Genomic DNA, 57,671 nt, shown 5'->3' with positions numbered 1-57,671 from the left:
AGCCTTGCTAATCTTGATGGTGTATTCAATATGGTGGAAAGGGTAAAAGACCGCTGGCGTTCTGAAGATAATCCGGGCGATGGATTTTTTGGAACTACTGTTGGCGGCGGTAATGTTACCGGTGTGGAAAGAGATTGGCCAAACAGCCAGTTTGTAGGCAATGCATCTTTCTTTACCATTAAAAATATTACACTCGGTTATACTGTTGGGTTTAAAAGCAAATCTATTAAATCGGCAAGGCTATATGCTTCTGTTCAGCAGGTATATGTATTTACAAATTATTGGGGCGGGCCTAATCCCGAAACCAGTTTCACCACTGATAATTTAAGCCAGGGCATTGACTTGTCAAGTTTCCCTATTCCGCGTACTTATACTTTAGGTGTTAATGTAAACTTCTAACAGCTTTTACAGAACAATCTTTTCAATTTTAATGTTATCAAGATGAAAAATAAAATGTATTCAATATTATTGCTCGGTACGGTAATAATGTTTGGCAGTTGTAAAAAATTCCTGGATGTGGTGCCCGAGACTTCATTAAGTTCGGCTACATTTTTCAAAACAGAATCAGATTTTGAACAGGCTGTAAATGCTGCCTATGTGCCATTGCGTGCCATCACAAACAATAATGCATGGGTGTTGGAAGAAATGCATTCAGATAACACTTATTATGCCCGCAATACTTTATTCGGTGCAGTGGATAACACAGAGAACGTAGCAGATTTTGCAGTGCCTACTTCAGATGGTATAACCACCAATACAAGAGTGCGTGATTTGTACCGCCAGGAATACCAGATAATTTCCCGTACAAACCAGATCCTTGCTTCAATAGATGGAGTTGATTTTGATGCAGCCTCCAAAAGTAATCTTAAAGGGCAGGCTTTATATTTAAGGGCTTACGCTTATTTTGAACTGGTACGTTTATTTGGTAAAGTGCCGCTTCATTTAACGCCGGTTACCAACAGGGAAGAAGCAGCTTTGCCTTTATCTTCAGTTGATTCTATTTACGACCAGATTAAAAAAGATGCAAGCGAAGCAGTAACACTGCTGCCCGTTAAATCCAAGCAGGAAGCAGGCCGGGCCACTTCAGGCGCTGCCGCAACTTTACTCGCAAATGTTTATATCGAGCTTAAAGACTGGGCTTCCGCAGAAGGTTTATTAAAAACGATTGTACAAAGTGGTGAGTATAAATTGATGGATGATTATAACGATGCATTTTCAAATTCATCTTCCAATAAAAATAATATTGAGTCAGTTTTTGAAGTGCAGTTTAAAGAAGGCTCGGACGGATATAACGGAAACTTTATGTATGCATTTCTGCCACGCCCTATGCTGGCTGAAGAAGTAGAAACCATTACGCATGTTTCTAACCCGCAACCGCTTTCAGAAGAAGGTAATAATATTCCTACGCCGGATATTATTGCTGCCTACGAAGAAGGCGATAAAAGAGAGGACGCTTCTATAGCGTACATAACACTGAGCACATCATTGCGCGACAATAAAGTTTATCCTTACATAAAAAAATATGCAAAAACGCATGCACTGCAGGGCAATACAGGAACTGACTGGCCGGTTTACCGTTATGCAGAAGTATTACTATTTTTAGCCGAAGCATTAAATGAAGGAAACAAACCTGCAGAAGCGGCAACTTACCTCAACATGGTACGTGCCCGTGCAGGTTTAAAAGCAACAACAGCAGTATCACAATCCGATATGCGTGATGCCATATTCAATGAAAGAAGAGTTGAGCTTGCATTTGAAAATAAACGCTGGTTCGACCTGGTAAGAACAGGCCGTATGAAAGATGTAATAACAGCATACGGGCAAAGGGTTGTGGGCAACCCGCTGGATTATTATTATCCTTCAGGTGCTAAACCGCCAAGCAATGCATTTACTGTATTGGATACAGTTTATCCGTTGCCTGCTGAAGAAGCGGCCTTAACTCCTTATTTTTAAATTTTATGAATAGATAAAGCATAAATAAATAGTTTTAAAGCCGCTAACATATAATCTAACGATAATAGTTACCGGCTTTAAATTTTTTTTTCAATGATGTAGAAAATTTATTACATGAACAAAAAGAACAATTTTTTCGTACGACTTTTTCCCGCAGTTTTTGGATTAATTTTTTTGGTAACAACGGGCTGTAACCAAACTGAATCGCACCAGGAAAGTTCAGATCCCAAATTAGCCAAGTTGAAAATTCCTGAAGGCTTTCATGCAGAGCGTTTGTACAATCCTTCAGATAACAATGAAGGCTCGTGGGTGGCAATGACGTTTGATGATAAGGGACGCATCATTGCCTGCGATCAATACGGCTATCTCTACCGCATTACTGTGCCGGCCATTGGTGCAGATACCAACACTAATAAAATGAAAGTTGACAGGCTGGAAATTAATGTGCCTGGAGATACTTCTCATGCCCGTATAAAAATGGGATTGGCGCATGGCCTGTTATGGGCATACAACAGCTTGTATGTGGTAGTAAACGATGAAGGCCAAAAAGACAGCGTTACCAGGCCGAGTGGATTATACCGCCTGCAGGATACTAACGGCGATGATGAATTTGACAAGATTACTATGATGAAACGTTTATACGGCAATGGCGAACATGGCCCGCATAGCATCATCTTATCGCCCGATAAAAAATCTTTGTATGTAATAGCAGGCAACTTTACCGACCTGCCTGAAATGGACAATTATTATCTTCCCAAAACCTGGAAGAATGACAACTTATTGCCTTTACTGCTCGATCCAAACGGGTTTGGCAACGACCGCCAGCCACCTGGCGGCTGGATTGCCAAAACAGATTCAGTTGGGTCACGCTGGGAGCTTTTCAGTTCAGGCTTCCGCAATCCCTTTGATATAGCTTTTAACGAAGACGGCGAATTGTTCACCTATGACTCCGATATGGAGTGGGATATGGGGCTGCCATGGTACAGGCCCACACGTATTTGCCATGTAACCAGCGGTTCGGAATTTGGCTACCGCGAAAACAATGGCAAATGGTCTCCGGCTTATCCTGATAATGTTCCCGCTATTTTGAATATTGGCCCTGGTTCGCCCACCAATGTTATGAGCGGGATGAATACCCGTTTCCCCGAAAAATACCGCAGGGGATTATTTGCATTTGACTGGAGTTATGGCATTATTTATCATATAGCCCTGGAACCCGAAGGTTCAACTTATAAAGGAAAGGCTGAAGAATTTATTTCAGGCTCGCCCTTACCGCTCACAGATGGTGAAATTGGCCCTGATGGCGCTTTGTATTTTCTTACAGGCGGCCGCAGGATAAACTCTGATGTTTACCGTGTTTATTATGGTAAAAATGATTTAAAAACAGAGCCTTTAAAAGTTGACGAATCTTCCGATGCTGCCAAGGCCCGTGAAATAAGAAGAAAACTTGAAGCTTTCCAGGAAAAAACAGATGCTTCAACGCTTGATGTGGCCTGGCCTTATCTTAATAACAGTGATCGTGGCATTCGCTACGCTGCACGTATTGCTGTTGAACATCTGCCCGTTCAGCAATGGCAGGCCAAGGCTTTGGCTGAGAAAGACCCGGTTGCTTTAACGCAGGCTATGGTTGCATTGGCGCGTACCGGTGATAAAAGTGCAGAAACACAAATGCTGGATGCAATGCTGGCAATTGATTATGCCCGCTTAAATACCAGCCAGCAAATAGATTTGCTCCGTGCTTTTGAGTTAACACTTTCAAGAATGGGCGATCCCGGTGCTGCATATAAAGAAAAGGTTGTTGCTTACCTCGGTCCGAAATATCCGGCAACAGACAATATTCTTAATCAACAGCTTTGCAAAGTGCTGGCTAATGTGGATGATCCGCAAATCGTTCCCAAAACCATGGCTTTGATAGCTAACTCTGTAGATGATACTACAGCAACAGCCACTGCATCTTCAGACCTTATTCTCCGCAATCCTCAATATGGAATGGATGTAGCCAATATGCTGGCTAAAAGGCCGCCGGCACAGCAAATTTACCTGGCAACGGTTTTAAGCAAGGTAAAGAACGGCTGGACGCCGGAATTATGGGAAAAATATTTCACGCTGTTTTATGGTTTCTTTGAAAAGAAAGGCGGCAACAGTTATATAGGATATATTGATGAGGCCCGCAAGAACGGCCTGGCAAATGTTCCTAAAAATGAACTGGCGCACTTTAATACTATTTCCGGTGATTCTTTGCTTGCCAATAATGGCAGGAGCGTAGTGCCTCCGGGCGGTGGGCCAAAAGGCCCTGGCCGCAGGTGGAAACTGGATGAAGCAGTGGAAATAGTGCAAAGCGATTCCACAGGCGTTCGGGATTTTAACCGTGGTAAAACTATGTTTGCCGCTTCCTTGTGCGGGGCTTGCCACAGCATTCGCGGTACAGGCGGATCTATTGGCCCTGACTTAACACAACTGGGCACACGCTTTTCCAATAAAGACATTCTTGAAGCTATTATTGATCCAAACAAAGAAGTATCAGATCAATATGCCGCCACCAATCTTATTTTAAAAGATGGCAGTACAATATTGGGAAGGCTTGTTCGCCAGGATGATAATAATTACTACATTTCTCAAAATCCTTTTGCGCCGCAGCAAATAAGAGAAGTGCCTAAAAAAGATGTATTGCGAACACAACTGTCTAATCAGTCTGTTATGTTGCCGGGATTGATTAATAATTTGAACCCGGATGAATTGAAAGACCTGATGGCTTATTTGAAATCAGGTGGTGATGAAAATAATCCTGTGTTCAAGAAAAAGTAGGAAGATTTAATGATTAATCGCGAGTTGTCAGTGGTGAGTTGTGAGAACAGGAACCTTGTATTTTACTCACAACTCACCATTCACAACTCACTATAAAAGCATTCTGTTTAAGTGATGCAGGAAGGATGGAAAAATAAAATATCCAACATTTCGCAGATTGGTGGTATAGAAACATCCGTGCTTGATAATGGCGCCGGCAAAGGAACAAGGATTGCCTGGATTAATACCGGCAGCGGGTTACGTTATAAAGTGGTGCTGGACCGTGCCATGGATATTGCGGACACTTTTTTTAACAGCCATTGCCTTTCCTGGATAAATGAAACCGGCATAACGCCGCCGCAACCTTTTTCAGATAAAGGCGCTGACTGGCTGCGTACTTTTGGAGGTGGTTTATTTGTTACCTGCGGCCTTTCGCATATCGGTGGCCCGGAATCAGATGAATATGGTGAAAGGGGGGCGCACGGGCGCATTAGTAATACACCTGCAGAAATCATATCTATCCTGCAACCTGATCTTTTTCAGAATGAAATGGAAATGAGCATTACAGGACGCATACGGGAAACATCCATTTTTGGTCCGCGGCTTGAATTGAAACGTACTATTTCAAGCCGCCTGGGCCAGCCTGTTATCCGCATAAAAGATGAGGTTAATAATAATGGTAACCAGGCTGCACCGCACATGCTGTTATATCATTTCAACTTTGGCTGGCCTTTGGCCAATGAGGGCACAGATATTTTATGGAATGGAGAATGGCAGGCCCGTGATGAAGGCAGCAAACCCATCTTCAATAAAAAAAATAATTTCCATAAATGCCCGCCGGTAATGCAGGAGCATAATGGCGGAGGAGAAGCCGCTGCATTTATTGATTGCACAGCAAATGATGAAGGATGGTGTGCCTGCGGCTTATATAATTCCGGTTTGGGGCTTGCGGTGGCACTGCATTTTCAGAAAGAACAATTGCCCTGGCTTACCAACTGGCAGCATTGGGGCAAGAGAGAATATGTTACCGGTTTGGAACCTGGCACCAATAAGGTTATAGGTCAAAAAAAAGCAAGAGAAGAGGGTGCGTTGGTTATGTTACAACCGGGAGAAACAAGGCATTACGAATTGGAGTTTGAGGTTTTACATACCGCGGAAAAAATTGAAAGCTTTTTAAAAGAAATAAATAAATAATACTTTACACCAGTTTATAAAAATTAAAACGATTCTAAAATTCAGCCATGGAAAAAGCAAATTTATTTCAGCAAGCATTGGATCAGGGAAAGGGGATATTAAGACTGGCGCCCAACTGGGTGCCAAGATCGTTTTGCGTGCCCGGCAGAAGAATAAAACTTCACCCCGATGATTATTATATTTTAGGCGGCGTGAGAGGAGGTATTGATGAGCGCTGGTTTTCTTCTACCACACCTGCAAAGAACGGGCCTTTAACCGGGGAACATGAAGGCTTAAGTTTCATTGTTTTCAATAATGGCGGTAAAGAAGAACTGCTGTTATTAAAAGATGCCGTTGACGAATTAAAAGGTGCACTTATTGGCGACCGCATCTGGAATGAATATCAAAGCTGGCCCATGTATTCCAAGTTCTTTGATAACATGGGGCCGTTGCCGCATCATATTCATCATAATGATGAAAAGGCTGCATTGATAGGACAGAAGGGTAAACCGGAAGCCTATTATTTCCCACCGCAGGTTAACAATCATGGTGGCGATTTTCCTTATACATTTTTCGGAATTGCGCCCGGCACAACTAAGGAACAAATAAAAGAGTGCCTGCAAAATTTTACAAAAGGCGATAATAAAATCACCAATTATTCGCAGGCTTTTCGCCTGGAACCTGGAACAGGTTGGGATGTTCCTCCGGGCATGTTGCATGCTCCCGGAAGCATGTGCACGTATGAGCCTCAAAAGGCATCCGATGTATTTGCAATGTACCAGTCGCTGGTGAATGAAGCTATTATTCCCGAAGAGCTTTTATGGCAGGGTGTACCCGAAAAAGATAAGGGCAATTTTGATGCTTTAATGGATATAATTGACTGGGATTTGAATACGAACCCTGATATTCTCGAAACAAGATTTATGGCGCCGAAGTCGGTAAGAACTGTTGAAGAAATGGAAGCAGAAGGCTATAGTGAAAAATGGGTTTGCTATCGCTCGGATGCTTTCAGCGCAAAAGAATTAACCGTTTTGCCTGGTGCAACCGTTACCATTAAAGACAGCGCCGCCTATGGCTTAATTATGATGCAGGGGCATGGCACAATGGGTGTGTGGAATATAGAAACACCGGCGCTTATCCGCTACGGGCAATTAACAAACGATGAGTTTTTTGTGAGCGAAACCGCTGCAAAAGAAGGCGTGAAGATTACAAACCAGTCTTCAGCCGATCCTATTGTTATGCTTAAACATTTTGGCCCGGGCAACCCGGATTTATCATTATAAAACATCTTATTCATCCAATGCTGATGGCTAAGGTTAGGTTCTTTGAAATACTCAATAATCAATGCTCCATTATTCAATATTCATTTTGCGAAGTTACAATTGAATATTCCTGCCCGACTGATTCGGTCAGGCGGGGATTACCGCTATTGAATATTGAGTGTTTTCTTAGTTAATAACAACTACATTATTCATCTTAAATTTTTAACGATATGCAGGAAAATAATTATCCCAAACTGCACAACGCCACCTGGCCTGGCGTTGTAGGAAAAGGAGATGGGTCTGAACCGGTTATTCCTTTTGATACTTTATTAAAATTTACCGCCGAAGCTGAGGTTGACGGCGTTAAATTCGATGGTGTTGATATTGGTTTATTCGATGTGCATTTTGGCATTAACCAGCCAGATGATGCTATTAAAAAACTCGCCGATAAAGTAGCTTCTTACGGATTAAAAATCGGAAGCCTCGTGGCGCCGATATGGCCACCGGACGGTGGTTCGGCAATGGGCAGTGATGAGGAAAGAAAACGTTTTGTTGAACAGGTGCGCAAGTCCTGTCATGTTGGAAAACTGCTCAGGGAAATTGGCATCCGGCCTTATGGCGTGGTGCGTATTGACTCTGCTGTAAATCCTGATTCATGGTTAAAAGACCCTGTAAATAATACAGCGCTTATTGCACAAACTTTTCGCGAAGCCTGCGATGTAGCGGCTGATTATGGTGAAAAGCTTGCTGCTGAAGGCGAAATATGCTGGGGCGGCATGCATAGCTGGAAAAAAATGATTGATACACTGGAACAGGTTGATCGTCCAAACATCGGTTTCCAGGCAGATATGTCGCATACCTTTTTATATCTTTTAGGCTACAACGCTCCCGAAGACCGCATACTCCCAGAGGATTTTAACTGGGATGATAAAGCAACGCTGGAAGCTGGTTTGAAGAAATTAACTGATGCTTTGCGCCCCTGGACAATTGATTTTCATGTTGCCCAAAATGATGGCACGGTACATGGCACCGGCTCGCATGATAAAACAGGGAAACATTGTTTGCCGAATGATCCCAATGGCAAATTAGATATTGCGAAATATGCCGGTTACTGGCTGCGCGATAATGCGGGAAATCTTACCAAAGCATTCAAACATATTTGCTGGGATGGTTGCATGTTTCCCAATGAGAAAATGATGCAGCAGCAAACCTGGAATGATATATTGGCGGCTATGGTGTCTGTACAAAAAGCGCATGGATGGAGTGAATGATATTTAAAAAGAATAATACACTCAATAAGATGAATAATCGCCCCATATCAGAATTAAGGTTATTTGCCTTCAGTGCTATGTGTATGGGTTTGTTTGTTTTGACAGGATTTAAATCACATGTCAATAAAAACGCAAGGAGTAATGATGGCTATTTATCCATATTTGATGGGAAAACATTAAAAGGCTGGCAGGGCGATTCCACTTACTGGAAAGTTGAAAATGGTTGTATAATAGGCGAAGTAACTCCATCAACTATCTTAAAGCGGAACACATTTTTGATATGGCGCGGCGGTACAACTAAAAACTTTGAATTAAAAGTGGATTACCGCATCACGAAAGGTGGCAACAGTGGTATTAATTATCGCAGCACAGAAGTGCCCGATGTGCCTTATGCTTTAAGAGGTTACCAGGAAGATATAGACGGCGCTAACCAATATACCGGTCAAAATTATGAAGAGCGCGGCCGCTGCATTATTGCTTTCAGAGGTCAAAAAGCAACGTTGCCTGTTGTTAGCAAACCTATATCTTCATTAGCTGTAAATAACATCTGGACCGCCTCGCAGCCATCATCTCTTGGAGATAAAGATTCGCTCACTCAATATATTCATGATGGCTGGAATGAATGCCATATTATAGCTAAAGGGAATCATTTATGGCACTATGTAAATGGTGTATTGATGAGTGAAGTAATAGATAATGATACGGCCAATCGTTCGTTCAGCGGGTTGCTGGGTGTACAGGTACATGTTGGCCCTCCAATGAAAGTTGAGTATAAAAATTTTATGATAAAGATGTTATCTGAATAAAAAAATATTAATAATTATAAACTGATTTTTTTGACATTTTAATCTTTATAAAATATGGCAAATAAAAAAGAATTAAGGATAGGATTGATCGGCTGCGGATTTATGGGCCGTACGCATTCCAATGCTTATAACCGCATTCGTAACTTTTTTCCGGAACTGGCATATATACCGGTTTTAAAAGCGGCATGTGCCCGCAATGAAGAAAGGGTAAAGGCTTTTGCCGAACAGTGGAATTATGAATCTTATGAAACAGATTGGAAAAAACTTATTGAGCGGGATGATATTGACGCGATAGATATATGCACGCCAAACGATACGCATGCTGAAATAGCCATTGCCGCGGCACAGGCTGGCAAAATGGTGCTTACTGAAAAACCGCTTGCCCGCAATGTGGAAGAAGCCCGCAAAATGGTTGATGCGGTAGAAAAAGCAAAAGTGGCCAATACAGTATGGTATAATTACCGCCGTATTCCTGCGGTGAGCCTGGCAAAACAAATTATAGATTCCGGGAAACTGGGAAAGATATTTCATTACCGCGCTAATTTTCTGCAGGACTGGACCATCAGTGCCGACTTACCTCAAGGCGGCGAAGGCCTTTGGCGCATGGATGCAAATGTTGCCGGTTCCGGCGTTACCGGCGATTTGCTGGCGCATTGTATTGATACCGCAATATGGCTTAACGGCAGCATTAAAGATGTGAATGCCGTTACAGAAACCTTTGTAAAAGAACGCATGCACCAGCTTACCGGCAAAGTTGAGAAAGTAGGTATTGATGATGCTTGCATATTTCATTGCCATTTTGCAAATGGTTCTTTAGGATTGTTTGAATCCACCCGTTATGCACGCGGGCACAAAGCACTTTACACATTTGAAATTAATGGTGAACATGCATCCATAAAATGGGATTTGCATGATCTCAACCGTCTTGAATATTTTGATCATTCAGATGAATCAAGGGTTCGCGGCTGGCGCTCCATTCATGTAACAGATGGCGATCAGCCTTATATGGATCATTGGTGGGTGCCGGGGCTTGGCATTGGATATGAACATTCATTTATTCACCAGGCGGCAGATTTTCTGAAGAGTTTGGAAACAGGCGAACCTTGTTCTCCCACTTTCCGTGATGCTTTTGAAACGCAGCAGGTTTGCGAAGCTGTGCTTGAATCTGCCGCTTCTGGAAGCTGGAAGGAGATTGAGTGAGTAGTTGATTGGTTGATTAGTTGAGTGGTTGATTGGGAGGAATTAAGAATTTGTAATTGGGAATTGGTTGAACGGTTGATTGGGTTGAATAGTTGATAAGTTGAAGGGGAAATAGGAACTTGGAAAAAACTTGTGAACAAGCGAACCCGTAAACCTTTGAACAGATAAAAAGAAACATTGATTGGAACAATAAAACAATATCTAAACAATAATTTTTATCATGAATAAAAAAATAAAACAGCTCGCAGGCCTTTGCGGCTTTGCTATTGTAACAGGAGCTTTTGTTTTTAGCGGTTGTAATTCTGCCAACGGCAATACAGAAGCTACAGAACAAGGTTCACCTGACTCCACAGGTTTTGTAAGCATATTTGATGGCAGCACTTTAAATGGCTGGGAAGGCGATACGGCTGTGTGGCATGTGGAAGACGGGGCTATTGTTGGACAGGTAACGCCTGAATCCACGCCTTTAAAAGCGAACACGTTTTTAATATGGAAAGATGGCACACCGGGAGATTTTGAGCTTACAGCGGAATATGAAATTTCTGCTGAAGGCAACAGCGGTATTCAATACAGGAGCGAAGAGGTGGAAGGTGTTCCGTTTGGGTTAAGAGGTTATCAAATGGATATTGATGGCGCCAATACTTACACCGGGCAGAATTATGAAGAAAGGGCCCGCTGCATTGTGGCATTCCGCGGGCAAAAAGTAACGCTGCCGCCGGTAACTGATTCAATTAGTAACCTGGCAAAAAGAAATGTATGGTCTCCTGCCATAATAAATGATTCGTTGGGCAACCCCGATTCTTTAAAAGCTAAAATAAATGCTGGCTGGAACACTTGCCGCATTGTTGCTAAAGGCAATCATTTGCAGCATTATATTAATGATGTATTAATGTGCGATGTTACAGACGATGATACCGCCAACCGCAAAGCATCAGGATTAATAGGACTGCAAATGCATGCAGGGCATATCATGAAGGTTTCTTTTAAAAATATTAAGATTAAAGAACTGAAATAAGGAATTTAAAAGGTTCATACTGCGAACAGGGCTTTTGAAACAAACCACATAGGCACATAGTCTTTAGCATTAACAAGGGCAAAGAGCAACACGAAGACTTTCATCTAAGATGAAAATACTATCATCCGCTTTGCACTTGCTTGATGCTAAATGCGTCATCCTAAATAGTTACTATGTTTCTATGTGTTTAAAATAAGTATAAATAACTTCAGCATTAATTATTTTGCTGTGGCCCGGCTTTCCAGAATTCATCTGTAAAATCATCATTACAAACAGTGCCGGCTGTTGCCTGCAGCCGGCTACCTATTTCTTTTAGCTGCACTTCCGTTAATATATTTTCAAGATGCGGAAACAGTTCCCGTTCTTCATAGCGCACGTGGTTATCAACCGTGTCGGCAAGTGTTGCCAGTTGCTGTGGCTGAACAATTGGCGAGGCCATAATCGATTCAACCTGTTTACTAATATCAGCATGTTCATTCAATGCTTTTTGTACAGCCGCATCTTTTACCGGCACAAATAAAATTGTTTCTTCTTCAATAAAATGTGGGTGTATATGTACCTCCCAGAAATATTGCACATAAGCTTTTATACGTGCCGTGTCAATGTTCAGTTTTAAACCTGTTCTTATCTTCCAGCAAGACAATAATGTGGCATGATGGTCTCTTGAAAGCTGAACAAGGTTTTCGTTTCTTTTAATAGGCATTGCTCAAATGGTTTTTATTGTTGTATTATTATGTGTGATCATTCTTTTGTTATTGCAAACTGGTCATGCAATTTATTTATGCGATGCAAGAACTATATGCATTAGCTGTTTTAATTGCAGCAGATTCCCGAACTTACAAAATCTCTGAAAAACCATAAATTTAAATCGGTTGCATTAATCATTATCTATCATTAATTTCGCCTGCTAAAATTTTAAAAAATGCTTTTGCTTGGTATAGATATAGGAACTTCATCGGTTAAAATTTCTATAGTGGATGCGGCAACGCAGCAGGCCATTGTTTCTGCGCAATATCCCGAAACCGAAGCGCCGATCATAAGCCTTCAAAATGGCTGGGCCGAACAAAACCCCGATTCATGGTGGGCATATTTTCAGCAGGCTTTAATGCAGGCAAATGTTTCAGGAAAGTATGATCCGAAAGATATTGCTGCCATTGGTATTGGATACCAGATGCACGGCCTTGTTGCGGTGAACGAAGCGCAGCTTCCTCTACGCAACAGCATAATATGGTGCGATAGCCGCGCTGTGCCTTACGGCGAAAAAGCATTTGAAAGTATTGGCGAAGAAAAATGTTTAAGCTGCCTGTTAAACTCACCCGGCAATTTTACTGCGGCGAAACTTGCCTGGTTAAAAGAAAATGAACCTGAAATATTTAAACAGGTATTCAAAATAATGTTGCCCGGTGATTTTATTGCCATGCGCTTAACGGGTGATATCACCACCACGCCATCTGCGCTTTCCGAAGGCATATTCTGGGACTTTAAGCATGAGGAAATATCAAAAGATGTAATGCAGTTTTTCGGTTTTAAGAATGATATCATCCCTGATTGTAAAGCTGTTTTCAGCACCCATGGTTTTTTAAAAGAAGACGTTGCCGGTAAGCTTGGTTTAAAACATGGCATTCCTGTGAGTTATAAGGCTGGCGACCAGCTAAACAATGCACTTTCGTTGAATGTGATGGAGCCGGGCGAAGTAGCTGCAACCGCAGGCACTTCGGGCGTTATTTATACTGTTGCCGATGATTTGGTATATGATAAACAAAGCCGCGTAAACAGTTTTGCCCATCTTAATTATACAAAAGATAACAAGCGGATAGGTGTATTGCTTTGCATAAATGGAACGGGCATTATGAATAGCTGGATAAGGAAATGTATGGGCAGCAATAAAACATATTCTCAATTGAATGAAGAAGCTGCTGCCATTCCCCAAGGCAGCGAAGGTTTACTGGTTTTTCCTTTTGGTAATGGCGCTGAGCGAATGCTTAATAATAAACTGCCTGGTTCATCAATAATAAATATCGATTTAAATAAGCATACGCCTGCACATGTTTACCGTGCTGCACAGGAAGGCATTGCTTATGCATTTCGTTACGGGCTCGATATAATGCGTGAGAATAATATTGAACCGAAAGTTATTCGGGCCGGCAAAGCCAATATGTTTTTAAGCGATGTATTTGTAGATGCTTTTGTAAACATTACGAATGTGCCGGTTGAATTATACAATAATGATGGAAGTGTGGGCGCTGCTTTAGGCGCAGGCATTGGCGCTAAAATATTTGAAAGCCCTAAAGATGCTTTTACGAATATGAAATGTGTAAAGCTTGTTGAGCCAAACGGTAAAAAGCTTTACGAGAAAAGCTATGAAAAATGGAAGGCTGAACTTGTAAAGAACCTTGGGGAATAAAACTTGGGCCAATGGGCTGGGGTTATATACATTCCGGAGATACGGGGCTTCAACTTATTCTGAACGATAACACAAAAGTGTTGATTGGCACACATCGCGCTGATGAAATGGAAGCAGTTTTACATTCTTTAAAATTGTTATAGCCACAGCATCCAGCCATTAAATTTCACTCCGAATAATCATGTACATATTTCCATCTTTCAGGAGATGGCAAACATTCACGCCAAACAGAATTGATTGTTTTTACAGGATGAAGCAGATAACCTGCTGCCATTAATTTATAAGATTGATAAATATCGGAGCCCCAGTGTTTCCAGCGTTCATCATGCGTGTATGGATGAACAGCAATGGCTTCGGTTCTTGCACCAAAAACACCGCCCTGGATATGAACGCGTGGTAAATGATGCGCAAATCCCATATCTGTTGGATTACAACTCGGGTATAACGAGCCCGTCATCGCAATTTTATTATTTTGAATAATGGGATTGATAAGATCATCAATCCACGTTGCATCGTACATGCGCCCGTGATTGGAACAGATGTAAATAAAATATGGATACTTACACATTGAAACAGCTATATTCATAGCAGGCCCGTACATAATATTATTACCCGGCCATGTATAATTATATTCAACATTATCTTCTTTAAAAAAATCGTGTTGCTGCTTTTTATCTTCATCGCTGTTATCAATAATTATAAGCTGAAATTTCCATGATGGATGCGCTTTTATGGTAGGCAATACATCGCGTTGCATGCGCATGTTAAACCTTTCTGCATTGTTGTGCGGAATCAAGATAACACTAACGCCAAAATCATTTCCTTTTAACGGCGATTGCATAAATGTCAGTGGGATTTGTAACGGTGTCGATCATAAAAAATTCAAATATGGAAAGCCAGTTTTCCAGCATATCATAATGAACATTATGATAATATTCGCCTTCATATAAATTAGGCCCGCCATCCACACAGGAATGTGTTGCCCTTCCTTTTCCGGCTGCTGTAATTAAAAATATGCCACCACGATCCAGTATATCAAATGCTGTTTTACAAATCTCCTGCCCTTCATTGGTATGTTCAAGCGTTTCGCAACAAACAACCGTATCAAATTTCTCTTTAGGTTTTGGCCGCCATGTAGCCGCATTGCCAACAACATCTACGTTAGTGCCTTCCCGCACATCAACACCAATATATCTTTCAGCATCTTTAAACAAAGGCCTCACAAGGCCATTGTGTGCATGGGCATTGTTATCCCAAATAACTGTTCTGCTGCCCAGTTCACAAACTTTTTTCCTGGGCGGCAATCTTTTTACAGCCCACTCAATAAAATAATAAGCACCTGCATGCATAAATTTTGGTTTGAATGATGAATTAAAATTCTTTTAATTATTTTTTGTTTACCAGCAAATGAATGTATGGCATCACGGTTGTGTCACTCCCTTGTACTGTTGTTTTTCATGGCAGCTATAAATCCCGGGTAACCTTTAATTTTTTTTATTGATCAAGCTGTTTACACAATCAGCCTTTACATATTTATCAGTTTGCACCAATTCGTTTACAAGCAATTTACACCAGGGAAATTATCAGCATAATCAATAAAAATTATATAAGCGCCTTTAACCAAATAAGCAGCAAACTGGTTAAAATCGGCTGCTACATTTTTTGTACACTTCCTTTATTGCAAGGTAAGAGTAAATTTACGTTCTTGCCCGCCATGCCCAATTTGATTGGGCATCCGCTCTTAAAATAACAATTCAATTTTCAATAACACACGGCTTTAATCCTTCATTAAATGTTTATCAAAGCCGGCGGCAACAAGCTGTTCGTAAGCCTGCCAGGTATCACCTGGAATTTTCTGGTAAACCTGGAAGCCTTTGGCCGGATAAAATTTTATGCGCTGCAAATCGCCCACCATAATATTGATCACTTTTTCAAGCGGTATTTCTTCTGTTGGATAATCTTCAAATGCAATTTGAGGAGAAGTAACTATCAGTTTTTTGCCAGGCCAGTGCTGTTTAAAAGTGGCATAACTTCTTCTTTCCATATATGGCTTCTGTACCACGATAAAAGAAGACGGCTCAATCTTTTTTTCTTTCAGCAATTCTTGTGTAAACAAAATATTTTCACCGGTATTGGTTGATTTATTTTCAATAAGTATTGCATCTTTTGGGACGCCCATTTTTACGGCAACCGCCGTAAATAAATCCGCTTCAGACTGCGTCCACATTTCTTTGGTGAAATTGCCAAGGCCGCCGGAAAAAATAAGTAATGGCGCCCAGCCATCGAGGTATAATTGTGCAGCACGTTCCGCTACACGCAAGTCGTGGCTGCCCAGTGCCAGAATACAATCCGCTTTTTCCAATGTATGATTAGTGTGATGATAATCCCAGAGTTTTTTAGCAAGTGCAAGCGTTTCTTTATTCAGCATGGCGCTAAAATAAAACAGGAAATTGTTATTGATGGCTGGTAATGTTTTTTTAGAAAATAATAAAGTGAAAATTTGAGATGCACTTTTGTTAAACCTGCTGTGAACTTTCAGCAATAAATATTAGAATTGCCGCATTAATCGTTTAACAGTTTAATGTGAGCCCGGGATAAGGATTATTTCGAGACTCACGTTAATTTAATAATTGCTGATAACAATCACGGCGGCATGGCTAAGGGCAAACGTTCTAAGAAAAAGTCGGGCAACAAATCGTTTTTAGTCGCTTCAGTTATCGTGGCGGCATTATCAGTATTTATCTGGATTCAATATCTCATTAAACAAAAAAAAGAAGCGGCTCATTTTGCACTTTATCCCGATTTTGGGATTGAGGTGCCGCTGGGGTATAGCATTCATGGCATTGATGTAAGCAATTACCAAGGCAATATTCACTGGCCGGCCGTGGCGCAAATGCAGGATCAGGATATCAGCATAAAATTTGCATTTATTAAAGCCACTGAAGGACTAAATAATGTTGACAGGAAGTTTAAACGTAACTGGCAAAACGCGAAGGAAAGTAATATAACACGTGGCGCTTATCATTTTTTCCTGGCCACAAAAAGTGGCCGCAAGCAGGCGCAGAATTTTATTAAGCATGTTCAGTTGCAGCCCGGCGATTTGCCTCCCGTGCTTGATATTGAAGAATTGTATGGCGTGCGGCCAGACAGCATGCGCAGCCGCATTCGTGCATGGCTTACCACTGTTGAAGAAGCCTATAATGTAAAGCCGGTTATTTATACCAGCGCATCGTTTTACAAAAATTTTCTTGGTCACGAGTTTGATGAATACCCGTTGTGGGTGGCACATTATTTTGTGAAGGAGCAGCCCGGAGTTGCTGAGGGCTGGTATTTCTGGCAGCACAATGCAACAGGCAAGGTAAACGGCATAAAAACGCGTGTTGATTTTAATGTATTCAGCGGCGATACCACTTTATTCAAAAGCCTGCTGGTGCAATAGCCTGCAAAATGAAAATGCATTTACATTTTTGGCTTTTGAATTTTTACTTTTGACTGAATGGAATACATTGAACATTTAAAGAAAGATAAAAAACTTGCTGCCTTTATAAATGGGCCGGTACATGAGCGCATACAACCGCATAAAAATATTCCGCTGCAATTAATTGGCAGTATTATGAGCCAACAGTTGAGCACTAAGGTGGTCGACGTTATATATAAACGATTTCTTGCCTTGTATAATAATAAACCACCAAAACCGCAGCAGATAATTGATACACCGGGCGAAGCCCTGCGTGGTATCGGTTTATCAAATGCCAAAGTTAATTATGTAAAAAATGTAGCTGCTTTTTGCATGGAGCATAAGATAACGGATAAAAAGCTGCATGCCATGAGCAATGAGGATATTATTACATTGCTTACCCAAATAAAAGGCGTGGGTAAATGGACGGTTGAAATGTTATTGATGTTTGCGCTGGGCCGTGAAGATGTTTTTTCTATTGATGATTATGGTGTGCGTTCAGCTATGATTAAAATGTATAAGCTTGATAAGCTTGATAAGAAAAAACTAAATGAAAGGCTGCTGAAAATATCGGGTAAATGGTCGCCTTACAGAACCTATGGCTGTTTATATTGCTGGCATTTAAAAGATAATGCGCCGGTGGTGGAGAAGGCGTAATATATCTCAAATAATACTTTAACCTATAAAACAAAAACACACATGCTTACATCCATTCATCCAAAACTGCCCATGCGCAGTAAATCCGTTACAAAAGATTATTACATAAACCAATTAGGCTTTGAACAGTTTGGTGGTGATTATGATAATTATCTCATGGTGCAAAAGGATAATATTCAAATTCATTTTTTTGAATTTAAAGACCTTGACCCTAAAGAAAATTATGGCCAGGTATATATCAGAACAAACGCTATTGACGCATTTTATCAATGGTTACTGGATAATAAAGTAGCGATACATCCAAATGGCCGCCTTCAGTTACAGCCCTGGAAGCAGAAGGAATTTTCTTTGCTTGATCCTGATAATAATTTGCTCACATTCGGGCAGGATGCATAATTGCAAATAGAAAGATAGTTGCGCCATGCACGGGGCAAGGCGCAACCATAATTTTTTTTTAAGGCGTAGCTGGCGCTATATCTTTAACCGGCACCGGCCATATTCCGGGCGCCGGAAACGAGATGCCTTTGTTTGCGCCCATAACCATTGCATCCTGGCCAAAATAATACAATGGCCAGCCTTTATAGGTGAGTTGCGTTTTGCCATATACATCAATGGTATTGAATAAAGATGCATCCAGCGACGAAGGCGCTACCACATCGCCTTGCTGATAAATAGGCCATATTGCATCGTTAGAAAAATCGGGCTTGGTGAAATTATTTTTATCAAACTTGTCATTAATGAACGTATATAATGTAATGCCATTACCATCTGTAAAATATAATGTTTTCCCTGTTCCTTCTGTGTAATCTGAAGTATAATTTTTTCCATCGTGACCCACCAACTGGGCATTGGTAAGCATAATGGTATAATCAGGTTTTGCAACAAACCATATACCGCCAACATTTTCGCCTGTGGTTTCGCCCGGCCCTTCAGGTGTGTTGGTGCCATTTACAGAGGGAGCATAATAATACAGCGGCCTGCCTTTATACACCAGTTGCGATTTACCGGAAGCATTGGTAGTGGTGCCGAAATCGGCAACATCGAGGCCGGTGCCAAATTTATCAGCCGTAATGGCGTCAATGGTAAATGCAGGCCATAAAGCCTCGCATCCGCCTGAGCATGTGCTCGTGCCCGAAGCATCATTTGCAAAGTAATACAGCGTTCTGCCATCTTTATCTGTAAGAATTTCCCCTAATGAAGCATTTGTGGCAAGCTGAACCTGTATAGGCGAAGTTGGGGGCGGTGTGTCATCATTTGATTTTTTACATCCGCTGGCTAAAATAAAAATAGCAAAAGCCATAAACAGGTGTATTATAAATTGTTGCCTGCTGCTATAAACAATTAAATGTTTGATATTACTTGAGATGCTTTTCATTGCATGAGTTTTAAATTGGTAATAAAAATCTCTGTTAATGAGAATTAAAGGATGATATACAGAATCATTGCCCTGGACGGTTGGTTTACAGCCCTCCAAAATTGTAATGTTGGCTTAATCAGAATCGATTCGATTATTGCTATGGCATATTAAACCACTAGGAATTTGTAAAGGTTGCTTTAATGAAACAAATATTATTTGTGCAGCATTTGCTGCAATATCTTTTGAAGTTGAACCTGGAGAGGCTGGCAGCCGTTATAAAAAAATAAAGCATATTTTAAAGCGAAAACTTATAATATGCAAAGTGGACTTTATTTTGCGCCATGGAATTTTTTGAGAAGGTACTTAAATTCGGTATAGTTGGGTTTATCGGAATGCTTGTTGACTTCCTGGTAACCTGGCTATTAAAGGAGAAATTAAAGATAAATAAGTACATGGCCAATAGCCTTGGTTTTACCTGCGCGGTTATCAATAATTTTTACCTCAACCTTAAATGGACATTCCAGGCAACCGGCAACACAAATATTTTCTTTATAAAATTTATCCTTATTTCGGTAGTGGGCCTTGCGTTGAATAATATGTTTGTTTATCTTTTTAATGAAAGGTTTTCAATCAATTTTTACGTTTCAAAAGTGCTGGCGGTAGTTTGTGTTTTTGCCTGGAATTTTACCGCTAATAACTATTTTAATTTCCATACCTGATAGTTAGCCTTTAACATATTGATTATCTTTGGGTAAATTAAAATTCCAAGTTATGGCATTCATCATTCCCTGTCTCGATAAATCTCCCCGCTTTGGTTCAAACTGTTTTATTGCGCCCAATGCTGCAGTAGTTGGCGATGTTATTATGGGAGATGAATGCAGCGTATGGTTTAATGCTGTAGTTCGCGGTGATGTAAACCATATAAAATTAGGTAACCGGGTTAATGTACAGGACGGCGCCGTTATTCATTGCACTTATCAAAAGAATGCAACTGAAATAGGAAACAATGTATCCATCGGCCACAACGCTATTGTGCATGGCTGTACAATAGAAGACGATGTGCTTATTGGAATGGGCGCCATTGTAATGGACAGGTGCATTATAAAAAGCAATTCTATAGTTGCAGCCGGCGCTATTGTGCTTGAAGGTACCGTGGTTGAATCCGGGTCAATTTATGCAGGCATTCCTGCTAAAAAAGTAAAAGATATTTCAACCGACAGCATACATGGCGAAATAGAACGCATCGCCAAAAACTATACAAAATATTCTTCCTGGTTTTCCGAATATAATGCAGCAAAATAGATTAAGTTATTGTCTAATAGCAGTTGACTGTTGGCCGCAATTTTAAAACTTACTGTTTTTGAACACCCGGGGCAGTAAGTGTTTCCCCAATCAATATTTACGACGATTAATACCCAATTGTGTTAATTCATTGTAACTTAAGTAGTTGAGGAAGCGCTTTTGCCAGTTATGGAATGAATATTGTTGAGCAATGCTAACTAATTATTAATATGAAACCATTCGAATACAGCACCTTTACCGAAACGGTTATTAGTGAAGACGGCAACCTGCAGGACTTTTACCGTCTTGCCAATGTATTGAGCAAAACCCGCCATGTTCACCTGATGTCAAAAGAAGATGATGCTATAGTGGTTGAATGGCATTACAAATATCGTGGCGATGCTTTGTCCCTTCAATACAGCGTTTATAACGGCGTTACACTGTTGTATAATGGCAAAGACAAAAAGAATGCAGATAAAATTGCCGGCCGGTTACGTAACGGTTAATAATTATTTTCAGGAATAGATTCAAGGATGTTATAATAGCTGAGATAACGCTCCATATATATTTTCCCTTCTTCTACAGCTTCTTTTACTGCACAGCCCGGTTCTTCAATATGTAAACAGTTATTAAACCTGCATTGCTGCAGCAGATTTCGCATTTCAGGAAAATAATGCGATAATTCAGTCCTTTCCATATTGGTTAATGCAAATTCCCGTATGCCGGGCGTGTCAATTATTCTTCCGCCAAAAGGCAGGTCATGCATTTCAGCAAAAGTGGTAGTGTGCATGCCTTTGCCGCTCCAGTTACTCACTTCTTTTGTGCGAAGCCCTAAATGTGGAAGAAGATAATTAATGAATGTGGATTTTCCTGTGCCGCTATGGCCATACCCCAGCGTGGTATTATTTTTCAACAGACTTTTTATTGTATCCAGCCCATCATTTGTTTTTACACTTATTGCATACACAGGATAATGGATGCTCTCATAAATCTTTTTAAGCTTGTCAAAATTGTCCCATTCTTTCTTTTTATAAATATCGGTTTTATTAAAAACAATTAACGATGGAATATGATAGGCTTCTGCCGCTACAAGGCACCTGTCAATAAAGCCCTGCGAGGTCCTTGGCTCTTTTAAAGTTGCAAGCAATAAAGCCTGGTCAATATTGGAAGCAATTATATGCTGTTGCTTTTTATTCCTCGGCGAATTGCGGGCTATATAATTCTTTCTTTCATAAATATTATTAATGATGGCATTGTTGCCGGCGGCATCTTCCATTTCAATTTCAACTATATCACCCACGGCAACAGGATTGGTTGAGGTTATATCATCAATTTTAAAAATTCCTTTCATCCGTGCATTGTAAATTGCACCATCTTCGGTTTTTGCTGTGTACCAACTGCCTGTTGATTTATAGATACGCGCAAGCATTTAACGAAGATAGATGAAGGCAATTGATAAATATAATAAGTGGAATGAGCTTTGCAGCATAAAACAAAAAAATTATAGATGCATAATTATAAACTTAGCGGTAATGCGTTTGAACCACGGGCAACGAAATTATACGAAAACAGTAATGTTATAAATGTAGGAAAAACGGGACGCATCGTTTCACTGGCTGCCGGCGCTGTTTTATATGGCATGGCTATAAAAGGAAAGCAAGGCATAGTAAAGAAAGCGTTGCGTTATGGCGGAATGTATTTTCTTTATAGAGGCCTTTCCGGCAATTGTTTAGTAACCGCTTTGCTTAAACGCGAAGAATTCAGAATGCATACCCGTGCCGTAAACATAAGAACTTACTTTATTGTAAAAGCGCCAAGGCAACTGGTTTATGAATCATGGCGCAACCTTGAACGATTGCCACGTTTTTTAAAACATATAAAAAAGATCAGTGTTGTTGATGAGTTGCATTCCGTTTGGGAATTGAAAACACCCGGGCGTCTTCCTGCCGTAGCATGGAAAGCCGAAATTATTGACCAGGAAGAAGGCCGTGAATTAAGCTGGCGCTCACTGCCCGGCTCTAAAATAGAAACCGCCGGTAAAATTACGTTTGCCAACACTACCGGCGGAACAGAAGTTAACCTTATGATCAGCTATCGCCCGCCGGCGGGTTATATCGGCTCTGCCGCAGCAACAGTGATTAATCCCTGGCTGAGGGAAATAGTAAAGGAAGATTTAGTGCGTTTTAAAAGATATATTGAAGCGAAAGCTATTGAATACAGCCATATAGGTTATGATTTTACGTAGCTGTTTTTTCTTGTTGTCTGTAAAACTCTTTGCAATTTTTTTTCACACCTGCTACAAGTGATTAATAAAAGCTGTGTTTTTTATTTAATCACTTTTATTGTTTCCAATCGTCTTTTATCACAAATAAAACCTATCTCTTTCTATTCCATCTTTGATGGAAAAGCCTTCCAAAACTTTTCCAGCACCCTGATGATTTCTTTTTCATTTTATGACCGGAGTTTTTTATTTATTTGTTTGTTCCGCCTGTACACCGGTGTAACGATCGCCTACAATTTTAATTTTTGATAACGCGGCTGTAAGTTCCTGCAATTCCTGTGATGTAAATTCATAACCTGCCGACCAAAGATTTTCCTGTAAATGAGCAAGTTTTGTAGTGCCCGGTATGGGTACGATAAAAGGCTTTTGGGCAAGTAACCATGCCAAAGCTACCTGGGCTGCTGTTAATCCTCTTTGATTGCCGAATTCAGATAATGTATCAATCATTACCCAGTTGGCTTTTATGGCATCCGGCTGATAGCGGGGCAATGTTGGCCTGTTGTCATTATCAGGATTGTATTTTGTATGCTCATTTATATATCCGGAAAGAAAGCCTCTGCTTACCGGGCTATATGGTACAAAGCCTATCCCCAATTCTTCGCAAACCTTAATCACATCGTTTTCAGGTTGCCTTGTCATAAGCGAATATTCACTCTGCAAAGCAGTTAAAGGTTGTACGGCATGCGCTTTCCGAATGGTTTGTGCGCCCGCCTCGCTAAGCCCGAAATGCTTCACCTTTCCTTCTTGTATTAAATCTTTTACCGTTCCGGCAACATCTTCAATAGGCACATTGGGGTCAACGCGATGCTGGTATAGCAAATCAATATAGTCTGTTTTCAATCTCTTTAATGATTGTTCCACTACCTCTCTGATATGCGCCGGTTTACTATTCAAGCCGGCTAATTTTCCGTCCTGGATATTGAAGCCGAATTTGCTGCAAATAATTATATCTTTTCTAAACGGAGCTAATGCTTCCCCAACAAGCGCCTCGTTTTTAAAAGGCCCGTATGCTTCAGCGGTATCAAAAAATGTTACCCCCATATCCACTGCCTTTTGAAGTAGTGATATCATGTATTTACGTTCGGGGATAAAACTGCGGATAGCTCATGCCCATACAACCCAGCCCCAGGGCAGACACTTTCAAACTGTGCTTCCCTGAACCTAATGTTCTGGGTTGGTTTTTTAAGTAATTTTTATTGCCTTTTGTTGCAGGCGATGCTTTCACATCCGATGTTAAAATGCCCATCATGGAAGAAGCCATAACTGATGCACTTAAAGCCGTACCGGCTTTCAAAAATTTTCTGCGATTGTGAATTCTCATATCAAAATAGTTTGCTTTTTATTAGATAAAAAGCAGGTAAGTGCGGTTATTTCGAATCAGGCGCCAGTTCTCCATACCAATAAGACGCCGTAACTCCACCATCCATCAAAAAGTCGCTGCCGGTAATGAATGCGCCGTCTGGTCCCATTAGCAAGGCAGCAACATTCCCCACCTCATCAGGAGTGCCGGCCCTGCCTGCAGGACATAATTCAATCATCCTGCGATATCCTTCACCTCTTGGCCCGTTCAGTTCATCTTTTGCTAAAGGGGTGATGATAATTCCGGGGCTTATTGAATTAATTCTTGCACCCCGTTTACCCCATCTAACTGCTTCTGCCATTACCCGAAGGGTGTTTCCTCTTTTGGATATTTGATAAGCATGCAGCGGGTCAGTTATCTTGTCTGATTGTAAAAATGGAAGCGATAATAGTTCGTCGGCAGGCGTTGTTGCCAATGCCTTGTTTTGTTCAGGTGTTAGCGCTGGCAGGCGATGCCCCGATTGTGAAGCTATCACTACACCCGAGCCGCCGCTTTCAATCACATTGCCGAATTCTTCTAAAATAACGGCAGTGCCATATAAATCTACGTGAAGTATTGTGGATGGTGATGCCTGGGAAGGAGAGACCCCTGCCGCATGTATTAATCCGGCAACGCTGCCAATAGAGGTAGCTTTTTCAACCAGTTCATGAATGGATTGCCTTGATGAAATATCAACAATCGCTGTGCTTATGTCAAAACCGGCCTCACTTAGCGTTTTTGCGGCAGCATCGGCATTATCTTTTTTCAAATCCGCAAGCAAAACGTGTTTACCGGCGCTTACACGCCGGGCAATTGCCTGACCGATGGAGCCTGCACCGATGACTACAATTACATTTACAGAATTCTTTTTCATAATGTTGTCTTTTTAAAATTTAATTCTGACATCTTCTTCATTCCTTCACAAGATGAATTGAAAGCGTAAAGAAAAAAACGGCTTATTAACAGGCAGGTAAAAAGAATTAATTGCTTTTAGAGAGCCGCTTTTTCAATATCCTTTTTTTGCTGTAAGTCACTTAGAATAATTGTTGCTTTATGATTAAGAGCGTCAAATAGATTGCACACACAACTGTGCAATCTGTGCTGAAACAGATATATTCAATAACGATTTAAATATAATTAGCCAGGCAGATTTTTCATCTTCTCTTTATAAAGTTGTAGTATTCATGGAATAAATGATGAAAGATGGCTTAATCGAGCGGTATAAATGCAAGGCCATTGTTAGCGTTCATTGGGATGACAAGCTGATTCGTCTTGCTATCATAGCACATTGAAGCGGCGCTGGGAATATTTTTTGCAATTAATTCAGCAGGCTTCCCTGGCCGGATCCTGGACACGCCGCCATTAAAGACACTGCACACATATTTTGTACCATCGGGCAGAATGACAAGGCCATCGCTTCCCGGTTGCGCAGCGGTTTCTGTTTTCAATAATTTACCATCTTGTGAAAATGTCAGTACATCGGCATTACCGGAATTAACAACAACAATATTGCCTTGCGGATCGAAAGCAATACCATTAGGAACATTAAGCGGTGGGCCTTGTACGAAAACACTTGCTTTGCCGGCAGGTGTAACCTTCCAAACCTTCCATGTATCAGGGTTTGGATTTGGTTTGCCAAAATCGCCCGTTTCCGTTGCGTAAATGGTGCCATCTTCTTTCACTTCAATATCATTGATCCAGCCGGCATCTTCAATTCTAACTTCACCGATTGGTTCACCAGTCTTCATGCTGAATTTGCGGATAACGGCAACACTTGGATCGTCTTTGCCTGTGCCGCCATCCCGATCTGCCAAATACAAAATGCCCTTCATGATATCACTGCCGAACGGTTCATTTAATACAAGAGGCGGAGATAGCTTTTTACGATCATCCGGACGCTGAACGCCGATCCATCTTACAGTATGCACAGATCCATCGTGATTGATGAGAGAAACCCAGGCATCATTTTTCTGCATGGATTGTGGCAGGCCGCGATTGGGAACAACGATAAGCCCACTTTGTGCATCATAAGAACAGCTTTCTGCAGAATAAGTACCACCATAAACTTTTACATTGGATGACATCGCTTGAAAATCCCCGTCTGATGCCGGATTCCCGGAAACGCCAAGTGGTTTTCCAACAGAATACGGTTTTGATTCATCGGTCTGCTGTGCAAACACAGGGTTAGTAAGAAGGCAGGTGCTTATCAGAGTGGTAAAGCCAAATGTGATAAGGCTTCTATAAGAATTTATTTTTTTCATCGCTTTATTTTTTTATGGTTATTTATTCGCTTTAATGCTACTGCGTGTTATTATTGCTGTCATGATTCTTCATCTTAACCGACCTCATCAGGTGAGAGAAAGTAAGTTGAGCCATCTTCCATTTACCGTTTTCCTTAATATACACTTCAGTAACCATAAAAGGATTGGTAACTTCCCTTCCGCCTACAACAGCTACCAGGTCAATATCATTTAAAAGGATTGCGGTGTTGTTGTTATTAAACAGGTTCACACTAACTGAATAAACTTCGGCTTTTTTATACCAGATACCACCGCTTTTTATAGTGGCCAATTCCGGGGTTTTTCCCCAAGTTCCTCCCATGTGGGTAAACATACATTTGTCATCGAACAGCACGTTTAAAGAATCTACATTTTTGTCAGCCATCCAATCCCATTTCTGTTTGGAAAGGTTGATAATTTCCTTTTGTTCAGGGCTCTTATTGGTGGAAGTTTTAATTGTTTCCGTTGGCGGCTGCTGTGCATAGGACGATTGCACAATCATTGTTAAAAGAAACAGTCCTAGAATTTTTGCTTTCATATTGTTATTATTTAAAAGTTTTAATGAATTAATTATTGCAGTGATTTCTTTATTTGTTACTGCAAAGGTCTTGGCATTCTTTAGCCTTAATGGTATATGAATTGCGGATTTATCTACCAATATTGCTGATTACGGATTATTTATTGAAAAAACGGGAAACAAGATGGTAATTTTAAACCAGATAAAAGCAGTATTATGAGTTACATAAGAAGATTTGAGACTATCAGCGATTACAACATATTTAATAATAATGAAACACTTCATCCCCTGGTAAGTGTGGTTGATTTATCGAAAGCCAGTCCGCGACAAGGCTCCCGCATGTATTTTGGATTCTATACCATCTTTTTAAAAGAAGTAAAATGCGGTGATTTGACTTATGGCCGCCATACTTACGACTACCAGGAAGGCACTTTGGTTTTCCTTGCACCCGGACAAGTTGCTGGCGTTAACAGTAACGGAGAAACGTATCAGCCAAAGGGTTATGCGTTGGTATTTCATTCTGATTTAATTTATGGCACTTCGCTTGGAAAGCATATTCAGGGTTATACTTTTTTTGGCTATCAATCCAATGAAGCACTGCATTTATCAGAACGGGAACGGGAAATTGTATTGGATTGTTTTTCAAAAATTGAATATGAATTGAAGCATGCAATTGACAAGCACAGCAAGCAACTGATTGTATCGAATATTGAACTGTTTTTGAATTATTGTTTTCGTTTTTACGACCGCCAGTTTATTACCCGGGATAATGTGCACAAGGGTATTTTAGAAAGGTTTGAAAATTTATTGCATGAATATTTTAATACAGATAAACCTCAAACAACCGGTTTGCCTTCTGTTGCCTGGTGTGCAAGCGAATTAAACTTGTCGCCTGGTTATTTTGGCGACCTTGTAAAGAAAGAAACAGGGAAAACAGCGCAGGAATATATACAATCAAAATTGATTGATGTGGCGAAAGAAAGAATATTTGACCAAAACAAATCTGTTAGGCAAATTGCCTATGAGTTAGGATTTAAATACCCTCAACATTTTACCCGCTTCTTTAAGCAGCATATCGGGCAGTCTCCAAATGAATATCGATTGCTGAATTAAGTGAGTTTTTAAAATTGGCGCCTGCATGGGCTGCTGCTTGTGTGCATTAACTTGTAAATCGCTTAGAATAATTGTTGCTTTATGAATTAAGAGCGTCAAATAGGTTGCACACAACTGTGCAATCTGTGCTGGAACAGATATATTCAATAACGATTTAAATAACTTCTAAGGAAATTTCCGGAATACAGTATAACGCAGCAGGGCTTCTATTAAAATATAGATAACTGCGGCAACAAGCAGCGGCAAAAATTTATCCGTATAGCGGTTATAGGTTTTTACTTTTATTTTAGATTTTTCAAGCTGGTTTATGCTACCGTAAATTTTTTGCAAGGCAGATTTATCAGTAGCATGAAAATACTGGCCACCGGTTTCATCGGCGAGTTTCTTTAGTAAAGCCTCGTTATACTGCAATGTTTTATGCTGAACAACAGGCCCCAGCGGAGAATCCACCACTTCATCCACTTCTTTCTCTGAGCCAACCCCAATCGTATAAATTTTTATGCCATAATATTTTGCCATCTGCAACGCCATATCCGGCGGAATGGTTCCACCGAAATCAACACCATCGGTCAAAAGAATGATTATTTTACTTTTTACTTTGCTGTAACGCAGCCTGTCAACGCTTGTTGCAATACCGCTGCCAATGGCTGTACCTTCATCCTGCAGGTAACCGCTTTGTATATTTTTTACCTGGTTTAAAACAGCATCATGATCGGAGGTAAGCGGGCACAAGGTAAAGCTCAGGTTACTGAAAATTACAATCCCAATTTCATCGCCCGGCCTGTTGCTTACAAAGCTTGATGCCACCTGCTTCGCTGCTTCAAGCCGGTTGGGCTCAAAATCTTTTTCGGTCATGCTGCCGCTTATATCAAAGCAAAGCACAATATCAATTCCTTCTCCTTCATTTTGCGTTTCTGTAAATTTTATACGCGGCCTTGCAAGCGCCAGTATCAAGCATACCAGTGCAAGGCATCTTAACACAAAAGGTAAATGCCTTAACGATACTCTCAGGTTTTTGGTTACCCTTACAAAATAAGTGGTAGTAACCAGCATAGAAGCCTGTTGCTTTTTGTTGCGCCTTATATATTCATAAACTAATATGGGCATTAACAATAAAGCGCCTAAAACCCAGGTATGTGCAAATTCAATATTTTGGTACCAGTCTGTCAGCATCAGTTCTTGCCCTGTTTATATTTTCATCAATGTCTGTAATTATTCTGATAATCTCCTCCAGCGTATTTTTACTTTCCGTTTCACCGGGCAAATACCGGGCGAATTTTACCGAGGCATTCAAATTGAATATGCGGCTGAAATTATTTCTTTCCGCTGCATCCTGCATATAAAATTTAAGGCGGGGCAATAATTCGCCGGCAGTTAAATGCAGCGCTTTTATATTGGTTACTTCTTCAATGTATTGCCTGGTGGCATCATCCATATCTGAATGAAATTTTTTTATTGCACCTGTTGATGACAGGTTCTGCTGCTGCAAAGCCTTTAGCTTTTTCAAAGCCCTTTCCAGGGGCGTTCCTTTTAGTTCGGGCCTGGGTTGCGATGCAGGCTTTTTCTTTCTTTTTATGATGATGAATGCAATAGTTGCTATCAGCAAAACCAAGAGTGCAGCTATAATTACAGGCAACCAGTTAAAGCCTGTTGGCACATCAATAATATCTTTTATGGGATGATATTCTTTTAAAGAAGATACATCTACAGGAAGCACGGTTAAATAAAGCGGCGGGGTTTGAAGTTGTATCTTTTTGCCGGTTGATTTTTCCTGGATAATAAAATTAAAAGGGCCAAGCTGCCACCGGCCTGAATCGAAAGATGTGATTACAAAGTTTTGCTGGTAAGTGAAATTGCCGGCGACGTTGATGGTATCAATAGCGGCGCGTTTCACAATTTCCGCATGATTAATGGTATCATTTATTTGAGGCCATGTTGCAACAAAAAAATTATTTTCATTTATCCTGTTAAGGCTTATTTTAAGTGTAACCTGTTCGCCTAATAAAATTTTATCCCTGTCAACAGATGCAGATACTGATTGTGCGGAAGATGTAAAAAAAATAGCAGATACAATGAGGGCTAAGCATATCCTCATTGCAATAAAAGAAGTTGCAACCACTGTTGACTCTTGACTGTTGACTATTGACCGGTTTCTCATGCCCGCTTCATAAAAAATTGCTGCAAGGCTTTTACATAATCGTCGCCTGTTGCAAGTTGAACAAGATCTGCGCCGGCAAGCCTGAAAATATGCCTGGCATCTTCCTGAATTTTATTAAACTGCCTGTTATATTCTGCCCGCATTACCACATCGCTGGTGTTTAATAAAATGCTGCGGCCGGTTTCAGCATCCTGCAGTTGTAATAAACCCATTTTAGGTAAATCAATATCCCTTTTATCATGCACCTGTATGCCAATTATATCGTGCCGCTTTGCCGCAACTTTAAGCGTTTGCTCATAGCCGGCATCGGCAAAATCGCTTAGAATAAAAACAATGCTTTTATGTCTGGTAACGCGGTTCAGGTAAGCAATGGCTTTCGTAATATCCGTTTGTGAAGAACGGGGCTGAAACGTTATCATTTCCCGCAGCATGTATAAAACATGTTCTTTACCTTTTTTTGCGGGAATATATTTTTCAACTTTATTACTAAAAAAGATCAACCCTGCTTTATCGTTATTGCTAATAGCTGAAAAAGCAAGCACGGCCGCCATTTCAGTTATCAATTCTTTTTTACTTTGCTTGAAAGTGCCAAACAAACTGCTGGCGCTTACATCAATCAATAAAAAAACACTCAGTTCTCTTTCTTCTTCAAAAATTTTACTGTAAGTGCGATCCATTCTTGCAGAAACATTCCAGTCAATAAACCGCACATCATCGCCCGGCTGGTATTCACGCACTTCTTTAAATGCCATACCCTGTCCGCGAAAAGCAGTATGATATTCGCCTGTAAAAAGGTGATTGGTTAAACGCCTGCTTTTTATTTCGAGCGTTCTTACTTTTTTTAATAACTCGCTTACTTCCATTTATAGTTGACGGTTGACAGATGAGAGTTGACAGCCCTACGGCACATTCACCGTTCTCAAAATCTCTGAAATAATTGTTTCTGCTGTTATGTTTTCTGCTTCTGCCTCGTAGGTTAAACCAATGCGGTGACGCAATACATCTTTACAGATTGTTTTTATATCATCGGGAATTACAAAGCCGCGTTTATGCATAAAGGCATGCGCTTTTGCAGCCAGTGCAAGGTTAATGCTTGCTCTCGGAGAAGCGCCATAACTAATAATATTACGCAGCTTCGACAAATTATACTGATCCGGAAACCTGGTGGCAAAAACTATATCAACAATATATTTTTCAATTTTTTCATCAATATAAACCTGCCTTGTTAAGGCTTTGCCGGCATTCACTTCGTCTAAACTAACAACAGGCTCTATACTTGGTAACTGCATGCCCTGTACCTGGTTGCGGATAATCATTTGCTCTTCCTGTTTGTCAGGATATTTCACAATCACCTTCATCATAAAACGGTCAACCTGGGCTTCAGGCAAGGGATAAGTGCCTTCCTGTTCCAGCGGGTTTTGCGTTGCCAGCACCAAAAACGGTTCTTCCAAACGATAAGTTTGCTCTCCAATGGTAACCTGTTTTTCCTGCATGGCTTCCAGTAAAGCGCTTTGCACTTTTGCGGGGGCGCGGTTTATTTCATCCGCTAAAATAAAATTGGCGAAAATGGGCCCTTTACGCACAACAAATTCGTTGCGCTGCTGGTTATAAATCATAGTGCCGGTGACGTCGGCCGGCAACAAATCCGGTGTAAACTGTATGCGGCTGAACTTTGCATGTATGGCCTGCGCCAGCGATTTTATGGTCAATGTTTTTGCAAGGCCCGGCACACCTTCCAGTAAAATATGCCCGTTACTTAACAAGGCAATCATAAGCCGGTCAACCATTTCATACTGGCCTATGATTACTTTACTTAAAGTATTGCGTAATGTTTCAATAAATATAGAAGCCTGCTGAATTTTTTCATTTAAAACCTTTATATCTTCTCCTGTTTGCATTGATTGTATTTATGATTGAAAAATGCTCTGGTTACAAAGTAATGCGGTATAGTATAATGCAAAAAATAATGTTGCAGCTTTAACCAACAATTATGCCGCAAGCAAGCATTTGCACGATATTGTTTTATCCTCATACTATACACATAATAATCGTTAACGTTTTTACACTATGGCTGAAAAAATGATTATCTTATTTTTGCGCAACCACTATTACAGAGCATGGAAATACCAAAAGGAAAACTGATTGCAATTGGCGGGGCAGAAGATAAAGGCGAAGAAACGGAAGTAGGCGAATTGCATAAGAATAATCTTAACTTTTTTGAGCTGGGCATTTTGCGCCGGATTGTTGAAGAAGCCGGTGGCATTGACAAGCGGATTGAAGTAATAACAACTGCTTCCATGATACCGCACCAGGTTGGTGAAAATTATCTTAATGCTTTTGGTAAAACCGGTTGTATAAATGTGAAGCTGATGCACATACGCACCCGTGAAGATTTGCAACAGCCTGAATATTTGCAGCGATTGAAAGAATGCAATTGTGTAATGTTTAGCGGCGGCAATCAATTGCGGCTTACGGCAACCCTTGGCGGCACCACGTTTATGAAAACCTTGCGGGAAAGGTATTGGAATGAAGATTTTATCATTGCTGGTACATCTGCGGGCGCCATGGCCATGAGCAGCACCATGATCTATGAAGGCAATGCTTTCAGGGCGCATTTAAAAGGTGAAGTGAAACTTACTGCAGGCCTTCATTTAATTGATAATGTTATCATTGATTCCCACTTCGAAAAACGCGGCCGTTTTGTGAGGCTGGCACAGGCTGTTGCCGGCAACCCGGCCTGTATTGGCGTTGGGCTTGGTGAAGATACGGGTATGATTATAACAGGCGGCAATAAAATGGAAGCTATTGGCAGCGGCCTTATTGTTATTATTGATGGCCATGAAGTGATACATACCAATATCGCTGATATTCCTGAAGGCAACCCGATGAGCATTGAAAACCTGCGTGTTCATTTTTGTGCAAGAGGCAACGGCTACTTCATTGATGAAAGAAAATTTATTGAGAAAATGGGTAAAGAAACCACGCCCCTCATGACTGATGTTATTTAACCACACCTATTTATTCACGGCCATTACAGACAAGCTAATCTGGATATTTCTTTTAGTTGCAGTTGTTTTAGTGATTTCTTTTCTGAAAGATAAAAGAATGAAAGGCAGAAAAATAATCTTCTTTGGCGATTCCCTCACGGAATATGGCGTTAACAAAGGTGGTTATTTATATTTAATGAAACGAATGCTGAAAGATCAGCAAATTACTGACTGCAATCTTATTGGTGCAGGCATTGCCGGCAATAAAGTAACCGACCTGCAGGAAAGGTTGATAAGAGATGTGATTTCAAAGTCGCCGGATGTTGTTGTTATATGGATTGGCATAAACGATGTATGGCATAAGTATTCACACGCAAACGGTACTGATGAAGATACTTTCAATAAAACCTATCGCAATATTGTTAAACAATTGCTTGCAGATAATATAAAAATTTTGTTGGTAACACCTGGTGTTATTGGCGAAAAAACAGACCGTTCAAACCTGGCTGATGATGAGCTCGATGCCTATTCACAGTTAATAAGAAATGTTGCAGCAGATTATCATTTGCCTTTATGCGATATGCGCCACCTTTTTTCTTTGTATGAAAAAGAAAATAATCATGCAAATGCTGAAGCTGGTATCCTTACGCACGATAGTGTTCATTTAAGCGATGCGGGTAATAAGTTTGTTGCCGAAGAAATGTGGAAGGCCTTAAAAGCGGTATAATTCTTTCAACATACGTTAACCGCAAAGCGCTTTATCTTTGCCCGCAAAATTTTGTATGCTGAAGATTGGAATTTTTGGCGTTGGCCACCTCGGAAAATTTCACCTGAATAACTGGAAAGAAATCAAGAACGTTGAAGTTGTTGGCTTTTACGATCCCGATGATAATAATGCAAAAGAAGTTGAAGAAAAATACCAGGTGAAAAGATTTACTGATATTAATGCCTTACTTGATAAATGCGATGCTGCAGACATAGTAGCGCCTACCAATCTTCATTTTGAATTATGCCAGGCGGCTATAAAAAAAGGCAAACATGTTTTTGTGGAGAAGCCGATGGCCGATACACTTGAACAGGGAAAGCAGATAGTGCAGATGGTAAAAGAGGCTGGCGTAAAATTACAGGTTGGGCATGTGGAAAGGTTCAATCCGGCATTTCTTGCCATCAATAACGTGGCTTTAAACCCTATGTTTATTGAAGTGCACCGTCTTGCACAATTTAATCCGCGTGGTACCGAGGTTAGTGTAATACTCGATCTCATGATCCATGATATAGATATTATTTTAAAGATTGTAAAAAGCGATGTAAAACATATTTCGGCCAGCGGTGTTGCTGTTATGACCGATACGCCCGATATTGCCAACGTCCGCATTGAATTTAATAACGGCTGCGTTGCCAATTTAACCAGCAGCCGGATAAGCATGAAGAAGATGCGCAAGATGCGCCTGTTTCAAAAAGATGCTTATATAGGCATCGATTTTCTTGAAAAGAAAACCGAGATCATCAAGCTTAAAACAAATGAGGATAAAGATGCTTTTACATTTGATATTGAAACGCCATCCGGCAATAAAACGCTTGCTATTATTAACCCGCCCGCCACGCCGGTAAATGCTATAAAAGAAGAGCTGCAGTCATTTGTAAAATCAATTGCCCAAAATAAAAATTCAGTAGTAAATGAAATTGATGGCTTGCTGGCAATGGAAGTAGCGCACAGTATTTTAGAAAAAATTAATAAAACCGCCAACAGTATTTCATAATATGTAAAATACCTGAAGTTACCGGCAGTAAAATTCATTTTTATTATTGTAAAAGTATTTCTGTAATAAAGCTTCGCATTGCGAAGCTTTATTACTTTCCGGCGAGCCTGAAAACTAAATCACGCTTTTTTTAAAATACATATAACATTTATTGTGTGTAATTTTGTAAGGTAAACTTACAAGTTTTACTTATAAAAATGGCAAAGCAATCCAATCTTGAACTTGTTTCAGAGGTTCGTACAACAGTTACAAGGCTTGTAAAAAAGCTGCGCAAGCATTCTGCAACAGGTGTTACGCTTTCGCTCACCGAAAGATCGGTGATGGGCTTATTAAACCGTTCGGGTGAAATGCTGCCCAACGAACTGGCCACTGCGGAAAAAATTACAACCCAGTCAATGTCGCAGATATTAAATCACCTTACTGAACTGGGATATATTAACAGGCGCGCTTCAAAGGAAGATAAACGCAAATCGCTTATATCGCTTTCTGCAAAAGGCATGGCAATTGTAAAACAGGTGGGGGATGAGAAAGACAACTGGCTTTACCAGGCAGTGATGCAAACCTGCACTGCGGCAGAAATACAGGCGCTTAAAAAAGCGCTGGCGCCTTTAAAAAAAATAGTGGATTTTGAAGATGACTGAAGCAAAACATAAGAGCAACATCACAACGTTTGAAGCATTTAAAAGCCGTAATTACCGGTTATATTTTTTAGGCCAATCCATATCGCTCATGGGCACGTGGATGCAGAAGACAGCCGTGAGCTGGGTGGTGTATTCACTTACACACTCTAAGTTTATGCTGGGGCTTTCATTGTTTGCTACCATGTTTCCTGCATTCATATTTTCTTTCGTAGGCGGCGCTACCGCAGACAGGCATAACCGCTACCGCGTATTATTAATAACACAGGTGGCATCAATGGTGCAGGCTGTGTTATTAACGCTTATCGTTTTTTCCAAACATTATTCTGTATGGACAATTTTAGCATTAAGTTTTGTGCTTGGCATCATCAATGCCTTTGATGTGCCTGCAAGGCAATCATTGATAAACGAACTGATAGAAGATAAAAAATATCTTGGCAATGCCATTGCATTAAATTCTTCTATGGTTAATTTATCAAGGTTGATAGGGCCTGCTATTGCCGGTTTTATACTTGAAAAATTTGGCGATGTTTTCTGCTTTGGGTTAAATGCCGTAAGTTTTATTGCCGTTATAACATCTTTATTAATGATGCGGCTTCCTAAAACTGAAGTACAGCGCCATAAGAAAAATATTTTGCAGGATATAAAAAACGGGTGGAGCTATTTAAGAAATGAAAAGCAGTTAAGGTTTATTATATTCATGCTTGGACTGATCAGCCTTTTTGTTTTGCCTTTCTCCACTTTAATGCCTGTGTATGCAAAAGATATTTTTAAAGGAAACGCTTCCACGTTTGGCGTAATTGACAGCATGATTGGTTTGGGCGCATTAAGTGGCGCCATGTTTTTAGCGTCGCTTAAACCCGGCGCTAACCTTAGAAAAGTGCTTGGCATAAATACATTAATATTCGGTGCCGGGCTCATATTGTTTTCTTACATGCATCATTACCCCACAGCGCTTGCCTGCGCCGTATTAACAGGTTTTGGAATGATGTCGCAGGTTACCATTACCAACACCATTGTTCAAACCACGGCAGACCCTGCCATGCGCGGCAGAATGATCAGCTTTTATGCGATGGCATTCTTTGGCATGCAGCCATTGGGCGGACTGATCGTTGGCTCTGTATCACAATGGATCGGCGTTCCCAATACAGTATTGGCGCAGGGATGTATAGCCATACTGATCGGCATTCTGCATATCCGCTTTTTACAAAAAAATAAATTCAGCATTAAAAGGAAAACTGTTCAGCAAATGCTCCAACCCACTGAAGAAGCTCCGGCATCTTAAAAAAATAAATTATGATTACGGTTATTGATAAAAACACAGCACTGGTGTTAATCGATCTTCAAAATTCGGTTATGGCTGCGCCAATTGTGCATTCTATGGATGATATATTAAGCAACACCAATAAGCTCATTTCAATTTTCAGGGAAAAAAATTTACCCATTGTTTTTGTAAATGTAAAACCAGGCGGAAGCTGGCTGAATGCGAGGAAAGAAGCAAAAATGCCTGCTTATCCCGATGATGAAAACCTGTATAAAATAACGGGTAAACTGCATACGGAAAGCAGCGATATTTTCGTCACCAAACATACATGGAATGCATTCTTTGAAACAGAATTAAACGATGAATTAAAGCGCCGGAATATCACAGGCATTGTGTTGGCTGGCGTTGCAACAAGCATTGGAGTGGAAGGTACAGCAAGGGCTGCAAGCGAACTCGGTTATAATGTAAGCTTTGCATCAGATGCCATGAGTGATAGAAATATGGAAGCCCACAAGCACAGCCTGCAATATATTTTTCCGAGGATAGGCGAAACGGGCAGCACGAATGATATTATAAAAGTGATGAAACAATTATAACCTGGTAAATATTAATTACAGCTTTTAGGAAGTTTGAAACTTTCCAAAAGCTAACCGTTAAATTTCTTTAACTGCACAATCAGCATTAATTTGCTGCGTTTCCAATATAGTCCCAATCTTCACCAACCATCATTCACTAAAAAATTTCATTTAATGGAATCGAATGCGCATTCCTTTTTAGGAAGGGAAGATTATGAGCCTTCATCATTCACGCAGCTTTTATGGTGGCTGGCCACTGCTGAAAAAGAGTTGATAAAAGACTGTTCCGTTGACCGTAACCGCTATGCTATTACAGGTGCAGCCGTTTTGGGCACATGGGCTTTTGCCACACTTGCCTGGAGCTATTTTTTTAGCACGGTGGTAAACAGCATAATTGCTGCAATATTGCCGGGCATCTTCATAGGCTTTATTGTACTTGGTATAGACCGCACTTTAATAAAAGGCATTACTGCAGTCAATAAACGCAAAGCATTACCCATTTTTTTCAGGATGCTGCTGGCGCTTACTATCGGAACATTTATGGCGCAACCTGCATTGCTGTATTTATTCAATAAAGAAATCCATGTACAAATATCATTGGACAATGAACATAAGAAAATCAGCAAGCAACATGAGCTGGATAGTTTGTATACACCTGAAATAAACGGTTTATTACAGGAAAAAAAATCAATTCAACAACAGCTTACTGCAAAATATAATGAAGTGGCAGCAAGCCGCAATGCTTTTATCGCTGAAACAGATGGCACGGGCGGCAGTGGTAAAATAGGCCTGAAAGATATTGCCCGTGCAAAACAAAACGAGTATATAAAACTTAATGAAGCCTACAATAATTTAAATGCTGGAATGCAGCCGGAGATAAGCAGTATTGACAGCGCTTTGAACGTTATCAATCAAACCAAACAAAAAGAAATGCAGGCTTTTAATGTTTTAATGAACGATGGTTTTTTAACGCAGGTAGAAGCTTTGCATAATCTTATAAAAAACAATACGGCTGCACAGTTTCGTTATTATTTGCTGATTATTATTTTGGTATTGATTGAACTGATGCCTGTAATTGCTAAATCATTATTACCCGATGGAACGTATGATGAAAAGGTAAGGCTGCGGGAGATAATGGAAAAAGAAATTGTAAAAGAAAATATTCAGCAGGAAGGCAAATTGAAAGCCATGTATAATGCTGTTGCTGCTGAACAGGAAGGCGAACTTATGCATGCTTTTTTTGATGCCGCACATGAAGAACGCAGGCAGAAAATGCACAACATGCTTCAGCGCTGGAAAGAAAATGATGGCGGCAGTTTTAATAAGTTGTGGATCAATTTTAAAAAGGATATTTTAATGTAATTATCTTTTCGGTTGCATGCAGCCAAAAAATTATTCATGGAGCCGCGTATTCTTTGTCTTAAAGTTTTGGTGTTGCCGGGAATAATAATCTTGCAAAGAATGTTATCCCGTTGCACTAATATGCAGCGTAATTTTTTCAGCCCTGAACAACATATCTGTTGCCTGCAATATTTTTCTTTTAAGGATAGGATTATAATCGGGATTTTTTTCTAAAAATGAATGCACCATATCGGCAGCGCTCTGCGACTGGTATGAACCAAATGATGTGTTCAGCCAGCGCATAGCAAAGAACACGCTGCCGGTTTGCTGCACATCAGCCAGCCATTCCAATGTTTGCGGTAAATATTTTTCAGAGTAAGCAATTCTTAACGGGTGATGCAGATAGGAGAGTGCCGTCAATAACCAGGCCTCATTCATGCGGTTGGTTTTAACTGATAAAGAATTAAAAAAAGAATCTCTTGTATTTGCATTGTTTGAAAGCGATGGCAATAAATATTTAAATCTTGCCTTGCGGTCTGCATCTGTTATCCTGGAAAGCTGCGCAGCTAAAATAGTATCTGCATTAGGGTATTGCCGTATGGCAAGATCAGCCGCCATTGATGTGTAATCATCGGGCGTTAACAACACGCCCTGCGGCGCTTTTTGTATTTGCCATACATGAAAAATATTTTCTGCTGCAGGTTTTGTTACAGCAATGTTTTTATATAACAAAAACAATATTCGCTTCTTTGCTGCATTGTCAGCATACAACATAGATTGCCATACAGATGCTTCCATTCCGGCAGCAATCGAATCTCTTTCAGCAGGCAATAAAAATTGCCAGTATATAGTGCTGAACTGTCCGCTTAACAGGTTTACAATAAGCTCTTCTTTTTCTGTTGACAGGCTTTTAATACATGTGTTCAAAAATTCATGCGGTGTTAATGCGGAACCGTTCAAAACATTTTCATACAGGTTAATGTAACCTGATAAACGCATCAGCGGGTTTTTCAGCAGGTGCAAATTGGCCGGCATATTTTTATCGGCAGGAAATAATCCATATCCATTACCCAATGCATTGAATAATATAAATGAAGGCTGCTTTATTTTTTCTGCCGCTTTTAATGCAACAGATTTACCATCCATATTTACAGGTAATATTTTTACACTGTCTTCATACACAAATGCCATAGAAAATTGCTGGCCCCATAAGCCTGGTTTTCCGCCTTCGCCTGCCTGCGCAATTACAAACTGCGTATATACATCATTTGCAGTGCCCATAGCATAGCTTATTACAGGACGTCCCTGCCCGTTAATCCATGTATCGTTCCATGCTGTAATGTCTTTATTGCCTGATTTATTCATGATAGTTATTAAATCAGGCCATCCTGCATTTTTATAAGCGTAAGTTTTCAAATATTCCTGCGCACCTTTTTGAAAAATATCTTTGCCCACGAGCTTTTCCAATTGCCTTAAAACGATGGGCGCTTTATCATAAATAATTGCACCATATAATAAACCTGCCTGGTTAAGGTTATCTAACTGCTGCCGTATGGGATGCGTTCCTTCTGTTCTGTCAACTGAATAAGCAGAAGGATAATGATCCAGCATAAAACGGAAATTACTTTTATCATCAGGCATCAGTTCATCGGCTATTTTATCAGCCATAAAATTGGCAAACACTTCTTTCATCCAAACATCATTGAACCATTTCATGGTAACCAGGTCGCCAAACCATGCATGCGCCATTTCATGCGATAATAATTTTAACCTGCCAAGCCTTTGGCTTTGCGTGGCTGATTTATCAAGAAAGAGAGAAGATGCGTTATAGTCAATTGCGCCCACGTGCTCCATGCCGCCAAACTGAAAATCAGGAACAGCAATAATATCCAGCTTTTGAAAAGGATAGGGGATGCCTGTATATTTTTCCATGAATTGCAGTGCGGCATATTGTAACTGAAGGATAGTATCAATGCTGTAATGCAGCTTGGCTGTATCTGTTTCACGATAATAAAGGTTTATGAGCGTGTCATTGAACTTTTTTGCGGCTCTTTCAAATTTCCCGGCTACAATGGAAAATAAATATGTGCTAATTGTATCCGATGTTTTAAACGAATAGGTTTTTTCATTTCTCCTCATATTAGTGTTTTGCACAGCGCCATTGGAAACAGCAGTCCAGCCTGATGGCACTGTTGCTTTCACTGTAAAAACAGCCTTGAGGTCAGGCTGGTCAAAACAGGGCATAAAAGTTCTTGCCCTTTCAGGAACAAACAAAGTGTACATAAATTCAGGCTTGCGTGTCAGCGCTTCGTTGCCTGCAATAAAGTTTATCTTAATATCGTTGCTACCTTTTTTTAAAAGATGCGGTGGTATAAAAATGTGTTCATTTCTTAGTATCACAGCCGCATCTTTCCCGTTTACTTTTAAAAGTTTAACGTGGCTGGAATCGTTCTTGAAATCAATCAGTAAACTATCATTTGTATTAGTAAGATCAAATGCAATCGTTTCTTCACCACTAACAGCGTTTTCTGCTTCCGCAGGAATATGCACAGCAATTGTATAATGAATGTTATTGAGCAATGCTTTCCTTTTTTGCGCCAGCGAGAAAGAAATGCCCGGATCACTAACAGAAGTATCAGCAGTTATTGCATGGTCAGGTTTACAGTTAACAAATATTACAGCTATAAGGCAGCAATAAAGAAGTTTAGGAAAGAAAAAAATACATGGTTTATTCATACACGCCTGCTGTTATTGTTTGGATATATGGCGCAAAATAAAAAGAGTTATCAACTATATTTCCCAATTATTTAAGTTTAGCTACACATGCACCAATTGTTTATGTATCTGTACAATATCTTATAAAGTATGATAAGTGTTTTTGAATTCAACAACATTATTGATATGCATAAAAAAGCCTTGCTTTTGGCAAGGCTTAAGCATTGCAGTATTTTTTAGTCTAACTGTTTTGTGAAGAATAATTGATCATCCACTTCACGCCATATTTATCGGTGAAGCTTCCGAAATAATCGCCCCAGAATTGGTCGGCCATCGGCATTTCCACCTGGCCGCCTGCCGATAAGCCATTGAATAATTTATCAGCTTCTTCTCTTGAATCGGGGAAGATGGAAACATAATTGTTGTTGCCTTCAATTAATTTATGTCCCATTGACGGAGCAATATCTGAAGCCATCAGCAGGTCGTTGCCAACCGGCAAAGCAATATGCATTACACGGTTTTTTTCTTCTTCAGGAAGATTTTCGCAGCCGGGCGCATCGCCCATTTTAAACACTCCACCGCGAAATTCCCCGCCAAAAACGGATTTGTAAAAAGTGAATGCTTCTTCTGCTTTACCATCAAAATTGAGGTAAGGATTTAACTTAGGCATGTCATTAAATTTTAAATTGGTTATTGAAAATTATTAATAAGTAAGAGTTTCGTTTATATCGTATTTCATGGCTTCATAACCAAGAATTTTACGCATTAAACCTATCTGTCCGCAGAGATAATCTTCTCTTCCAATGCACATACCAATAAAATTCAAAACGTTTTCTTCAAAAAAAGGAACATTCATACCAAGAGGAAATTTTTCTGCCAGCTTATCATCGGTTGCTTCCAGTAATTGCTGGTAAACCAATGATGAAATTGTATGAAAATTTTCTTTGAGTTTTTCCAATGAAGGATAATCAAAGTTTTCATTCAGCGCTTTTGCCTGGAAAAACAATTCGTTGTATGGGTCTTCTTCGCGTAAACCCAATATCCAGCCAAGGCCATAACGCATGTTCACAAAATTGCCGGCCATCCAAACCACATGATTGGTTTTGCCATCAATTCTTTTGATGGCATCTGCGGCTGAAATGCCATCTAACGCATTTAAAAAAATTTGCGAATGCATCCTGTATGCAGGAATGATAATTTCAAGTTTTTGAGATTTCGGTGTATTCATAATAGTGCTGTTTTAAAAGTGAATTGTGGTGAGTTGCCAATTGTGAGTTACTCACTGCTTACTATGTAATTCAGTTCAGTTACCCCGCTGGCAAATTGCCGCGTGGTCAATAACTTTAATTTTATTTTTTCTTTGATACCAGTAAACAATGGAATGCCTTGCCCGAGAATAATTGGATTAACAAATAACCAATAACCGTCAATTAAATTTTGTTGAATCAATGAATGTGTTGCTGCCGGGCTGCCGAAAAGCAAAATATCTGCGCCTGCCTGTTGTTTTATTTCATTTATCCTCTCCGAAAGATTGTCGCTGATAATTGTTGTGTTAATTAAATCTTCATCTTTCATTGTTTTTGATAAAACAATTTTCTGAACGTTGTTATACCACTTTGAATGTTCAATATCATGCTTACTTGCTTCCGGTTTGTCGCCTGCAGCAGGCCAGTAATTTTGCATCATTTCATAAGTCACCCGTCCATATAATGCAGTGTCGCCTTCGCTTATCCGTTTACCCACATGATCAAAAATTTCTTCATCAACTTTAATCCAGTCCATTTCGCCGTTTGGCCCTGCTACAAAACCATCAAGTGATATATGCATAAATGAAATTATTTTCCTCATATATGATCCTATTTTAATTGTTACCTATAATTTTTGTATTGCTTTTTAATAATTTCTGCTAACTGTTAAAATGCATGAGTACACTCACCACTCACAACTCACCTCTTTTGCTCTGCATATTGTTTAAACCTGTTTAATACCGATTGGCAAAATGACTCCTGCACATCCAACGGCGTTTGCGCTTCCGGCTCAAAGCTTTCCCGTATGATGGTGTTATCATCTATCTGTTGAAATTCAACAATAGTTTTCCTGCCATCATGCTGTATGCTTTCAATATATTCAAACGGAATAATCCTGTTATACTTTCCTTTGTAATCAAACCCTTCACTGCCGTCTTTTTTTTCCATGCGGAAGATAAACAAGCCGCCATCTGTTACATCATTTATAGCCCCCGGGCAATGCCAGTTTTCAAACGGTATATTCCATTGTTTGATAGCATCAGGATTGATCCATTTTTCCCATACAACATCCAATGGTTTTTCAACCAATACGGCTACAGCTATTGTTTTCATGTTATAATTTGATTGTTGAAAAGTTTAACTGCGGCCCGGCATTATTGCATGGAATGCAAGCCAAACATATTGCCTTCAGTATCGCTTACAATGGAGCAAAAACCGTATTCGCCAATTGACATTTTTGGTTTGTAAACATTGCCGCCTGCAGCTTCAACACGGCTTTCTTCGGCAGCGCAATCTTCGCAGCCAAAATATATCATAACGCCATTGCCGCCGCCTTTCATACCCTCCATTTTAACCAGGCTGCCGGATGCGCCAAAGTTTTCTCCGGCGCTTGGAAAAGCTTTCATTTGTACTGTTGCATCTGTGGGGTCAGACATTTGTTGCAGCTTAACATTTAGCACGCTCTCATAAAACCGTGTGGCGCGTTCCATATCGTTTACATATACCTCAAACCACACGGCAGGATTAATTTGTTTGTTTTTCATATAGCTTTATTTAAAGCTCAAAAGTAGGGCAGTTAACATATAAGCAAACTTGCCATTTGGCAAGAATTAAAGATTATTTTTTGATGAAGAAACGATTGTAGTCAGAATAAAATAACATGAGTTCAGGATAAAATTTCAATGATGAAGATGTTTGCGCATTGAATTCTTGTTCCTCACGTTCAACTTATCAACTATTCAACCAAATCAACTTTTACCCCGCTGTTTTTATAATGTCTTTTCTTATCCTGCTTAATGAAGTATCGGTAACGCCGAGGTAGGTAGCAATTTGTTTTAGCGGCACATTTTGAATAACCTGTGGTTTTTCTTTTATAAGTTTCAGGTAGCGGTTGGTAGCTGTTTCCGTAATCATGTCCAGCGATCTTTGCTTGAGTGAAAAAAGTTGTTGCGAAAACCAAACCCTGCCCCATTCCCTGAAGCCCGGAAGGTTATGATACAATTGCTGAAAGTCTTCAAATACAATTTTCCATGTTACGCAATCTGTAACAGCCTGCAATGTTTCCTGCGATGGTGTGTGCTGGAATAAAGAGGGGGGCGAAATAATTATTTCTCCATCGGTGAAAAAACCGGTAGTAATTTCATCCTCATTATAATTTATAACAAAAGCCTTTACCAGGCCGGTTTCAAGCAAATAATATTCATTGGCAATACATCCTGATTTTAAAATAATATCACCTTTATTAAAATTCACTTGCTTATGCAAATGCATAATGCTTTGCAAATCCGCCTCAGGTAAAAGTGGATGTTTGTATATATCATGGAATATAGATTGCATAATTGTGACAGAATTTTATATTCCGGCACTGTGAAAGTAAATGAAATTGAATAACACGAATAAACCCTCTTGGCCTATCATTGTGATCTGACCTTAACCTTGCTTTATTTTAAAATGTGATGAACCAGATCAAGCCAGCATCTTCTTCAAATTCGCTATGCTTGATTTAATGCTTGCATAAGCATCTTTAGGCATATCATGTTCAACAAAAAAATGCTGCATGCCTGCTGTGGAAGCGGCTGCAAATATGGGTTTGAAATCTAACGTGCCTTCACCCACAGGCATAATATTTTCGCGGCTGGCATCCAGGTCTTTTACATGCCATAAAGGAAACCTGCCGGGATAATGATTGAATAAATCAACAGGGTTCACGCCGCCTTTTATTGCCCAGGCCAAGTCAAGTTCAAACTTTACCGTGTCTTTATCCAGTTCATTCAGCATCATTTCATAAGGCACTTTGCCATCTACCATTTTAAACTCCGCATCGTGGTTGTGATAGCAAAACTGAATGCCCGCTTTTTTGCACGCTTCTCCTGTTTTATGCAATACTTCTATTGAACTTTTAATATCTTCCATTGTGCTGATAGGTGTATTGGCGCAAACTAAAAACGGTAAGCCAACTGCCGCCACTTCATCTACCAGTTCCTGCATATTCTCTTTTAAATTTCGCATAGGCGGAATTTTCAAAGGCTGTCCCTTTGCATCTGTAGGCATTTTTGCCCCCGGCGGCATTTTAAACGGGGCGCCCAGCACATGGTGCGACCTCCATGCCATGCCCAAACTTTCAATCAGCGATTTAAACGCTGCTGCGTTCATACCATAATAACCGCCCTTTTTGCTGAACGCAGATTCTATTTCTTTATAACCTGTATCAGCAATGCGTTTTAAAGTGCCGGGCACATCTTCATCTATTATTCCAAAAAAAGTAAAAAGCTGCAACCCTATTGGCGGTATATCTTTCAGTTGAAAAAAAGCATTTGCATTTTTTGACAGCAATAAACCTGCTGTTGCGGCCGCAGTTGTTTGTTTGATAAATTTTCTTCTTTGTAGCATACAATCGTTTTTTGGATGATGAATTTATTGTGGTTTCATTATCGAATATAAAAAATCGAGTCGTTTTGCATCCGGCATTGTTTGCGATTGTTGTGTATCGCCTAAAACCATAATAGCTTTTTCATTTATATTATAAGGTTTCCATTCAGGCAAACCTTTACCATTAGGGTTAGCTGTTTTAATAAAGTTTGCCCAATAAGAAGACATAACGCCTGCAAGTTTATGATCAATGTCTGTCCATGGGCGATTAACGAATTTCAGATTGTTATATGCATAAGGTACTTCGCCGGTATGAAAAGCGCCATACTTTGCATACACGCCTGTTCCCGGCACTTTGTGTGTGAAGCGATATACATAAACATGATTGCCTTGCCCGCTTGCAGTGTTAGCCCATGTATAATTTTGTGCACCAAAAATTATATCTCTTGAAAGATCGTATTGCGATGAAGAGGCAATGGAATCATTAGTGGCCGGATAATATTGCAAAAGTGTTTGAGCGTTATCGCCATATTGCTGTTGCATTTGTTTGATATAATCACCTGCATTTTTTATAGGGCCTGATAAACCTTCGTTCTCATTCCACCCGGTTAATAAATCCACTTTGTTCGCCTTGTTCTCCTGAAAGATAGCTGCGATTGATTGCGGCAACACATAGCCATCAATAATAACACCGCTGCGTGATTGGGCTTTCATTAATTCGGATGCAGGCAATTTCCTCAGTTCTTCAATTGAATTAACATGTAATGCTGTTGCTGTTTTTTCACCGGCTTCTTCTGCCTGCTGCAGGCTGTTGCCCGAATTACTTCTCAAAAAAGAAGCGCCACTTTCTGCAATAGCTTTATTGAACAGGTTTTTTGCAAGGGGTGAAGCCACCAGTGCGTTTACACTCATGGAGCCTGCTGATTGCCCGGCTATAGTTACATTACCGGGATCGCCGCCGAAGGCGGCGATATTCTTTTGCACCCATTGCAACGCTGCAACCTGGTCAAGTATTCCATAATTGCCGGAAGCATGATAAGGTGCTTCTTTCGTAAGTTCGGGATGTGCAAAGAAGCCGAATATACCCACGCGGTAATTGATGCTTACAAACACAATGCCCTGCTTTGCCATGGCCTCACCATCATAAATGGGAACATTGCTGCCGCCGCTTACAAAGCCACCGCCATAAATCCAGACGAGCACAGGCAATTTCTTATCCGTTGATGTTGAGCTTGTCCACACATTCAGGTATAAACAATCTTCGCTGATGGGCGCTTTTCTTATTAAAAATTCTTCGCTCCACATGCTGAATGGTGCTGGTGAGGCCTGCATGGGGCTGGCGCTGAAAGTATCGCAATTTCTTACGCCCGTCCATGGCTGTACAGGTTGCGGGGCTTTCCATCTCAGTTCACCAACAGGCGGTGCGGCAAATGGTATGCCTTTAAAAATATTTATATCATTTTGAACAATGCCTGAAACCGAGCCTGCTTGTGTTTGCACCACAGGCGTTCTTGTTTGTGTGAATGATATTGCTGAAATGAACAGGCAAAAGAAAAATGCAAGCAATCGTTGTGTATTCATTTTAAATTATGCTTAGTATTAATCTTTGTGCCTTTGTGGTTTCGTGATTTTTTGGAACCACAAAGGCACGAAAGCGAAAAGGTTTGATAATTTATTTCTTCAACGCTTCTGCAATGCCTTTCTGCACCAGCGGCTCCATTATTTTATAACCGTCTAAGGTTGGGTGCACGCCATCTTTCGATAATTTCTCAGGCAGGCCTTTTCTTTCATCCGCCATTGCAGAAAAATAATCAACATATACAATGTGATTCTTATCTGCATAATCTTTCAGCATTTTATTTATAGCCACCACTTTTTCGGCGGGCTGCATACCGGGCCTCCACGGAAAATCGTAGGCCGGTAAAATAGAACAGATAACCACTTTTATATTATTGGCTTTGGCCAGCTCAGCCATCGAAATAATATTGCCATACGTATCTTCAGGGCGTATGTAGCCGGTGTTTTGTGCAATATCATTTATGCCTGCAAGAATCACGACTGCTGCGGGTTTCAGGTCAATTACATCTTCGCGGAAACGTGCCAGCATTTGCGGCGTTGTTTGTCCGCTTATGCCACGGTCGATATATGGGTTTTTCGAGAAGAAATCAGGATCACTGTTTATCCAGCCATCAGTAATGGAATTGCCCATAAACACTACGCGGTCTTTAACTGCCGGTTTTGATTTTAATTGCTGGTTAGCTTCATCATAACGCTTAATATTTGGCCAGTCTTTCAGCGTGCCTTGCATCCATTCCACCTGCTGTGCATTAAGCGATTCAGCTGTATTGGTAATGCCCATGACGCTTAACCAGTCGCCGAAACGTTCTATCCAGTTATCTGTTGGTATGTTTTGCTTGCGCATGCCAAAACCATGGCCGCCTTTTACGTACATGTGCAGTTCGGCCGGGTGTTTTGTAGCCACCCATTTATTGTATAAACTAACGCTGTGCGGCGCAAGCCCCAGTTGGTCGTCTGATGCAGCGGTAATGAACATTGGCGGCGCGTCAGCGGCAACATCAGTTTGCATATTATCAGGAAAAAAAGGATATACCGGCGCCACAAAATCGGGTTTGTTATCAGCCGTATAATTAAATGCTGCAGATGCTGCAACAGTGCCGCCGGCAGAAAAACCCATAATGCCTATTTTATTTGCATCAATATTATATTCCGCAGCATGCTTGCGCACATAGCTTATAGCTTCACGGCCATCGGCAATAGCCATAACAATGGCAGATTTTGTTTCCTCATTGTTTCCGCCTTTCCCGTTTATCATATCCATCATTTCCTGTATGGGGTTATCCGTTTTGCTATGCACCAGCCGGTACTTTAATACAAAACAGGTAATACCTTTTTTATTGAGCCATTTGGCCACATCAACTCCTTCGCTGTTGATAGATAAAAGATGGAAGCCGCCGCCCGGTGCAATAACCACTGCGGTATTTGTTTTTGGCGCAGCAGGATCGGGGAGATAAACAGTTAAAGTTGGGTGCGATACATTATATACAATGGGTGTGTGAAAAACATTGCTGTCTTGTCTTGCTTCTTCCCAGTTCCAGTTTTCAGAACCGGGCGCTGCGCCGTTGTATAAAGGAATTACTTTTTGTGCATTGATGTTTAGTGTGAGAAAGAGTAATAGTAAGCTTCCGAAAAAATTCTTCATGGCAATTGCTTTTTAGGCTGAAATATAAAACTGTTTTGGTTATGTGCTGCATAAAAATTGATAAGGATGAGAACATGTTAACCACAGATGCACAGATAATCTGTGCATCTGTGGCATTGCTTTAAAAATGAACTGGCCGTTAAACATCATACGCCGGAATTGAATTTACTTTGCCACTATGAACGAAGCTGAAAGAAATATACTGGGACTGCATTTGCCCACCGATCCGCGATGGGTTAACCTGGCTGCCATTAGCCTGGAAGATATATTGACCGATCATGCATACTGCGAACAGAAAGCGGCCACAAGCTGCATTTCATTAATACAACGTTATCCTGATAAGATTGAATTAGTGAATGGATTGTCGCCAATAGTTACCGAAGAATGGGGACATTTTCGTTTGGTATTGCAGGAACTGCGCAAACGTAATTTGCAACTGGGCAAACAACGTAAAGATGAGTATGTAAATAAATTATTACAGTTTGAAATTAAAGGCGGGAGAGAAGAAGACCGCCTGCTGGATAAGCTTTTAATATGTGCTTTAATTGAAGCCCGCAGTTGCGAACGTTTTAAACGTTTGAGCGAGGGTTTGCATGATGATTACCTGCGTAATTTTTACCGCCGCTTTATGGAAAGCGAAGCAGGCCATTATGTAACGTTTATTGAACTGGCTGAAACTTATATTGACAAAGAAAAAGTGCGTAAGCGCTGGCAGGAATGGCTGGTGTATGAAGCGGATATCATTAAAAATTTAGAACCGAGAGGAGACAGGATGCATTGAGGAAAGGTAAAGGGCACAAGACGAAATGCATAAGGCAGTAAACATGTATTATGATTTATATTACGCAACTGGTATATATTAAAGAAGGAGCGGAAAATGTATTTCATGAATTTGAAGACATTGCCATTCCAATAATTTCAAAATATAACGGGCGGCTTTTGCTGCGCATCAGGCCTGCAGAAAATAGTTTTATAGAGCATCATATTGATAAGCCCTACGAAATTCATTTAGTGGAATTTGATAACGAACAAAACTTTCTTCGTTTTGCAAAAGATGAAGAACGAAAACAATTCCTGCACCTTAAAGAGGAATCTGTAAAATCAACCTTGCTGATAAAAGGAATACAGGTCTAATCGTTCCGCATTTACGTTTCACGAAAAAACACATTCACCGCCCGCAACTCACCATTCACATTAGCTCCACTCTTCTGCTTCTTTTTGCTTTTCACGCTTGTAAACCCTTGCAGAGAGATAAACGCCTAATTCGTATAAACCAAACAACGGTAAGAACACTATCGTCTGGCTATACCAGTCGGGGCTTGGTGTAATAATAGCGGCAATAACCAATAAAACCACCAGTGCATATTTTCTTGAGCGGCGCAGGAAATGTGGCGTAATAATGCCCACTTTTGTTAAGGCATAAGTAAGCACAGGCAGTTCATACGCAATACCACACCCTAAAATAAGATTGGTAAGGTTGTCAATATAATCGTTAATGGTTGGTTGCGTTTGTACTGTATTAAGCGCACTTACCTGGAAAGTGGCAAGGAAATTAAATGTAAACGGGCCGAGCACAAAATATCCGAAAGCTGCACCAAAGAAGAAAAAGAAAGAAATCCAAAAAATTACAAACCTTGTTCCTTTAAGTTCCCTTGGTTTAAGCGCCGGCTTCACAAAACGCCAGAACTCCCAGAAAATATAGGGGAAAGCAATGATTAGCCCACCCACAAAGGCAATAGAAAAGCTGCTGAAAAACTGCCCCCCGAATGTGGTAGTCTGCATTTTTACATTAACAGGCGCAAGGCATAATCCATCGCCAAGGCCAAGTTTATGGCTGAGGTTGCAAATAACGCGGTAGCTTATGAAATCAGGATTGATTGGGCCTGAAATAATATTATCGAAAACCCATTGTATCTTAATAAAAATAAGTGCTGCAAAAAATAAAACTGCAATCAGTGAACGAACAATATGCCATCTTAATTCTTCAAGATGATCAACGAAAGCCATTTCTCCTTTGCCCTGGTTTCTGCGGCCAATGAATCCTTCAGTCATTTATATTGGTCTTTTATTTTAAAGGGGTACAAATGTACGGGGCTGAATGACAAATGGATTTATAAAAATTTATTTACGGAAAGAAGTTTAAAAGTTCACGGGTTCACGAGTTCACACGGTTCAGGTTTTCCCAATCCCTAACTACAAATTCCCAATTCCTCACTCTTCAACTAATCAACAATTCAACTTATCAACTACCCAACCCACATCACCGCAATATCTTAAGCTTTACCATTTCAATGCGGGTATCGCTTACGGTGATGATGTCAAATTCATATTTATCTATAATGATGCGCTCTTTGGCCCGGGGTATGGTTTCATGCTGGTTTATTATATAGCCGGATAATGTTTCAGAATCCGAATCGGGAAAGTCGAGGTTATATTTTTCATTAAGATAATCCAGTTCAAGCCTGCCTGAAAAAATAAATTCATTTTCAGCTATCTGCTTTTCCACAAATTCTTCCGTATCATATTCATCCCTTATTTCCCCAAAAATTTCTTCCAGTATATCTTCCATGGTTATTATGCCCGCTGTGCCGCCAAATTCATCCACCACCCATGCTATGGTTTTTCTTTCTTTACTGAATTTATTGATGAGGTCTGTGGCGCTCATTGTTTCGGGAACAACCGGTATCGGCAATAAGATAGAACGCAATTCTGTAGGCCTTTTAAACAGGTCGAGCTGGTGAACGTAGCCTTGTATATTGTCTATATTGCCTTCGTACACTACAAGTTTGCTTAACTTGGTTTCAACAAAAAGCTTCAGCACATCATCAACCGGCGTATGCAATTCTATCGCTTCTATTTCTGTTCTCGGAACAAGGCATTGGCGAACCCTTACAGAAGGCAATGACAAAGCGTTTTCAAAAAGTTCTGTATTCAAATCCTGTGTTTCGGGATCCTGGTCGCGTGTTTGCTGATAGAAGTTTTCAAGGTCAATCTTAATAAAAGGTTCCTCTTTATCTTTTGGCTTTACATTGAACAGGTATTTTAAAATAGCTTCTGATATTTTTACAAATAAAGAAGCTACCGGATTGAATATTTTATAAAACAACTGTGCTACCGGCGCAAAAAAGTTTAAAAGGCTATTATTTTTTGCGCGGAAAACAGCCCTGGGCAAAAACACGCCAATCAGTAAAACAATAAGTGAGGAGAAAATAGTATCGGCAAGCAGCTTTACATACGCGTTGGTTAATTTAAGCGGGTTCCATAACGACGTACGCAAAAGTTCGCTGAACAATAAACCATAACAAACCAAAAAAATGCTTGTGCCAACCAAACACATACCAATGAACCTTGAGGGAGATTCCATGAACCTTGAAAGAATAGAGCCACTGCTCAATCCCTGTTTTTTCTTAAGTTCAACCGATAGCCTGCTGGCGCTGACAAACGCCACCTCAATACCGGAGAAAAAAGCTATGAAAAGCAACGTAACTGCAATGTATATAACCAGGTTAACAGAATCCATAATTCGAATATAGGGGAAAATATGATTTTATTGATGAGTGATAAGAAATGAGTGATGAACGCCTTGTGATGAATGTGTGCACTAAAGCTGAAGGTGATAAATAATAAATTCTAATATTAACAATGACAAATGAATACTGATGTTTTCATAAAGATTCACCATTCATATATGTTGCTCTTTGTTTTCATCTGCCTGTTCCTGTAATTGCTCTTTCTTCCCCATTTCAAGAATCCAGTCTTTGCGCCGCAATTCAAAATTAGTACCTAAATACAGGCGTCTTACCTGTTCATTGGCAGCCAGTTCTTCGGCAGTACCGTGTTTGAATATTTTTCCTTCTATCAGCAGGTAAGCACGGTCGCAAATAGAGAGTGTTTCATTTACATTATGATCGGTGATAAGAATGCCGATATTTTTATATTTTAATCTTGCCACCACGCTTTGAATATCTTCCACCGCAATGGGGTCAACACCGGCGAAAGGTTCATCCAGCAAAATAAATTTGGGGTCCACAGCAAGTGCACGGGCTATTTCAGTCCTTCGCCTTTCACCGCCACTCAGGCTGTCGCCGTTATTTTTACGAACATGGTTAAGATTGAATTCTTCCAGCAGTTCTTCCAGCTTATCATGCCTTTGCTGCTTATTAAGATCAGTCATTTCAAGTACGGCAAGAATGTTATTTTCAACACTTAATTTTCTGAATACAGAAGCTTCCTGCGGCAGGTAACCTATGCCAAGCTGCGCCCGTTTGTACATCGGCAGTTTGGTGATATTTTCTTTCTCGAGAAAAACTTCTCCTGAATCAGCTTTTATTAAACCCACCACCATATAAAAAGTAGTGGTTTTGCCAGCGCCGTTCGGGCCCAGCAAACCTACTATTTCGCCTTGCTGTACATGAATGGAAACATCGTTTACAACAGTGCGGCTGCCGTATGTTTTAAATAAATTTTGCGTAGTAATTGTAATGCTCAAAACAAATGGTTTATAACAAAAGTAAATGAAGCGTGATAAACTCTATAAAATGCCGGGCATATTAACAAGTGTTTGAACCTGCAATACCCCCGGTAGAAATTGAGATTGGAAATATTATGTATTGAGCTTCTGCTATTGATTAGGCATCCTGATTTTTTAGGATAGGGTTCGCAATGTTTTGGATGGCATCCGGAATTTTTTTGGGGTAGAAATTGATTGCCGCAAAATCTGCAATGCTTACGATGCCGTGTACAATTGGTTGGTTGAACTTCCGGAACAATATGAACATAGCTCAGCCAAATATTACTATACAGGCAATCAAGGAACCTATCCTGTTATAAGCTTTATGGAGTTAAGGGATATTGATTTAACAGCATTACATACATGAAACCGCAATGTCCTTCCCTCCGCACACAAGCAAGGCGAAGAGACATTGCGGCAAAGAAGATCAAATGACAATTTTTTTGGAACTACATGGAATATCGTAAATCTTTGTGTTGGCTGCCATTAAAATTTCAAGTTTGAAATACTTTACTTTTCTTTTAATAGTTTTTATTGTTAGTTGTTCGACTAACACATCAAAAACATTTGTTGACAGTATAAGTTTTAAAGACACGTTATATAAAACTCATGTTTTTTATTTTCAGAATGGTGATACAACACTGGAGCATGATACAATTTATTTCTCTCCAACTGATTCAGCAATTGATACATCAAATTTCTTTTATGTGGCTTGTAAAGAACCTTGTTCAAATCAAGATATTTATAAGATTTATTTTAAGCGTGATAAAGTAATTAGACTGTGTGACAGTATGCTGCAAGTTTTATCTCCTTACAAGAGTAAAGGAAGCGGTTCGTTTTACGAAGAAGAACTCACATACGAGCATTTGAAAGAGCAGGCTGTCGCAAATAAAATGAATGAGCCCGTGAATGTTACTGAATTAGCGACATTATTCGAACAACGTTTGAATCCGTTAATTATCAATTCGGCGACAAGTGACACTCCAAGATATATCATTACCATAAGGGCAACTATTGGCACAAGCAAAGACATTCTTCCATCTGTAATGACAACATACAACATTAAAAACCGATTTGGTGACACTATATTTTTGTCGACGGGAACAATAAAGGAAGTTCCACTTAAACAACCACAATAACGGCAGCCAACAAAAAGTATTTATGCAAGCATGGCAGACGTGCAAACAATGAGCGGCAAAATATATTTCATCTGTAGTTCCGGCAGAAGGAATTCTATTGGGCGATAGTAGTTACAATGAACTTAAAATTATAAATTTGGCAGCGGTTCGGGCAGACGGGAATTCTAATTCCATGCCTGCATAAATGCGTCAACGTAAGCTGCAATTTTTCATGACACGCTTAACAATTCCATACAGCATAATAATAATTTTTTTTGGACTTTTTACGACGCTGATGATATTAGCAAGTCCTCACCAGGTCGGCAAAGGCTTATTGACAATAAGCGTTGCATCTTTACTTATTTTCATTTTGACAGGTTATTTTTTGTATCGCAGTTTTAGCACTCAAAAAAATACGGCTTTGACAATTTGTTTATTGTTACTGACTGCAATCATTTTCGGGTACTTCACTTATGACATTATTAGAATGCACAGCGACTTCTCAATATTAGATTTGTTGCCGATAGCTGCCTTTGCTTTCACAATATTTTTTATAGTTTCACTTCTTCAAAAAAGACATCAAAGAGTTAAGGCGAATGGCATAAATAATTGGGAAGACTATTGGACAATGTTTAATCAGCTTTGTAGCTCGTTAAACAGTGACAGCAAACAAGCAGTCGTTGCAGACTTGAAAAAAGCTCAAAAGCATGTTAATGGCTTAACCGATGGTTGGTATAAGTTTCTTAATGAATTCAAAAAAGCTAAGGAAATTCATTATAAAAGTTTTTCATCCAAGCAGAACGATTTGGCAGACATTTTAATCCATACTTTGGAAAGTTCATTAAATAGCAGATAAAACTGCAGCTTACAACTAAGCTTTCGTTGCGTCCGCAGGACGAACAATGAAAGCGCTGTTGAACGGAATCCGCCACGGCGGACAAGCTCTACGGTTGCCGGTGTTGCCTTATGGAGTTGCCGATTTGCGGGGCAAGGGTATTTGAGCAAACTATCAGGTTTGTTTTTTTATGCAGGGCTGGTTAAGGGTTTTAAAAGGTTGATGTATGAACATTATAGCATAAAAAATCCCTTACCCGCAAAGCTCAGTTTACAGGCAGGGAAGGGTTTTGCAATAAATAAGCTGCCGGCGGCCCACGTTTGCCAAACACTTCAATGGTTATTAATGTTCCCGTTTTACAACAAGGGCATTTTCTCAATAATATTTTTACAGATGTTTGCCTGCGCTCAACCTTTAAGCTGTGTTGCAATGCCTGGAGTTTGCCCCGTTTCCAGGCACTGCTTAAGATGCCGTAATGCCGTATGCGCACAAAGCGGTGCGGCAATATGTGTTGAGCAAAGCGGCGGATAAATTCTTCGCGGCTTAGCGTCATCAGCTTTGTGGCGCCGCTGTCTTTATAATCTTTATAGCTAAAGCTTACATGGCTGTGTGTTACCTGTTGTATGCGGTGGTTACTGATAGCTACTTTGTGCGTGTAGCGGCCTAAGTAAGCTATGACCTGTTTTGGACCGCCAAAGGGCCGTTTGGCATACACCACCCAGTCTTTTTGAAATAAACTTTCTAACAGCATTTTATTATCAATGCCATTACACCTTAACTGCTGCACATACTTTGCCCTGAACACTTTGCTTAAGGCTTTTACGGCAAAGAGGTATTTGTTGCTGCGCAATTGCTGTTGCCATAAACCATTTGCATTAATGCCTCCGCCGGGCACTATGCAATGGAGGTGTGGGTGTAATGACAGGTTCTGTCCCCAGGTATGCAGTACGGCTATCATGCCCAGGCGCAATGCTGCTGTGGTGCCAAACTGCTTAAGTGTAAGCCATACCGATTTGAACAGGACATCATACACCATTACCGGTTGTTGTAAAGCCAGTCTGTTCAATGCTTGCGGCAGTGTAAACACCACATGGTAGTAGGTGCAGGGCAAGAGGTCTGCTTCACGCTGCTGAATCCATGCTTCTCTTTTATGCCCCTGGCATTTTGGGCAATGCCTGTTGCGGCAACTATTATAACTGATACTGATGTTGCCACATCCGTTGCAGGCATCTATATGCCCGCCCAAAGCAGCGGTACGGCATTGCTCAATAGCCCGCAATGTTTTTTGCTGATGGACGGTGAGGCGAAGTGATGGCAGATGGGTGCGCTGCAGTACATGGGCTACTTCCCACTGCGGCTGCATAAGGCAAACACTTTATCCAGCGGGCTTTGCGGCAGCTTATCCGGTGGCATGCATATATGCAGGTACACCATAGTGTTTTCTATGTTGGCATGGCCCAGCAGCTTTTGCACCATGATGATATTAACACCATCTTCCAGCAGATGCGTGGCATAGCTGTGGCGCAGCATGTGCACGTTCACTTCTTTAATGATGCCTGCATCTTTTGCAATGCGTTTTACTGCCCATTGCACGCCACGCTGGCTGTAGCGGCCATCGAAGCCTTTGCCTTCGGGGTTGCCCTTGCCTTCAAAAAGATACTTTACAGGATGCGCTATGTTTATATAGGTTTTAATGCCACGGATAAGGTGTTCGCTTAGGGGCACCAGGCGGTCTTTGTTGCCCTTGCTTTGTACAATGTGTAATAACCTGCGGTCAAGATCAAG

The 57,671-nt window shown here is 40.4% G+C and carries 59 protein-coding genes (1 of these 59 running past the window's edge); 29 read left to right on the top strand and 30 right to left on the bottom strand.

The features are described from left to right. The 9 genes from BM015_RS17625 to BM015_RS17585 all read left to right on the top strand — a co-directional run. Positions 1 to 399: the 3' portion of a SusC/RagA family TonB-linked outer membrane protein gene (locus tag BM015_RS17625; RefSeq protein ID WP_090661799.1), read on the top strand. It extends 2,703 nt beyond the left edge of the window; 399 of the gene's 3,102 nt are visible here — the last part of the coding sequence; its start codon lies off the left edge, out of view; it ends in the stop codon at positions 397 to 399. Between the two features lie 42 nt (positions 400 to 441). Further along, positions 442 to 1,953 (top strand): RagB/SusD family nutrient uptake outer membrane protein, encoded by a 1,512-nt coding sequence (locus BM015_RS17620; RefSeq protein ID WP_090661796.1) that lies wholly within the window; start codon positions 442 to 444, stop codon positions 1,951 to 1,953. Between the two features lie 114 nt (positions 1,954 to 2,067). Beyond that, a complete protein-coding gene (locus tag BM015_RS17615; protein WP_090661793.1) occupies positions 2,068 to 4,758 on the top strand; it encodes a c-type cytochrome in 2,691 nt (896 codons plus the stop codon). A 114-nt stretch (positions 4,759 to 4,872) separates the two neighbouring features. Further along, the gene (locus tag BM015_RS17610; protein WP_090661789.1) at positions 4,873 to 5,931 is read left to right on the top strand and encodes an aldose 1-epimerase family protein; all 1,059 of its coding nucleotides are present in this window, start codon (positions 4,873 to 4,875) and stop codon (positions 5,929 to 5,931) included. A gap of 47 nt (positions 5,932 to 5,978) precedes the next feature. Beyond that, positions 5,979 to 7,193, top strand: coding sequence for a cupin domain-containing protein (locus tag BM015_RS17605; protein ID WP_090661786.1), 1,215 nt, complete (start codon positions 5,979 to 5,981; stop codon positions 7,191 to 7,193). 209 nt (positions 7,194 to 7,402) lie between these two features. Then, positions 7,403 to 8,443 carry a sugar phosphate isomerase/epimerase family protein gene (locus BM015_RS17600; protein ID WP_090661783.1) on the top strand — a complete coding sequence of 347 codons (1,041 nt, stop codon included), beginning with the start codon at positions 7,403 to 7,405 and terminating at the stop codon, positions 8,441 to 8,443. A 29-nt stretch (positions 8,444 to 8,472) separates the two neighbouring features. Beyond that, complete coding sequence (locus tag BM015_RS17595; protein WP_245751474.1) at positions 8,473 to 9,249, top strand: 3-keto-disaccharide hydrolase; 777 nt, start codon at positions 8,473 to 8,475, stop codon at positions 9,247 to 9,249. Between the two features lie 54 nt (positions 9,250 to 9,303). Beyond that, entirely contained in the window at positions 9,304 to 10,449 is a 1,146-nt protein-coding gene (locus BM015_RS17590) for a Gfo/Idh/MocA family protein (protein ID WP_090661780.1), read from the top strand. A 220-nt stretch (positions 10,450 to 10,669) separates the two neighbouring features. Continuing rightward, positions 10,670 to 11,464: a 3-keto-disaccharide hydrolase gene (locus BM015_RS17585; RefSeq protein WP_090661777.1), complete on the top strand. Its 795-nt coding sequence runs from the start codon at positions 10,670 to 10,672 to the stop codon at positions 11,462 to 11,464. Positions 11,465 to 11,678: 214 nt separating this feature from the next. On the opposite strand, the gene BM015_RS17580 is transcribed toward BM015_RS17585, so the two are convergent. After that, positions 11,679 to 12,167 carry a hemerythrin domain-containing protein gene (locus BM015_RS17580; RefSeq protein ID WP_090661774.1) on the bottom strand — a complete coding sequence of 163 codons (489 nt, stop codon included), beginning with the start codon at positions 12,165 to 12,167 and terminating at the stop codon, positions 11,679 to 11,681. A 219-nt stretch (positions 12,168 to 12,386) separates the two neighbouring features. Between BM015_RS17580 and BM015_RS17575 the strand changes: the two genes are divergently transcribed. After that, a complete protein-coding gene (locus BM015_RS17575; RefSeq protein ID WP_090661770.1) occupies positions 12,387 to 13,868 on the top strand; it encodes a xylulokinase in 1,482 nt (493 codons plus the stop codon). 166 nt (positions 13,869 to 14,034) lie between these two features. Here the strand turns inward: BM015_RS17575 and BM015_RS17570 are convergent, their stop codons facing one another. The 3 genes from BM015_RS17570 to BM015_RS17560 all read right to left on the bottom strand — a co-directional run bounded on the left by BM015_RS17570 (position 14,035) and on the right by BM015_RS17560 (position 16,296). Next, a complete protein-coding gene (locus BM015_RS17570; protein WP_090661767.1) occupies positions 14,035 to 14,709 on the bottom strand; it encodes a glycosyltransferase family 2 protein in 675 nt (224 codons plus the stop codon). Continuing rightward, complete coding sequence (locus BM015_RS17565) at positions 14,684 to 15,217, bottom strand: methyltransferase domain-containing protein (protein ID WP_090661764.1); 534 nt, start codon at positions 15,215 to 15,217, stop codon at positions 14,684 to 14,686. The genes BM015_RS17570 and BM015_RS17565 overlap by 26 nt, the downstream gene beginning before the upstream one ends. 428 nt (positions 15,218 to 15,645) lie before the next feature. After that, positions 15,646 to 16,296 (bottom strand): YdcF family protein, encoded by a 651-nt coding sequence (locus tag BM015_RS17560; RefSeq protein ID WP_090662034.1) that lies wholly within the window; start codon positions 16,294 to 16,296, stop codon positions 15,646 to 15,648. 225 nt (positions 16,297 to 16,521) lie between these two features. Between BM015_RS17560 and BM015_RS17555 the strand changes: the two genes are divergently transcribed. Genes BM015_RS17555 through BM015_RS17545 form a run of 3 tightly spaced genes read left to right on the top strand, consistent with a single transcriptional unit; the run spans position 16,522 to position 18,378 of the window. Then, positions 16,522 to 17,307, top strand: coding sequence for a glycoside hydrolase family 25 protein (locus BM015_RS17555; RefSeq protein WP_090661758.1), 786 nt, complete (start codon positions 16,522 to 16,524; stop codon positions 17,305 to 17,307). A 57-nt stretch (positions 17,308 to 17,364) separates the two neighbouring features. After that, positions 17,365 to 17,982: a DNA-3-methyladenine glycosylase family protein gene (locus BM015_RS17550; protein WP_090661755.1), complete on the top strand. Its 618-nt coding sequence runs from the start codon at positions 17,365 to 17,367 to the stop codon at positions 17,980 to 17,982. Between the two features lie 42 nt (positions 17,983 to 18,024). After that, positions 18,025 to 18,378 carry a bleomycin resistance protein gene (locus BM015_RS17545; protein ID WP_090661752.1) on the top strand — a complete coding sequence of 118 codons (354 nt, stop codon included), beginning with the start codon at positions 18,025 to 18,027 and terminating at the stop codon, positions 18,376 to 18,378. A 58-nt stretch (positions 18,379 to 18,436) separates the two neighbouring features. Here BM015_RS17545 and BM015_RS17540 read toward each other — a convergent pair whose 3' ends face one another. Beyond that, positions 18,437 to 19,357, bottom strand: coding sequence for a COG4315 family predicted lipoprotein (locus BM015_RS17540; RefSeq protein ID WP_218148532.1), 921 nt, complete (start codon positions 19,355 to 19,357; stop codon positions 18,437 to 18,439). Positions 19,358 to 19,680: 323 nt separating this feature from the next. Between BM015_RS17540 and BM015_RS17530 the strand changes: the two genes are divergently transcribed. The 3 genes from BM015_RS17530 to BM015_RS17520 all read left to right on the top strand — a co-directional run bounded on the left by BM015_RS17530 (position 19,681) and on the right by BM015_RS17520 (position 21,126). Further along, positions 19,681 to 20,058, top strand: a complete 378-nt coding sequence (locus BM015_RS17530; protein WP_090661747.1) for a GtrA family protein — start codon at positions 19,681 to 19,683, stop codon at positions 20,056 to 20,058. 52 nt (positions 20,059 to 20,110) lie between these two features. Beyond that, entirely contained in the window at positions 20,111 to 20,641 is a 531-nt protein-coding gene (locus BM015_RS17525) for a gamma carbonic anhydrase family protein (RefSeq protein WP_090662028.1), read from the top strand. 209 nt (positions 20,642 to 20,850) lie between these two features. After that, positions 20,851 to 21,126: a hypothetical protein gene (locus BM015_RS17520; RefSeq protein WP_090661744.1), complete on the top strand. Its 276-nt coding sequence runs from the start codon at positions 20,851 to 20,853 to the stop codon at positions 21,124 to 21,126. On the opposite strand, the gene rsgA is transcribed toward BM015_RS17520, so the two are convergent. After that, on the bottom strand, positions 21,123 to 22,049 hold the full coding sequence (gene rsgA / locus BM015_RS17515) for a ribosome small subunit-dependent GTPase A (RefSeq protein WP_090661741.1): 927 nt from the start codon (positions 22,047 to 22,049) through the stop codon (positions 21,123 to 21,125). The genes BM015_RS17520 and rsgA overlap by 4 nt on opposite strands. A gap of 78 nt (positions 22,050 to 22,127) precedes the next feature. Between rsgA and BM015_RS17510 the strand changes: the two genes are divergently transcribed. Next, positions 22,128 to 22,865 (top strand): SRPBCC family protein, encoded by a 738-nt coding sequence (locus BM015_RS17510; RefSeq protein ID WP_090661738.1) that lies wholly within the window; start codon positions 22,128 to 22,130, stop codon positions 22,863 to 22,865. Between the two features lie 222 nt (positions 22,866 to 23,087). On the opposite strand, the gene BM015_RS17505 is transcribed toward BM015_RS17510, so the two are convergent. The 5 genes from BM015_RS17505 to BM015_RS17490 all read right to left on the bottom strand — a co-directional run bounded on the left by BM015_RS17505 (position 23,088) and on the right by BM015_RS17490 (position 27,057). Beyond that, positions 23,088 to 23,972, bottom strand: a complete 885-nt coding sequence (locus BM015_RS17505) for an aldo/keto reductase (protein WP_245751473.1) — start codon at positions 23,970 to 23,972, stop codon at positions 23,088 to 23,090. A gap of 4 nt (positions 23,973 to 23,976) precedes the next feature. Next, positions 23,977 to 24,222, bottom strand: coding sequence for a hypothetical protein (locus BM015_RS21910; protein ID WP_245751472.1), 246 nt, complete (start codon positions 24,220 to 24,222; stop codon positions 23,977 to 23,979). A gap of 46 nt (positions 24,223 to 24,268) precedes the next feature. Continuing rightward, positions 24,269 to 25,114 (bottom strand): SDR family oxidoreductase, encoded by an 846-nt coding sequence (locus BM015_RS17500; RefSeq protein WP_090661735.1) that lies wholly within the window; start codon positions 25,112 to 25,114, stop codon positions 24,269 to 24,271. 334 nt (positions 25,115 to 25,448) lie between these two features. After that, positions 25,449 to 26,501 (bottom strand): SMP-30/gluconolactonase/LRE family protein, encoded by a 1,053-nt coding sequence (locus tag BM015_RS17495; protein WP_090661732.1) that lies wholly within the window; start codon positions 26,499 to 26,501, stop codon positions 25,449 to 25,451. A 37-nt stretch (positions 26,502 to 26,538) separates the two neighbouring features. After that, positions 26,539 to 27,057 carry a nuclear transport factor 2 family protein gene (locus BM015_RS17490; protein ID WP_090662025.1) on the bottom strand — a complete coding sequence of 173 codons (519 nt, stop codon included), beginning with the start codon at positions 27,055 to 27,057 and terminating at the stop codon, positions 26,539 to 26,541. Between the two features lie 195 nt (positions 27,058 to 27,252). Here BM015_RS17490 and BM015_RS17485 point away from each other — a divergent pair, with 195 nt between their 5' ends. Continuing rightward, positions 27,253 to 28,149, top strand: coding sequence for a helix-turn-helix domain-containing protein (locus tag BM015_RS17485; RefSeq protein WP_090661730.1), 897 nt, complete (start codon positions 27,253 to 27,255; stop codon positions 28,147 to 28,149). Positions 28,150 to 28,314: 165 nt separating this feature from the next. Here the strand turns inward: BM015_RS17485 and BM015_RS17480 are convergent, their stop codons facing one another. The 4 genes from BM015_RS17480 to BM015_RS17465 are packed head-to-tail and all read right to left on the bottom strand — an operon-like array spanning position 28,315 to position 32,205. Beyond that, positions 28,315 to 29,322 (bottom strand): vWA domain-containing protein, encoded by a 1,008-nt coding sequence (locus tag BM015_RS17480; protein ID WP_090661727.1) that lies wholly within the window; start codon positions 29,320 to 29,322, stop codon positions 28,315 to 28,317. Beyond that, positions 29,294 to 30,244 (bottom strand): hypothetical protein, encoded by a 951-nt coding sequence (locus BM015_RS17475; protein WP_143075912.1) that lies wholly within the window; start codon positions 30,242 to 30,244, stop codon positions 29,294 to 29,296. The genes BM015_RS17480 and BM015_RS17475 overlap by 29 nt, the downstream gene beginning before the upstream one ends. 59 nt (positions 30,245 to 30,303) lie before the next feature. After that, a complete protein-coding gene (locus BM015_RS17470) occupies positions 30,304 to 31,170 on the bottom strand; it encodes a DUF58 domain-containing protein (protein WP_090661722.1) in 867 nt (288 codons plus the stop codon). A gap of 36 nt (positions 31,171 to 31,206) precedes the next feature. Beyond that, entirely contained in the window at positions 31,207 to 32,205 is a 999-nt protein-coding gene (locus tag BM015_RS17465; protein WP_090661718.1) for an AAA family ATPase, read from the bottom strand. A gap of 219 nt (positions 32,206 to 32,424) precedes the next feature. On the opposite strand from BM015_RS17465, the gene BM015_RS17460 reads away from it, so the two are divergent. From BM015_RS17460 to BM015_RS17430, 7 genes are all read left to right on the top strand, one after another. Beyond that, complete coding sequence (locus BM015_RS17460; RefSeq protein WP_090661715.1) at positions 32,425 to 33,315, top strand: cyanophycinase; 891 nt, start codon at positions 32,425 to 32,427, stop codon at positions 33,313 to 33,315. A gap of 97 nt (positions 33,316 to 33,412) precedes the next feature. Further along, on the top strand, positions 33,413 to 34,021 hold the full coding sequence (locus tag BM015_RS17455; protein ID WP_218148531.1) for an SGNH/GDSL hydrolase family protein: 609 nt from the start codon (positions 33,413 to 33,415) through the stop codon (positions 34,019 to 34,021). 55 nt (positions 34,022 to 34,076) lie between these two features. After that, positions 34,077 to 35,054, top strand: a complete 978-nt coding sequence (locus BM015_RS17450; RefSeq protein WP_090661710.1) for a Gfo/Idh/MocA family protein — start codon at positions 34,077 to 34,079, stop codon at positions 35,052 to 35,054. 197 nt (positions 35,055 to 35,251) lie between these two features. Then, complete coding sequence (locus tag BM015_RS17445) at positions 35,252 to 35,695, top strand: MarR family winged helix-turn-helix transcriptional regulator (protein ID WP_090661707.1); 444 nt, start codon at positions 35,252 to 35,254, stop codon at positions 35,693 to 35,695. Continuing rightward, positions 35,688 to 36,977 carry an MFS transporter gene (locus BM015_RS17440; protein ID WP_090661704.1) on the top strand — a complete coding sequence of 430 codons (1,290 nt, stop codon included), beginning with the start codon at positions 35,688 to 35,690 and terminating at the stop codon, positions 36,975 to 36,977. The genes BM015_RS17445 and BM015_RS17440 overlap by 8 nt, the downstream gene beginning before the upstream one ends. 11 nt (positions 36,978 to 36,988) lie before the next feature. Beyond that, positions 36,989 to 37,552 carry an isochorismatase family protein gene (locus BM015_RS17435; RefSeq protein WP_090661702.1) on the top strand — a complete coding sequence of 188 codons (564 nt, stop codon included), beginning with the start codon at positions 36,989 to 36,991 and terminating at the stop codon, positions 37,550 to 37,552. 153 nt (positions 37,553 to 37,705) lie between these two features. After that, entirely contained in the window at positions 37,706 to 38,893 is a 1,188-nt protein-coding gene (locus BM015_RS17430) for a DUF4407 domain-containing protein (protein WP_090661699.1), read from the top strand. Positions 38,894 to 38,995: 102 nt separating this feature from the next. On the opposite strand, the gene BM015_RS17425 is transcribed toward BM015_RS17430, so the two are convergent. The 10 genes from BM015_RS17425 to BM015_RS17380 all read right to left on the bottom strand — a co-directional run bounded on the left by BM015_RS17425 (position 38,996) and on the right by BM015_RS17380 (position 49,423). Further along, positions 38,996 to 41,608, bottom strand: coding sequence for a M1 family metallopeptidase (locus BM015_RS17425; RefSeq protein WP_090661696.1), 2,613 nt, complete (start codon positions 41,606 to 41,608; stop codon positions 38,996 to 38,998). A 220-nt stretch (positions 41,609 to 41,828) separates the two neighbouring features. Beyond that, on the bottom strand, positions 41,829 to 42,257 hold the full coding sequence (locus BM015_RS17420; RefSeq protein WP_090661693.1) for a VOC family protein: 429 nt from the start codon (positions 42,255 to 42,257) through the stop codon (positions 41,829 to 41,831). 33 nt (positions 42,258 to 42,290) lie between these two features. Continuing rightward, positions 42,291 to 42,815 carry a hypothetical protein gene (locus BM015_RS17415; protein WP_090661690.1) on the bottom strand — a complete coding sequence of 175 codons (525 nt, stop codon included), beginning with the start codon at positions 42,813 to 42,815 and terminating at the stop codon, positions 42,291 to 42,293. Positions 42,816 to 42,862: 47 nt separating this feature from the next. Beyond that, positions 42,863 to 43,435 (bottom strand): dihydrofolate reductase family protein, encoded by a 573-nt coding sequence (locus BM015_RS17410; RefSeq protein ID WP_090661687.1) that lies wholly within the window; start codon positions 43,433 to 43,435, stop codon positions 42,863 to 42,865. A 98-nt stretch (positions 43,436 to 43,533) separates the two neighbouring features. After that, entirely contained in the window at positions 43,534 to 43,947 is a 414-nt protein-coding gene (locus BM015_RS17405) for an SRPBCC domain-containing protein (protein WP_090661683.1), read from the bottom strand. A 41-nt stretch (positions 43,948 to 43,988) separates the two neighbouring features. Beyond that, positions 43,989 to 44,378, bottom strand: coding sequence for a VOC family protein (locus BM015_RS17400; RefSeq protein ID WP_090661680.1), 390 nt, complete (start codon positions 44,376 to 44,378; stop codon positions 43,989 to 43,991). A 211-nt stretch (positions 44,379 to 44,589) separates the two neighbouring features. Then, positions 44,590 to 45,171 (bottom strand): Crp/Fnr family transcriptional regulator, encoded by a 582-nt coding sequence (locus BM015_RS17395; protein ID WP_090661677.1) that lies wholly within the window; start codon positions 45,169 to 45,171, stop codon positions 44,590 to 44,592. A gap of 129 nt (positions 45,172 to 45,300) precedes the next feature. Further along, entirely contained in the window at positions 45,301 to 46,224 is a 924-nt protein-coding gene (locus tag BM015_RS17390) for a sugar phosphate isomerase/epimerase family protein (RefSeq protein WP_090661674.1), read from the bottom strand. A gap of 24 nt (positions 46,225 to 46,248) precedes the next feature. Beyond that, positions 46,249 to 47,784: a carboxylesterase/lipase family protein gene (locus BM015_RS17385; protein ID WP_090661671.1), complete on the bottom strand. Its 1,536-nt coding sequence runs from the start codon at positions 47,782 to 47,784 to the stop codon at positions 46,249 to 46,251. Positions 47,785 to 47,875: 91 nt separating this feature from the next. Then, entirely contained in the window at positions 47,876 to 49,423 is a 1,548-nt protein-coding gene (locus BM015_RS17380) for a GDSL-type esterase/lipase family protein (protein ID WP_090661668.1), read from the bottom strand. Positions 49,424 to 49,601: 178 nt separating this feature from the next. Here BM015_RS17380 and miaE point away from each other — a divergent pair, with 178 nt between their 5' ends. Continuing rightward, positions 49,602 to 50,204 carry a MiaE family protein gene (miaE, locus tag BM015_RS17375; protein WP_090661665.1) on the top strand — a complete coding sequence of 201 codons (603 nt, stop codon included), beginning with the start codon at positions 49,602 to 49,604 and terminating at the stop codon, positions 50,202 to 50,204. A 50-nt stretch (positions 50,205 to 50,254) separates the two neighbouring features. After that, the gene (locus BM015_RS17370; RefSeq protein WP_090661663.1) at positions 50,255 to 50,557 is read left to right on the top strand and encodes a DUF1330 domain-containing protein; all 303 of its coding nucleotides are present in this window, start codon (positions 50,255 to 50,257) and stop codon (positions 50,555 to 50,557) included. 60 nt (positions 50,558 to 50,617) lie between these two features. Here the strand turns inward: BM015_RS17370 and tatC are convergent, their stop codons facing one another. The 3 genes from tatC to lptB all read right to left on the bottom strand — a co-directional run bounded on the left by tatC (position 50,618) and on the right by lptB (position 53,912). Further along, a complete protein-coding gene (gene tatC, locus BM015_RS17365; RefSeq protein WP_090661660.1) occupies positions 50,618 to 51,475 on the bottom strand; it encodes a twin-arginine translocase subunit TatC in 858 nt (285 codons plus the stop codon). Between the two features lie 208 nt (positions 51,476 to 51,683). Continuing rightward, the gene (locus BM015_RS17360; protein ID WP_090661657.1) at positions 51,684 to 52,943 is read right to left on the bottom strand and encodes a hemolysin family protein; all 1,260 of its coding nucleotides are present in this window, start codon (positions 52,941 to 52,943) and stop codon (positions 51,684 to 51,686) included. Positions 52,944 to 53,105: 162 nt separating this feature from the next. Beyond that, positions 53,106 to 53,912 carry an LPS export ABC transporter ATP-binding protein gene (lptB, locus tag BM015_RS17355; protein ID WP_218148530.1) on the bottom strand — a complete coding sequence of 269 codons (807 nt, stop codon included), beginning with the start codon at positions 53,910 to 53,912 and terminating at the stop codon, positions 53,106 to 53,108. Between the two features lie 497 nt (positions 53,913 to 54,409). Here lptB and BM015_RS17345 point away from each other — a divergent pair, with 497 nt between their 5' ends. Beyond that, complete coding sequence (locus BM015_RS17345) at positions 54,410 to 55,072, top strand: hypothetical protein (RefSeq protein ID WP_090661652.1); 663 nt, start codon at positions 54,410 to 54,412, stop codon at positions 55,070 to 55,072. A gap of 211 nt (positions 55,073 to 55,283) precedes the next feature. Further along, positions 55,284 to 55,907, top strand: coding sequence for a hypothetical protein (locus tag BM015_RS17340; protein WP_143075911.1), 624 nt, complete (start codon positions 55,284 to 55,286; stop codon positions 55,905 to 55,907). Positions 55,908 to 56,151: 244 nt separating this feature from the next. On the opposite strand, the gene BM015_RS17335 is transcribed toward BM015_RS17340, so the two are convergent. Beyond that, positions 56,152 to 57,249 carry an IS91 family transposase gene (locus tag BM015_RS17335; protein ID WP_090661646.1) on the bottom strand — a complete coding sequence of 366 codons (1,098 nt, stop codon included), beginning with the start codon at positions 57,247 to 57,249 and terminating at the stop codon, positions 56,152 to 56,154. Further along, positions 57,228 to 57,671, bottom strand: a 444-nt coding sequence (locus tag BM015_RS17330) for a tyrosine-type recombinase/integrase (protein ID WP_177191952.1), incomplete at its 5' end; no start/stop codon positions are given. The genes BM015_RS17330 and BM015_RS17335, both read right to left, overlap by 22 nt.

Origin of the sequence: Parafilimonas terrae (assembly GCF_900115755.1) — a bacterium.
Lineage (GTDB): Bacteria > Bacteroidota > Bacteroidia > Chitinophagales > Chitinophagaceae > Parafilimonas > Parafilimonas terrae.
The sequence above is the reverse complement of the archived record's forward strand: the minus strand, read 5'-3'. Positions and strand labels throughout refer to the sequence as shown.

Bases quoted from the DNA above. Each gene is read 5' to 3' on its own strand.
- BM015_RS17620 (WP_090661796.1), top strand. From the start codon at position 442: ATGAAAAATAAAATGTATTCAATATTATTGCTCGGTACGGTAATAATG.
- BM015_RS17615 (WP_090661793.1), top strand. From the start codon at position 2,068: ATGAACAAAAAGAACAATTTTTTCGTACGACTTTTTCCCGCAGTTTTT.
- BM015_RS17610 (WP_090661789.1), top strand. From the start codon at position 4,873: ATGCAGGAAGGATGGAAAAATAAAATATCCAACATTTCGCAGATTGGT.
- BM015_RS17605 (WP_090661786.1), top strand. From the start codon at position 5,979: ATGGAAAAAGCAAATTTATTTCAGCAAGCATTGGATCAGGGAAAGGGG.
- BM015_RS17600 (WP_090661783.1), top strand. From the start codon at position 7,403: ATGCAGGAAAATAATTATCCCAAACTGCACAACGCCACCTGGCCTGGC.
- BM015_RS17595 (WP_245751474.1), top strand. From the start codon at position 8,473: ATGAATAATCGCCCCATATCAGAATTAAGGTTATTTGCCTTCAGTGCT.
- BM015_RS17590 (WP_090661780.1), top strand. From the start codon at position 9,304: ATGGCAAATAAAAAAGAATTAAGGATAGGATTGATCGGCTGCGGATTT.
- BM015_RS17585 (WP_090661777.1), top strand. From the start codon at position 10,670: ATGAATAAAAAAATAAAACAGCTCGCAGGCCTTTGCGGCTTTGCTATT.
- BM015_RS17580 (WP_090661774.1), bottom strand. From the start codon at position 12,167: ATGCCTATTAAAAGAAACGAAAACCTTGTTCAGCTTTCAAGAGACCAT.
- BM015_RS17575 (WP_090661770.1), top strand. From the start codon at position 12,387: ATGCTTTTGCTTGGTATAGATATAGGAACTTCATCGGTTAAAATTTCT.
- BM015_RS17570 (WP_090661767.1), bottom strand. From the start codon at position 14,709: ATGCAATCGCCGTTAAAAGGAAATGATTTTGGCGTTAGTGTTATCTTG.
- BM015_RS17565 (WP_090661764.1), bottom strand. From the start codon at position 15,217: ATGCATGCAGGTGCTTATTATTTTATTGAGTGGGCTGTAAAAAGATTG.
- BM015_RS17560 (WP_090662034.1), bottom strand. From the start codon at position 16,296: ATGCTGAATAAAGAAACGCTTGCACTTGCTAAAAAACTCTGGGATTAT.
- BM015_RS17555 (WP_090661758.1), top strand. From the start codon at position 16,522: ATGGCTAAGGGCAAACGTTCTAAGAAAAAGTCGGGCAACAAATCGTTT.
- BM015_RS17550 (WP_090661755.1), top strand. From the start codon at position 17,365: ATGGAATACATTGAACATTTAAAGAAAGATAAAAAACTTGCTGCCTTT.
- BM015_RS17545 (WP_090661752.1), top strand. From the start codon at position 18,025: ATGCTTACATCCATTCATCCAAAACTGCCCATGCGCAGTAAATCCGTT.
- BM015_RS17540 (WP_218148532.1), bottom strand. From the start codon at position 19,357: ATGAAAAGCATCTCAAGTAATATCAAACATTTAATTGTTTATAGCAGC.
- BM015_RS17530 (WP_090661747.1), top strand. From the start codon at position 19,681: ATGGAATTTTTTGAGAAGGTACTTAAATTCGGTATAGTTGGGTTTATC.
- BM015_RS17525 (WP_090662028.1), top strand. From the start codon at position 20,111: ATGGCATTCATCATTCCCTGTCTCGATAAATCTCCCCGCTTTGGTTCA.
- BM015_RS17520 (WP_090661744.1), top strand. From the start codon at position 20,851: ATGAAACCATTCGAATACAGCACCTTTACCGAAACGGTTATTAGTGAA.
- rsgA (WP_090661741.1), bottom strand. From the start codon at position 22,049: ATGCTTGCGCGTATCTATAAATCAACAGGCAGTTGGTACACAGCAAAA.
- BM015_RS17510 (WP_090661738.1), top strand. From the start codon at position 22,128: ATGCATAATTATAAACTTAGCGGTAATGCGTTTGAACCACGGGCAACG.
- BM015_RS17505 (WP_245751473.1), bottom strand. From the start codon at position 23,972: ATGATATCACTACTTCAAAAGGCAGTGGATATGGGGGTAACATTTTTT.
- BM015_RS21910 (WP_245751472.1), bottom strand. From the start codon at position 24,222: ATGAGAATTCACAATCGCAGAAAATTTTTGAAAGCCGGTACGGCTTTA.
- BM015_RS17500 (WP_090661735.1), bottom strand. From the start codon at position 25,114: ATGAAAAAGAATTCTGTAAATGTAATTGTAGTCATCGGTGCAGGCTCC.
- BM015_RS17495 (WP_090661732.1), bottom strand. From the start codon at position 26,501: ATGAAAAAAATAAATTCTTATAGAAGCCTTATCACATTTGGCTTTACC.
- BM015_RS17490 (WP_090662025.1), bottom strand. From the start codon at position 27,057: ATGAAAGCAAAAATTCTAGGACTGTTTCTTTTAACAATGATTGTGCAA.
- BM015_RS17485 (WP_090661730.1), top strand. From the start codon at position 27,253: ATGAGTTACATAAGAAGATTTGAGACTATCAGCGATTACAACATATTT.
- BM015_RS17480 (WP_090661727.1), bottom strand. From the start codon at position 29,322: ATGCTGACAGACTGGTACCAAAATATTGAATTTGCACATACCTGGGTT.
- BM015_RS17475 (WP_143075912.1), bottom strand. From the start codon at position 30,244: ATGAGGATATGCTTAGCCCTCATTGTATCTGCTATTTTTTTTACATCT.
- BM015_RS17470 (WP_090661722.1), bottom strand. From the start codon at position 31,170: ATGGAAGTAAGCGAGTTATTAAAAAAAGTAAGAACGCTCGAAATAAAA.
- BM015_RS17465 (WP_090661718.1), bottom strand. From the start codon at position 32,205: ATGCAAACAGGAGAAGATATAAAGGTTTTAAATGAAAAAATTCAGCAG.
- BM015_RS17460 (WP_090661715.1), top strand. From the start codon at position 32,425: ATGGAAATACCAAAAGGAAAACTGATTGCAATTGGCGGGGCAGAAGAT.
- BM015_RS17455 (WP_218148531.1), top strand. From the start codon at position 33,413: ATGAAAGGCAGAAAAATAATCTTCTTTGGCGATTCCCTCACGGAATAT.
- BM015_RS17450 (WP_090661710.1), top strand. From the start codon at position 34,077: ATGCTGAAGATTGGAATTTTTGGCGTTGGCCACCTCGGAAAATTTCAC.
- BM015_RS17445 (WP_090661707.1), top strand. From the start codon at position 35,252: ATGGCAAAGCAATCCAATCTTGAACTTGTTTCAGAGGTTCGTACAACA.
- BM015_RS17440 (WP_090661704.1), top strand. From the start codon at position 35,688: ATGACTGAAGCAAAACATAAGAGCAACATCACAACGTTTGAAGCATTT.
- BM015_RS17435 (WP_090661702.1), top strand. From the start codon at position 36,989: ATGATTACGGTTATTGATAAAAACACAGCACTGGTGTTAATCGATCTT.
- BM015_RS17430 (WP_090661699.1), top strand. From the start codon at position 37,706: ATGGAATCGAATGCGCATTCCTTTTTAGGAAGGGAAGATTATGAGCCT.
- BM015_RS17425 (WP_090661696.1), bottom strand. From the start codon at position 41,608: ATGAATAAACCATGTATTTTTTTCTTTCCTAAACTTCTTTATTGCTGC.
- BM015_RS17420 (WP_090661693.1), bottom strand. From the start codon at position 42,257: ATGCCTAAGTTAAATCCTTACCTCAATTTTGATGGTAAAGCAGAAGAA.
- BM015_RS17415 (WP_090661690.1), bottom strand. From the start codon at position 42,815: ATGAATACACCGAAATCTCAAAAACTTGAAATTATCATTCCTGCATAC.
- BM015_RS17410 (WP_090661687.1), bottom strand. From the start codon at position 43,435: ATGAGGAAAATAATTTCATTTATGCATATATCACTTGATGGTTTTGTA.
- BM015_RS17405 (WP_090661683.1), bottom strand. From the start codon at position 43,947: ATGAAAACAATAGCTGTAGCCGTATTGGTTGAAAAACCATTGGATGTT.
- BM015_RS17400 (WP_090661680.1), bottom strand. From the start codon at position 44,378: ATGAAAAACAAACAAATTAATCCTGCCGTGTGGTTTGAGGTATATGTA.
- BM015_RS17395 (WP_090661677.1), bottom strand. From the start codon at position 45,171: ATGCAATCTATATTCCATGATATATACAAACATCCACTTTTACCTGAG.
- BM015_RS17390 (WP_090661674.1), bottom strand. From the start codon at position 46,224: ATGCTACAAAGAAGAAAATTTATCAAACAAACAACTGCGGCCGCAACA.
- BM015_RS17385 (WP_090661671.1), bottom strand. From the start codon at position 47,784: ATGAATACACAACGATTGCTTGCATTTTTCTTTTGCCTGTTCATTTCA.
- BM015_RS17380 (WP_090661668.1), bottom strand. From the start codon at position 49,423: ATGAAGAATTTTTTCGGAAGCTTACTATTACTCTTTCTCACACTAAAC.
- miaE (WP_090661665.1), top strand. From the start codon at position 49,602: ATGAACGAAGCTGAAAGAAATATACTGGGACTGCATTTGCCCACCGAT.
- BM015_RS17370 (WP_090661663.1), top strand. From the start codon at position 50,255: ATGATTTATATTACGCAACTGGTATATATTAAAGAAGGAGCGGAAAAT.
- tatC (WP_090661660.1), bottom strand. From the start codon at position 51,475: ATGACTGAAGGATTCATTGGCCGCAGAAACCAGGGCAAAGGAGAAATG.
- BM015_RS17360 (WP_090661657.1), bottom strand. From the start codon at position 52,943: ATGGATTCTGTTAACCTGGTTATATACATTGCAGTTACGTTGCTTTTC.
- BM015_RS17340 (WP_143075911.1), top strand. From the start codon at position 55,284: ATGACACGCTTAACAATTCCATACAGCATAATAATAATTTTTTTTGGA.
- BM015_RS17335 (WP_090661646.1), bottom strand. From the start codon at position 57,249: ATGCAGCCGCAGTGGGAAGTAGCCCATGTACTGCAGCGCACCCATCTG.